Origin of the sequence: Wolbachia endosymbiont (group A) of Tromatobia lineatoria (assembly GCF_964028565.1) — a bacterium.
GTDB classification, from domain to species: Bacteria; Pseudomonadota; Alphaproteobacteria; order Rickettsiales; family Anaplasmataceae; genus Wolbachia; species Wolbachia pipientis.
Genome location: NZ_OZ034791.1, coordinates 230,687 through 288,357, shown reverse-complemented (window position 1 = coordinate 288,357; position 57,671 = coordinate 230,687). Strand labels below are relative to the sequence as shown.

Below are 57,671 nucleotides of genomic sequence, written 5' to 3'. Positions count from 1 at the left end.
GTTTTTTTGCAATCAATCTGATCAAATTTAAGAATAGTAATTTATTATTTACATTAATAAATTTAATTCTATTGAAAATAGCTAAAGCATTGAAATTCTTGAATTTTAGCCGGATTAGTGAGTGGTAGTGAAATTTCTTTTACTCAAATTTAGGTATTCACTGACCGTTCTTGTTATAAATACCAGAATAATAAGCTACTGATATTCTCCATCTTTTTTATCTTTAATCCATCATAGCTAGCGATGCAACAAAGCCATTCCAGTGTCAAGCACTGGAATGACACCCTATGGTCACCGGAATGACGCTTTATGGCTACTTAGATGATGAGAAAAGAACACACTGCCCTTATTCTACTGGCCGTATAGCTACTTTCAAATTTAATCAATTAAGCAGGAGGCCCCTATGCAAACCACACTAAAAAATCATTTAGCTGGAGAATTACTTACCACCGCTACGTGCTGGAAATTAAAGCTCGCAGGTGGAGAAGTAATGGGATTCACTGACTATGATGAAGATTTAAATATTGATAATATACTCTATAAATCTTCAAGTGGATTTACAGCCAGTAGTATAATATTAAACAGCGATTTGAAAACTGATAATCTAGAAATTGAAGGGATATTAAATAGTGCTGATATTAAAGAAGAAGATGTTTTATCAGGAAAGTACGACTTTGCAAATATTGAAATATTTCTTGTGAATTATAAAGACTTGACCCAGGGAACAATGAATCTACATTCAGGAATTTTTGGTAAAGTGACATTAAGTAGTGGAAGATTTATTGTTGAAATTAGAGGGCTTTCAGCAAAGCTTGAGAGAAGCATAGCAGAATTATACTCTCCTGCATGCAGAGCACAATTTTGCGATGATAAATGTAAAGCCGATACTAAAAAATTTAGTAAAATAAGTACAATCACTAAAGTAATAGACGAAAGAAGATTTGAAGACACGAATTTAACTGAGAGTGATGAATATTATAAGCACGGAGTAGTAAAATTCTTTGGCTCAATAGCGTTTGAAGGTGTAGTAAAAGAATATAAAAATAAAGTAGTTACGTTGTTTACTTCGCCTCCATACCAAATTTTTGCTGGAGATAAATATTCAATACTCGCAGGTTGCGATAAAACATTTCCAACTTGCAGAAGCAAGTTTAACAATACTGTGAATTTTCGTGGTGAACCCTATATACCAGGTTTTTATATTGTTTAGCAGTACAATTTTCAATATTATGAATAAGCATGGAAAGGTGGCTGAGTGGTCTAAAGCACACGCTTGGAAAGCGTGCACATATGAAAATATGTCGGGGGTTCGAATCCCCCCTTTTCCGTATGTTACTTCTAGAATAGTATAAAACCCCCGGTCGCGCACACAACTGTACGAACATTGTAATATGGTACAATGTTACAACTATGCGGTGGTAATTTACGATAAATTCATGTAGCCATTTCAAATTTAGCCATACCAATGTCAGTAAATTGATTAAGCAAATAACACTTGAGTAGCAGTTCCTTCCCACGATTAATTTCAGATTTGTTCCGAAAATTAAACCCGAATGTTTGTTTCAGTCGCGAGAAAAAACTTTCTACATAAGATCTTTTTCCGTAGTTTGTTTGCCTTTTCCACCTCTTCATTCCATCTTCGCTGTATGACTTTATTAGTCTAATTGCAGCATTTCTCTCTGCCATACTTTGGATGCTCTGCTGCATTGTTTTTTTGGAGGAATTTTTGTCTTTATGCCGCATTCATCACACAATTTATAGAGTTTATGTCTGTCATATGCTCTGTCTGCATATAGTGCTTTTATGGCATGCTGAAAATTAACTCCTTTAAGTAAATCGCAAGCTCCATAGTGATCAGACCGTTACTGTATTTTGCAGCTATGGCTTTTTTGCTGTTTATATTCAACATTACATGCAATTTTCTTGTCTGTTCATAACCACGATATTTTCTGTCAGCGCTATTTTCCTTGCTGTGTGTTGTTATAAATGCTGATGCTTGTGCTATCTATGGCAATTTCGATATCTTCCATATTATTTTTATCAATTCTGCAATCATTGATCTTAATATTAAGTTTTTTTTGAAGCTTGCGAATAGCTGATAACTGCCAAATCTCTTCCTATTTGTTGCAAATATCCTTTTATAAACCCGACTGTTTGTCTTAAGCCAATTCTAAAAAGATTAACGATTATATGCACTAAAATCACAACTTTATCACTATAAATATAGTTGCCGCCCTGCATTTTTGGACTATTTTCATACCAATTTTCGATAGCTTTATCGATGTAACGAAAAATATTTCCTCTTTTTTCTAGAAATTTGTTATATTCATGGCAGTTACTAACTCTCATTTTTTGTGGCATATTTTTCCTTAAGCGGTTAAATGGCTATTTTATAATGAATTTTGTCAGTAGCCACCAGATTTTTTCAGTTGCGATGCAACAGAGCCATCCCAGTGTCAAGCACTGGGATGACAGGAAAAGAGGCTATTTGGATGACATCTTTCTTCTTGGTATAAATTACTTTTATATCTCAATGTTCGTACAGCTATGCACGTTGCCGCATAGTGGATGAGGTGTACTACCTCTAAGAGTATACATTATCTCACATAATAATATAATATTTCGTTCATAAATCAACGTTTTTAACATGCAGCAAGAACATTTCCGTTGTAATTAAGGTTCTTAAGATGTATATTAATGAATCTTGTTTTCAATAAATAATGAAAGTAATAATTGTCATGATAATGTTATTGTGTAGCAGTTACACAATGGCAAGCGAGCGAATAATTCTAGTGGATAAAAAACTATCTCAAGGATATGTAGCTCCAGTGCTTACAGAAGATAGCGTTATTTTATCAGACAAGCACGGCGCTTTATATTCCTTTGATATTGATAACTCAAAGGCTATGAATTGGAAATTACACCTCTCACATAGGAAAAAAATTAGTAACATGAGCCTATTGCGTCACAGAGGAAACGTTTTCTTTATAGTGGATAACGTTCTACACACAATAGATGCAAAAACCGGCGAGATTCAGTGGGAAAAAGAATTGAGAGCTCCAGTAAGAGGGAAAGCAGCAGTAATAAATAATAAATTGGTAGTATTGACTATTGATAATTATCTGTACGTGTTTGATATAAAAGATGGCAGCTCCGTTTGGACTTATCAAAACGGTATCAATGAGGTTCGAGGTTGGTATTCCATATCGCCAGCAATTTCTAACGATAAAATAATAGCGCCATTTTCAAATGGTGAGTTAATAGCTTTTAATGAAGACGGTAAAAAATTGTGGAGCCAAAAATTGGCTACAAACCTTTTGGATACACAGCTCACAGATGTAACTACTACACCAAGAGTGCTTGGCGATACTTTAATAGCTACAAATAATTCTTATATCTATAGCATTGACGTGAAATCAGGAAATATTTTATGGTCAAAGTCACTGCAAGTAAAAAGTGTATCAGACATTGAATCATATTACAGTCCTCTCATTCCTGTAAAGAAACAAAAAGAAGGCGGAAGAATTTTTATAGTTACTAAAGACGATAAAATAATTGGCCTGGATATAAAAAATGGAGAAACAGTCTGGGCATCTGATTTAATAGAAAATACGCAATTGTTTGCTCCAATTATGCATGCCCATACACTGTGGGTGACAAGCAATAAAGGTTCAATGTTTGCTTTTCCGGGATCTGAAAGTGCAGGAAAGGTAGTCAAAGTACCTGGTAATGTGTTTCACACTCCAGTGTTTACTCGCAATAAGATATATGTAACAACTGAGGGAAAAGGTGTTTATTCTTTAGAAAATAGGTTTGTTTTTTATGACTGATTATGATTTAATTGTTATAGGTGGTGGCCCAGGAGGCTATAAGTGTGCTATCGCTGCTGCAAAACTTGGATTGAAAGTTGCCTGCATAGATAAAAATAGCATTTTTGGTGGTACGTGCCTGCGGGTTGGGTGCATACCCTCCAAAGCATTGCTCCATTCTTCCTATCAGTATGCTCACACGAAAAATGATCTGTCGAAGCTTGGCATAAAAATTAAGGACGCAAGTTTCGATTTAAAAGAAATGCTAGGCTATAAGGACGCCAGAGTTCAGGAACTTGGAAAAGGTATAGAATATCTGTTTAACCTTCACAAAATCACTAAAATCAATGGGCTTGGGAAAATTACTTCTTTTGACCAAGGTAATCTTGAAGTTTCAGTTGAAGGTAAGGTGCTGAAGACAAAAAATATAGTAATTGCAACCGGTTCTGATGTTATTTCTTTGCCAGGAATTAATATCGATGAGAAAAGTATTATTTCATCAACTGGTGCATTATCTTTAACTGAAGTACCAAAAAAACTTGTCGTAATCGGAGCTGGGGCAATAGGGCTTGAAATGTCTTCTGTATGGAGGAGGCTAGGGTCTGAAGTCACTGTAGTAGAATTTTTTGACAGAATCGCTGCAGCAATGGATGGAGAATTAAGTAAGTCTCTACTTTCTAGTCTACAAAAACAAGGAATAAAATTTTTACTTAGCACTAAAGTTGAGGAGATAAAACAAAGTAGTAATTCTTTGAGTATGAAAGTTTGCTCTGTAAAAGATAATCAAACAAACACTATAGAGGCGGATAAGGTATTGGTGGCAGCAGGACGCAAACCATGCACTGAGAATCTTGGTATTGATGAAAAAATAGAAAAAGATAATCGCGGTTTCGTTCAAGTTAACAACAGATATGAAACTAATGTGAAAGAAATATTTGCTATTGGTGATGTGATTGGTGGAGCAATGCTTGCTCATAAAGCAGAGGAAGAAGGAGTGGCAGTTGCAGAGATAATAGCAGGACAGTCACCTCACGTTGATTATGGAATCATACCATCTGTCATTTACACTCACCCTGCGGTTTCTTCGATTGGTAAAACCGAAGAGGAACTCAAAAATGCTGGCCGTAAGTACAAAGTTGGTAAATGTCAATTTGCTGCAAACGGCAGAGCAAAAATCACTGATGATGCTGAAGGATTCGTGAAAGTGCTGACTTGTAGCAGAGCAGATACAATACTAGGTGTGCATATCATAGGAGCATACGCTGATACGCTAATCAACGAAGCAGCAGTTGCAATGGCATATGGCGCAGCAGCAGAGGATATATACAGAATTTGTCACTCTCATCCTGATATAAATGAAGCCTTTCGAGATGCGTGCATCGATGCTTTCTTTAAAAAATAATTGTGGACCTCGGTTCAATCATTGAAAAATGGTATGAGTGGCTGAGGTGCAACAGATCTTATTCACCAAACACTTTAGAGTCATACATGAGGGACTTGAAGGATCTTATAAGTTTCCTAAATACTCACATTGGTGGAGAAGTAAATGTCGGCACTTTGGAAAAATTGAGCGTACCTGAGTTAAGAAGTTGGCTTACCTCTCGTTACGCAAGAGGTGTAAACGCAAGATCCAACACTCGAGCACTCTCAGTAATCAGAAATTTCTTCAAGTACATAAAAAATAACCACAATATAGACAATGAAGCTGTATTTTCCTTATCAAGGCCAATTCAGAGAAGAACTTTGCCCAAAGCATTATCAATACCTGATATAAAAACTTTATTGGAAGAAATGAAACTATCCGATCTGGGCGAATCTTGGGTGGTAAAAAGAGAAATTGCGATTATCGTCCTGCTATATAGTACAGGCTTAAGAATCAGTGAAGCGTTGAACCTTAGGGTTAGTGATATTAACAATGAAAGTTTAATAGTAACAGGTAAGGGAGATAAACAAAGGCAGGTATTCATTCTCCCAGTAGTAAAAAAATGTATACAAGAATATGTAAAAGCCTGTCCTTACCTTGATGAAGCACAACATCTTTTTGTGGGAGTAAGAGGAAAAAAATTGGGAAGAACTTATGTGGCCAATCGTTTGCAAAAAATAAGGAGAATGTTAAATTTACCAGAAATTTTATCTCCACATGCATTTCGCCATAGTTTTGCTACTCATTTGCTTCAGGAAGATATTGACATAAGATCAATACAACAACTGCTTGGTCACTCAAGCCTGGAAACTACTCAAATTTACACTCACCTCAATTATCAAGATGTTTTTAACATGTACAAAAATTTTCAGCAGGGCCTGGAGAAGAAATCAAAACTTTAACTTCGTTCTAAACCACCAAGCTGAGTGCTTTAAACATCACTAAGTATTGTGTTTGCTTTATATAAACTACAACATCCTAATAAAAAAAAAGCCAGTGCAACTGCTGTAAAGAAAGCACTTATTATCCCTGGATAATCTTCTATTACTAAACATGCAACAACAGTATATACTCCGAGCAATATAAAACATGCAGAAGCGTAGTTGCTTAGTTTTCTACCAGAAGAAATTGCTTGCGAGGATTTTTCGTTTTTATTACTACGGAGCAGTCTATTTTCTGATGAAAGCCTATCTCTTTCTTCCCTTACTTGTTCCAAATCTCTTTTTAATCGTGAAATTTCGACAGTGTCGCTTGCTCTTCCACACACAATTCTTTTAAATTCAATCAATTCACTTTGTTGAGCCGATTTTTCCTGCCTTACTTGTACTAAATCTTTTTCTAATTGTGAAATTTTGCCAGTTTTATTCGTTAGCTCTTGCTCTTTCTCTACAAGTTGAGCTTTTGTTCTTTCAAGCCCTTGTAAAAACTTCTCAAAATCTTCTGGTATATTATTCGTATTTGCAGGAAATTTTTCATTTAAATAATCTTTAATAGAGTTAACTGGATTATCAACACCCCCCAATGCAGCAGTAACAACTGCACGATTTATAAAACAATTATCTTCTACTAATTTTTTCACATCATCTAAATCTTTTCTATTAATAGTATCAGTTAATCGGCTCTGAATAGCTTGTTCAATTGTTTGCTTTAATTGTGCATACTGCTCGTAACTAAAATCTAGGTCTTTATGTTTTAAAAGTTTTGTCAATACTTCTTTTTCATCTTCTGTTATCGTTCGTAAACATAATCGAATAATTAAGCTAAGTGGTGTTTTTATTCTTCCATCTTTGGTTCTTCTCCAGCAATTAGGATGAAGCTCTTGATTCAATAGTGTTTTCGCTTGGCAAATATTTCCGCTAGAAAGAGCAGCTAATAATTCTTTTCCTTTCTGTGCTTTTTGTATTTCTATTATCAAATGCCCAGCACGATTTTGTCTAGCACATCCCTCAGGATTTTGATGGTTTTTATTGGTTAGATAAGTGTTTATGTTTGGATGACTTAGTAAGAGTCGTAAAGTTTTCTTTTGTTGAAAGCACATTGCTAGATGCAAAACTGTATTGTTATTATTTTGTTCAGAAATATTAACATCTATGCTCCGGTGCAGTAGGAGCAACCTAATCATATTCTGATATTCTTTTTCTGTTTCAGAGCCTGCAGACAAATTAGTAACTATGGACATCAAAGGTGTCATGCCTTCTTTATCAAACGCATTAACATCCGCACCCTCTGCCAGAGCTTCTTTAAAATCTTCTAGGTTTCCATCATCAATAGCCTTAAATAGCTGTTTTGTTGATTCACTTAGCTGTCTTGAAGTTGTCGGATTTCGAGCTTGCGATGCCGTGTTATCGCCACCTCCATAAGCTCCATAATATGCTACACCGTTTCTATAAGGCATACTAAACCCTCTTTATTAATGATTTACTAATATAATTATGAAAAAGAAAAGGAAAATTGCAAGCAATTTATCTAAAATCCTAGAATTAACTACGACTCCAAAAACTTTTCTGCATCAAGCGCAGCCATGCATCCTGTTCCTGCTGCAACTACTGCTTGACGATATACCTTATCTTGAACATCACCTGCAGCAAACACTCCTGCCCTACTAGTTAAAGTTGTTCCAGGTTTTGTAATGATGTAACCCTGCTCATCCATTTCAACAAAGCCTTTAAAAATACCCGTATTTGGTGCATGCCCGATTGCAATGAACACTCCATCCACTTTTAATTCTTGGGTTTTATCGATCTCTGCTGATTTAATCGCAATACCAGCAACCCTTTTTGGATTTTCTTCTCCAAGAATCTGCTCTACGGTATGGTTCCACATTACTTTTATTTTATCATTTTTAAAGAGCCTACCTTGCATTACTTTTTCCGCTCTTAATTTATCACGCCTGTGTATTAATATCACTTCTTTGGCAAATCGAGTTAAAAATATTGCTTCTTCAACAGCAGTGTTTCCACCACCAATCACAGCTACAACTTTATTCCTAAAAAATGCACCATCGCAAGTCGCACAAGCTGAAACCCCATAACCCTGAAATTTCTTTTCACTTTCTAAACCAAGCCACTTCGCTTGCGCACCAGATGCAATGATAATTGCATCTGAATAGTAGTCATTGATATTACCAGAAGATCTAAATCTATACTCATTAAAGTCCTCAAGTTGTTCAACGCTTTTTATCTCATCATCTATTATTTTTGCTCCAACCTTTTCTGCATGCAACCTCATTTGCTCCATTAGTTCTGGACCCTGTACTGAAACAAAACCAGGATAATTTTCAACATCTGTAGTAATTGTAAGCTGACCACCAGGCTGCATTCCCGTTACTACAATTGGCTCTAAGTTTGCACGTGCTGCATATATAGCAGCAGCATAACCCGCTGCCCCGGATCCAATAATAAGAACTTTTGTACTAAACTTATAATTCTTCACTATATGAGTTTAGATAATCAGCTACTCCTTCATCGCTTGCCTGCATTGCTGGCTTACCTTTTTTCCACCCTGCTGGACACACCTCACCATGCTCTTCATTATGTTTAATTGCATCAACGATTCTAACGAATTCATCGATATTACGCCCTAAAGGCAAATCATTTATCGATTGATGACGTACAATAAATTTATCATCAATAACGAAAGTTGCTCTCAGCGCAATTGAGTCATCATATAAGACACCATAGTCTCTTGATATAGACTTTTTGATATCAGACACTAAAGTGTAGCTAATCTCTCCAATACCACCATCATTAACTGGAGTGTTTCGCCATTTATAATGTGAAAATTTTGAATCTACACTTATTCCTATCACTTCAACACCACGCTTTGCAAACTCATTTATTCTATTATTGAGCGATATCAATTCAGTTGGGCAAACAAAAGTAAAATCAAGTGGATAGAAAAAAAGGACAGCATACTTATTTTTTATGCGCTTACTCAGACAGAAATCATCAACAATTTCTCCGTCAGAGAGAACAGATGAAGCAGTAAAATCGATAGCAGATTTTGTTACAAGATTCATAATTAACCTATTCTTTTAAAATAACTTTAATTTTACATCTTGATAAACTTATATGCAAGTTTTCTTTGGTTTTAGTCCTATAAAAACTTCCTAAAATAGCTCTTCTTTTTTACCGATAAGATACAATCCAGGTTGGAATACTGAGTTGGTGAGTATAAAATTCTACGTCATGCCACCGCGAACCGTCATACCGCCACGAACCGTCATACCGCGATTCATTCGCGGTATCTCTAGATCCCGCTAACAAGTAGTGGGATGACGGTTGTCGTTTAGCTATAAATGTTAAAAAATTTACCAAACAAAAAAAAGGCAAAAGAAGCCCCGTGGTTGGCTAATTACTTACATTATACTTTCAAGTATGGCGTTTTTTTATTCTAAACGTTTAATAACCGCGATTCAGTTGCTTTTAAGCCGCAACTAATCTAAATTATAAACATTAAGAAATTTACTAAACAGAAAAAAAGGCAAAAGAAACCCTAGGGTAGCTAGTTATTCACTATCCATTTTTTAAGTTGGCGTTTTTTTATGTTTTAAATGCTTTATAAGCGCATTTTAGCTTATATTAGGTAAAAACCTAGAAGTTTTATAAAGACATAAGGTGCACATAGTGCAAAAAATTAAACATGAGACGCCAGATACGTGAGTTTTTTTGTCATTTAATCTGTACAGAGAAGATAAATAAATAGCTTCAGTTTCATGATAAGGGAGTTGGCGGAGTTTGTCAAGTAAGTTTTTCGCTTCTGCGGGCTACTTGAATAACGGCTACAATGTTCATACAGCTATGTACATAGCTGGAACCCAAAAAAAGAACCAAGTAGCCAAGCTACTTGGATGACAGAAGGTAATATAAGAAGTCTATTGGCTCTCGTATACCTTAGTGAAACTTAACAAGTTTATCTATAGTTTTAGTGATGATTCTTGGAGTATCCGGAGAAACTGCTGAGCTCAGCCTATTTAGTCGCTCTATAGCAAACTCGCTGTTCTCATTTGTTATGAAATCACATAAAATATTTTCTATATCCTTAGTAACACTTTCATGCTTCCTCAGAGGATGATTATGTGGATACCTATTGATGGTTCTGATGCTAGAATACTCAACAAAAGCTTGATCCTTAAAAGCAAGTTGTCTCAATTTCTCTTTGAATTTTCCTTCTTCCTCTTTTGCTAAAAGGCGAGACTTTATCAGTGATTTTATAATCAAATTTATAGCTTGATGCATTTCAGAATGCACTATAACTTTAATGGTATTTTCTTCTGCTATACAATCATAAATACTTTTTTCGCTCTTTAGTGACTCTATAAGCGTTCTGCTATTTTGTGAATTCAATTCCAAATTCTCTTCACTCATAGGAGTTATTATGAAGGTGTTCTTATTTACTCTGATGTTAAATTGTGGAAATCCTTCAGAAAAGGAAAATGCTACATCCTTAGATTCAAGTGCGTGATTGCATGCAGAAAAAAGGGTATGTGCTATGATGCTGCTGGGCACTTCCATTCCGTGTTTACTCAGGTGATTCAATACATTTTCAATATCATGATATGTAAAGCCTGTATCTTTTAGCAATTCAACAACTTCTTTGCCGTTGTGCTGCTTGTACTCTATTTTCACTTCTTCTGTAAAAAGTGTTTTAGCTGCTATATGTTTATCAAGCACTGTGAAAATCTTGATGAAATTCTCTAAATCTTGTTTGTTAACTAATTCGATACTAATTAAGTTTCTGCTAATAATTGAAATATTTTTTGTCATTTTTTCCCACTAAAAAAACTCACTGAATGAATTGTATTTTTAATTCATTAAGAATTGTTTAAAGTGAGCATACTAGTTTTCATTTACGTATTACACGACAAAACAAGATAAAAAGTTACATAAAATCATCATGTGGTATAACACACTCTCCACATTCATCATTGCTGTTTGTGTAGGTTGTGACATCAGTGTGATTGTCATTATTATTTAGCATATCATCCAACTTTCCTTCTTTTTCAAGATCCATCAATTTGTCACACCCCCCCATGTGCTTATCGTTGATAAAAATCTGTGGAACTGTTCTAACGTTATACTTTGATTTTATGTCGTTAAATAGATCTGAGTTTTTGAGCACATCAATTTCTTCATACTTCACACCTTTTTTATCTAGTAAATCCTTTGCCCTTATGCAGTATGGACAGCCCTTCTTTACATATATCACAACATTTTTCACAATTTATCTCCGTAGCTTACTAAAATATAGTTATTATATATAAGAAACATGTAAAAACATCAAATTGTATGAAAATTATTTATAATTGTGAGCAAGGAATAGAAAATAATATAGCACTAACCTTCGGAAATTTCGATGGCATTCATTTAGGACACGAGTTTGCAATTTCTACTCTAAAGAAGGTAGCACAAGAAAGAGGATTACCCTCTGCAGTTTTAACTTTTGAGCCTCACCCATCAACTGTTTTATTTGGTAGAAACAATTTTAGGTTAATAGACCAAGAACAAAAAAAGGAACTAATCAGCAGCTATGGTATAGATTACTTATATATTATTAATTTTAATAGAGGTTTTTCTGAGGTTAGCTGCGATGACTTTATCAGTGAGATTTTAATAGATAAATATGGCGCTAAATACATAATTGTCGGAGAAAATTGCACTTTTGGTCATAAACGATTGGGTAATATATTAACTCTAGAGAAATATTCTGAAATATATGGATACTCTTTGACTAAATTAGAGCCATTAACAATTGACGGCAAAATTTGCTCTTCTTCTTCAATAAGGGAGTATGTACAAAGGGGCGAAATAGAAATTGCTAATAAATTGCTCGGCAGGCCTTATCAAGTTTCTGGTGTTGTGACAAAAGGTGCATGTAGAGGTAGAGAAATAGGATTTCCAACCATAAATATTCCTATAGAAGATTGCATGATAAAACCTAAGTTTGGCACATATTACGCTAGAGTGACTTTTCCTGATAGTAATCCAAATTGGTTATATGGAGTAGTCAATATTGGTATGAGACCTACTTTTAAGGATCTGAAAAAGCCTATAATAGAAATGCACATATTCGATTTTGATGAAGACGTATATAGTCATAAAGTCAATATACAACTTTTAAAATTCATAAGGTCAGAAAAAAAATTCCATAGTATTGAGGAGTTAACAAAACAGATAAATTATGATATACTTAAAGTTTATAGGTTAAAGGCAAATTTATGAAAAAGTTATGCTTAGTTGTTATATTAATTATAGTATTGATTGACCAAACGAGCAAATTGTACATAAACTCATTGATTGATGAAGGAGAATCAATTGAGATCGCTAGTTTTATAAAACTAGTTGAAGTTTGGAATTCAGGTATTAGTTTTGGAATGTGTAGCGCTTTACCACATGGCGGTTTCTTTTTTTCAGCATTTTCAATACTAATAATTGGTATACTTGCATATTTGATATACAAGTCTGACGATCAGTCAACTTACCTTGGTTTTTCTCTGATGATTGGTGGAGCAATCGGAAACGTAGTTGATAGGATCTATTGGGGAGCTGTATATGATTTCATATATTTTCATATTGATGATTGGTATTGGCCAGCCTTTAATTTAGCAGATTTATCTATAGTTTGTGGAATGTTTACATTGTTATATAAGTGGTATATATACGATATGCTTATTTCTAAACAAAATGAGGAATAAAATAATTGTTTTTATATTAGGTCGAAATAATGCTTCATAAGTTTTTTAGTTTTCTTATACTACCTGTACTTTTTTTTACTTACCCAATTTCTTCGAATGCTTTAAACATAGAGCACAACATAAAATATACTAAACTCAATAACGGACTAGATGTTTATGTTGTTTCTAATCATCGGATTCCAGCCGTTTTACATGCAGTAATATACAAAGTTGGGGGAATGGATGATCCAATCGGCAAAGCAGGATTGGCTCACTACTTTGAACATTTAATGTTTGAAACTACAGGAAAGTTCACAGATATAGAAGCCACTATGAGTAGCATTGGGGCTCAATTTAACGCGTTTACCACTAAAGAATATACCTGTTATTATGAGTTGGTCCCCAAAAAAGATTTACCACTGGCAATGGAAGTTGAAGCAGATAGAATGGGAAACTTTAATGTTACTCAAGACAAAATAGATAGAGAAAAAAACATTGTACTGGAAGAAAGAAAAATGAGATTTGATAACCAACCTCATAACTTGTTATGGGAAGAAATGGATAGTGCATTTTATCGTACTGGCTATGGTAGATCTGTTATTGGCTGGGAGAGCGATATCAAAACTTACAATCAGGATGACATAACGAGGTTTCATGATAACTATTATCACCCCGGCAATGCAATATTACTGATTGTGGGTGATGTGGAACTTGATGAAGTAGTGAAATTAGCAGAAGAAAAGTATGGCGAAATTAAAGCTAAGCCTATAATTAGGCATTACCCTAATCAGGACCCAGTACATAACGCAGGTCTATCGGTGACCTTAGAAAGCACTGAAGTAAAAGAACCAGTTTTATATTTTCGTTATCGTGTACCCTTATTTGAGCATATAAACGAAGCTTCCGCTGCTCATTTAGCGGTTGACATTTTAGGTGGCGGCAAATCCAGCAAACTGTATAAAGATTTGGTTTTAGATAAAGATGTGGCAGTATCAGTGTTTGCTTATTATAATAGCCCAGCTTTTAGTGATGGCTACATTGATATTATGATAATTCCAAAAAGTGGCGCTAATTTAGATATTGTTGAAAGAGAGTTAGATAATACTATTAATGGCTTCGTATCTAAAGGGGTGACGAGCGAGGAATTACAAAGCTCAAAATATAGGTATAAGGCAGCACAGTTTGATAATCTATCTGACTTAACTCATATAGCGATGTTCTATGTGTCACACCTTGCACTTGGTATTCCACTTGATGAAATAGATATTTCATATAGCAAGATTAATGATGTCAATCTAGAGGATGTAAATAATAAAATCCGTGCTATTTTTTCTGCTAATAAGTTAATTGGTCGTTTATTACCAAAAGGAGATAATAATGAGAATAAGTAAAATTATATTTCTATTTTTTTTCTGTCTAGGCTTTAATTTACAAGCAAGTGGTAACCTAAATATAGAGGAGGTCACTACCCGTAAAGGATTTAAGTTTTTATTTGTAGAAAATCATGATTTGCCAAAAGTTTCACTAAATATATCGTTCAAGGATGCAGGTTATGTGTATGAGAATAAGGAAAAACAGGGGCTTGCTTGGTTTACTTCTCTTGTAATCCAAGAAGGGGCAGGAAAAAATGATGCCAAAGATTTTGCGAAAAAGCTTGAAGATAAAGGGATTAGTTTAAATTTTATTGCTGATTTAGAAGCATTTAGGGTTTCATTAAATACTTTGTCTGACAATCTAGAGGAAGCAATTTCATTACTGAGCGATACTATAATGCGTCCTAAAATTGACCCTGAAGGGTTGAATAGAGTTTTCGAGAAAGCCAAAGTTGATTTTAATAATCTTGAAAAAAATCCTTATTTTGTTGCTGAAAAAGAATTAGATACGTTATTGTTTAAAAAACATCCTTACTCAAAAAGTGTGTACGGTACTCTTGATACTATAATGAGCATTACTAGAGACGATGTTTTAACATACATAAAGCGTAATTTTGCTAAAGATAACATAGTTATCAGTGTTGCTGGTTGTACAAAAAAAGAAGAAATTATTACGCTATTAGATAAATATTTATCTAAATTGCCGTCAAAAAGATCAAAAGTTAGAAAAATACCTGTAAAAAATAATTTTGGTTCTGCAGAAAGTAAGAATATTTTTATGGATATACCACAGAGTGTGATACTTTTTGCTCAAAAAGGTATAGCTTATGAAGATCCTAATTATTATAACGCTGGTGTCTTAATTGATGCACTTGGTGGCATGAGGCTGAATTCAATATTAATGACAGAACTGAGGCAAAACTTGGGTATTACTTATGGTGTTTATGCAAGTAATATTTCCAATAAACATGGAAATATTATATCTGGATTTATAAGTACTGATAGTTCTACTGCTGGCAAAGCTATATCAGCAGTAAAAGATACATTTAGCAGAATAAAAAAGCAAGGAATTGACGAACAATTGTTCAAGGATGCAAAAATTGGCTTGGTAAATAATCTTGTCCTTTTCCTGTCCAATAACACAAATACAGCAACGCTGCTAGATAATATGCAGATAAATGATCGTGATGTTAACCGTATAAATAATTATGCGAATATCATTAATGATGTTAAATTAGAGGAAGTAAACGAACTGGCAAGTTCTTTACTGGAACCTGAAAATTTATTTTTTGTTGAAGTTGGAAAAAACGCTCAAGGTCAATAATTATTACAGTCATATATCTTCTGCTATTGACCTTACTGCTTCTACATAACACTTATGCTCCTCAGCTAGAATGCGTTCTGAGAGGCTTTGAATATCATCAGCTGGTAACACTGGTACAACAACTTGAGCAATTATGGCTCCAGCATCAACTTCAGGAGTGACATAATGTACAGTACAACCTGTAATTTTTACACCTGCTTTTAGAGCTTGCTCTTGAGCGTTTAGGCCTTTAAAAGACGGAAGTAAAGAGGGATGAATATTTATCACCTTGTTATGCCATTTACTCAGAAAATCAGCTTTGAGAATTCTCATAAACCCTGCAAGGCAAATTAAATCAACCTTATGTTGAACAAGTATTTCGTGAATTTTACCAGCATCAAGCGGTTTATCTTTAACAATAAACGCTGAGATTCCTGCTTGCTCTGCTATTTTCAGACCAGCAGCTTCGCTATTATTTGTGATAACACATGCAACTTCTGCGGAAAAATTCTGATCTTGACATGCTTCTATTAAGGCCTGCATATTCGACCCCCTACCTGAAATTAGTATTCCGAGTTTTATCTTTTTCATTATAGCACAGTTAGTTTAGAATTTAGTTAATACTAACAAAACAGCTCAAAAGGAAAACTTATTTTATAGCAAAGAAGGCAGACTAAACTCTTTATATAAGTGGACCTCTAATTTTGGACCTCACTGGACAACACAAAATAACGAATAGCCCCATGTACCCAGCTAAAACTAGTTTTAATGCTTAGATATTGTGCTATTTTTGTATAATATACTACTATAAGTATATATTTTTGTAATCGCGTTATTATTTATTTAACAAAGTATTAGTATAATTTATTACACTGGATTAAATGGAGAAAGTTCAATGAGTAAATTACCGAACAATGCAAAAATAGGTAAATCTCAGGTTACTCAGTGGGAGGTAATAAAAAATTGTGAATATGCTGATAATTGCTTGTCAAAAATAGTAACTTTGTACGTTATTAGAATAACTCAGCTATCAGATTTTTATACGAGTGACGAACCTGAAATTAACACTGTTTTAGCAAGAATAAGCGTGACAAGTGAAAATGTATTTTTAAACAAGGCTACTACTATTGAAGTTATGGAAGGTATTTTTCCGTATAAATTCAACAGCAAGAAGAGAAATAACGTATTAAGGTTAGAAGATTTGTATAATTATTTATGTTCTATTGTTAACAATAGCCTTCCAAAAGAAATGCTTGAAAGTCTTGTAAGGGAATATAAGGATGCTGTTAACTTATTTAAAGCAATTACTTAACTGAACGTAGTATTTTTAAGATTTTATTTTCTATTTCAGAAATGCCGCTTTCAAGATCTTTATCTATCAAATACATGGTAGAGAAATATGTTTTCTGCTTACTTTCAACATTGATAGTTAAAGTTCCGGGAGTGATTGTGACTGAATTGGCAAATAACGCAATGCTTTCATCATTATGCCCTTTGCATTTTCTTAGAATAATGATTGGCTCAAGCTTAGATTTGAGTTGTAGCACCTTTTTTGTTACATAAACACTTGATAAAATGATTTGGTACATTAACCATGGTATATAACTTACTAACTTATAAAACGACAGTCTACTCGTACTATTTAAAATCTGGCTAAGAGCTCTTTCAGCGTTTATCAACCTTCTAAAGATAAACGATGTGAATATAGAGGAAAACACTCCACAAAAAATAAAAAACGGCTCAAAATAACCAGACAATACAGTCCATAGAACAAATAAAATTATAAATGACAGAGAAAAAAACTTGATTTCCTTCCTAAAGTTGAGGGTTTTCATAGTCTGTAATATAACTTAAATGACTCTTTAAGGAAAGATAATAACGAATATTTAGGTTCTTGACTTCTATGTTAAAAGATATAACAACTAAGTTATGTATTTTAAGTGAGGAAGTTATGAAATATGACAAATTTATGGAAATATTAAAAAAAATAAATGACCTTTCAGATTTGAGCAAGGACAATATAGTTGAAAAAATAAAAGCTAAGTTACAAGAAGAAGATCCAGATTTATGTCAAGAGTGGGAAAAGAGTAAACCTGACAACGATAGTGGATCTGGCATAAATTACATATTTACTATATCTCGTGGTCAAAATTCTAAGGAAGTCAAATTGTTACATCTTGCTTCTTATTGGAACTGTGCAAATGTAGCAAAAGCTCTGATTGAAAACGGGGCAGATATTAATGCAGAACATGATAATAAAATTACTCCTTTACATATTGCTGCTCACTATGGCCACGAAGATGTAGTAACCATTCTAACTGGAAAAGGAGCAATTGTTGATGCAAAAAATGGTGATGGATGGACTTCTTTACATTTTGCTGTTGAAAAGAACCACGAAAATGTAGTAAACACTCTAATTGGAAAAGGAGCAAATGTTAATGCAGAAAATGATAAAGGATGGGCTCCTTTACATCTTGCTATTACAAATGGCCACAAAGAGATAGTACAAGTTCTATCAAAAGCAGAAGGAATCAACGTTGATGTAAAAAATAGTGATGGGTGGACTCCTTTACATCTTGCAGCCAGAGAGGGCCATAAAGATGTAGTAGACATTCTAATCAAAAAAGGAGCAAAGGTTAATGCAGAAAATGATGATAGATGTACTGCTTTACATCTTGCTGCTGAAAATAACCACATAGAGGTAGTAAAAATTCTAGTTGAGAAAGCAGATGTTAATATAAAGGATGCTGATAGATCGACTCCTTTGCATCTTGCTGCTGAAAATGGCCACGAAGATATAGTAAAAACTCTAATCGCAAAAGGAGCAAAGGTTAAGGCAAAAAATGGTGATAGACGTACTCCTTTACATCTTGCTGCTAAAAATGGCCACGAAGGTATAGTAAAAGTTCTGCTAGAAGCTGGAGCAGACCCTTCATTAAAAGATGTTGATGGAAAAACGCCAAGAGACCTCACTAAAGATCAAGGTATAATTCAGCTTTTAGAGGAAGCGGAAAAAAAGCAAACGTTAAAAAATGAGAATAAAAAAACGCCAAAGGATCTTACTGAAAATAAAGATGTAATGCAGCTTCCAGAGAAAAAGGAAGAAAAACAAATTGGAAAAAATGCAATTATGAAAGAAAAAGAACAGTCTGCAAAAAATGCAATTGTAAAAGGTGTTGTTGTGTGTTTTGTAACTGCAGTGATAGTTGGTGTTGCACTTGCATTTGCTACTGCCCTATCTGTACCAGCAATAATTGGGCTAGCTGCAGGATCTGCGCTCATAGTTGGTGCTGGTCAATATATAATGTCAAAGCCTAAAACTGAAATGAAAGAAGTAAAGGAACTTGTGCCTAGAGAGACAGAAAAAGCACTTACTTGATTTTTGTTATCCTGTTGCTATCAGACTAGCCTGGCACCTTATATTTATTGGGATAACTGTTTTATTATGAATTAAGTCAAAAACTCTGTAATATATTGAAGCTTAAAGATATCTTTAGATATGGAAGTTATTGCAGAAAATAGGAAAGCAAGGTTTGAATATTTCATCTTAGAAGAATTTGAAGCGGGTATGGTCTTATTAAGCAGTGAAGTTAAATCGCTAAGAGAAAGAAAAGTAAATATTTCCGACGCCTACGTTGTTGAAAAGAATAGCGAAGTATGGCTGCACAATATGCATATTGCAGAATATAAAGCTGCGAACCGAAAAAATCATAAACCAAAAAGGGAACGTAAATTACTCTTGCATAAAAAGGAGATAAATAAACTAATTGGTCAAATCAAGACTGCTGGGATAACTGTTGTGCCGCTTTCGGTCTATTTTAACGATAAAGGATTTGCAAAAACTAAAATTGCCATTGTAAAAGGAAAAAAACTCTACGATAAGAGAGCAACCATAAAACAGAGAGAGTGGGATCGTGAAAAAAGTAGATTGTCTAAGAATAATTTATAGCAAAATATGTCTTTAAATCCAGTAATTTTCAGCATCGGTCCTGTTTCTATATATTGGTATTCCTTAGCCTACGTTTTGGGTATAGTGTTTGCATATTGGTATTTACATAAGCTAGATGACCAAAAAATATTTACTAAGAATTTTTACGATTCGTTATTAACAGCCACTATTGTAGGTATTATCCTTGGAGGTAGACTTGGCTACGTATTGATATATGATCCAGTTCTTTATATAAGCAACCCTATTGAGATATTGAAGACCTGGGAAGGAGGGATGTCATTTCATGGTGGTGCTATAGGAGTTTTGCTTGCAGTAATAATTTCGTGTAAAAGACATAATATCCCTACATTTTATGCACTGGACCTAGTTTCTTGCGGAGTTCCCATAGGTTTATTTTTAGGTCGCATAGGCAATTTTATAAACGGAGAGTTATTTGGCAGAGTTACAACTATGCCATGGGGTATGGTATTTCCAGAGAGTGGTGATAATTTGCTGCATCATCCAAGCCAGCTTTATGAGGCACTTTTTGAAGGACTGCTACTTTTTGCAGTTGCAAATTCACTGTTTTTCTTAACTAGAATAAGACTGTATCACGGTGCGTTAACTGGTATTGCAGTTATGTGGTATGGAATAGCACGTTTTTTCGTTGAGTTTTTTCGCGAACCAGACTATCAAATTGGCTATTTGTGGCTTGATTTAACTATGGGGCAGTTGCTTTCTATACCTATGGTTTTGCTAGGAATGCTTGTATATCTAGGCGCATTAAATTTAAAATTTAATACGAAATCTGTCACATAGAGAAAAGGTGAGTTCAATAGAAAAATGTAGCCAGAAGCCCCACATTATGCACAATTGTACGAATTTTCTGCGTTGCAGTAGAATGAATCGGTGGGCTTTGTTGCATCGCTAGCTATGATGGATTAAAGATAAAAAAGGTGGAGAATATCAGTAGCTTATTATTCTGGTATTTATAACAAGAACGGTCAGTGAATACCTAAATTTGAGTAAAAGAAATTTCACTACCACTCACTAATCCGGCTAAAATTCAAGAATTTCAATGCTTTAGCTATTTTCAATAGAATTAAATTTATTAATATAAATAATAAATTACTATTCTTAAATTTGATCAGATTGATTGCAAAAAAACAAGATTTTCAATAGGTTGCTTATAATCCTAATTATAGTTAGCCTTTCATAAGTAGCGATGCAACAAAGCCATCCCAGTGTCAGCTACTTTCATGACACCATTTGCTGTGCAGTTTACCTTCAAAAATGAATGTTCGTACAGCTATGGAATGAATCGCGGTATGACGTAGCTTCGCTATAGGCAATGAAGGAAATATTAACTATACTTCTTTTTACCATTGTTTATATTTCCTATTCACATATATTAATATTTTACTCACTTAAAGTAAGCTAACTACCGTTATTAATATTTTTGTAATAAAAATTGTATATGGTGCATGTAATCAAATTAAGAGGAAGATTGTGGAAATTACGCCATCAATAAAAAAAGAATTGAAGCAAAGTACTCTATATGTTTGCCTAGAAAAATGCAAAAGTGCATTTTGGTTTATCTTTTGGTTTAGTGCGGGAATCAATTTATTAATGTTATTCCTACCACTTTATACCTCTCAAGTGCTTGATCGGGTGATATCGAGCGAAAGTGTATCAACACTAACTATGCTGACAATTATCACTTTATCTGCATTTGCATGTTCTGCAATGCTTGAAACTTGTCGATATTTAGCCATGGCAAAAATAGGTGATTGGATCGATAAAACTGCAACACCAGATCTGATAGTAAGGTCAATCAGGCTAACGTCAGTGCAGAGCTCAACTTCAAGTGGTGAAGCAATACGAGATCTCGGAGTGATAAAAAATTTCATTACAGGAAATGGTATATTCTCACTGTTTGATACTCCATGGTCGTTAATTTACCTTGTTGTGATTTTCATGATACATACCTCCACGGGGTTTATAGCTATTACTGGAATTATTATATTAGTCTCTATGGCAATATGGAATGAACTTGCCACTAAACGAATATTACAAGAAACCAACGAAGAAACTATACGGAATATCAATGCTATAGATGTTGCAACAAGAAATGCAGAAGTGGTTGAAGCTATGGGCATGTCAGAATTCATAGTCTCTGATTGGTGTAAACGAAATGATCAGAACCGAGCAATGCAAATTAAAGCACAAAATCGCTCTAATGTAATTACTGGAATCACTAAATTTTTGCGCTCAACTCTGCAAATATCAGTAATTGGAACAGGTGCATTACTTGCAATCACAGCTCATAAGACTGCCGGTAGCATCATCGCTGCTTCAATTTTAATGGGTAGAGTATTAGCACCATTTGACGCTGCGGTTCATACTTGGAAGTTTTTAAATCAGGCTAGAATGTCATATGGAAGGCTACAAAGACTTATATTAACATCGCCAAAAAGAGAGCAAACGATGGCTCTACCAGAACCTGAAGGAAAATTGGAATTTGATAGAGTATTTTTTACTCCTTATGGAAGCAATAAGCCGACAGTAAAAGGAATATCATTCATTATAGATCCTGGAGATGTAGTTGGTGTTATTGGTGCAAGTGCTTCTGGTAAATCCACTATCGCAAAATTAACTGTTGGTGTATGGAAGCCAATATCTGGTGTAGTCAGACTAGATGGCGCTGATGTATATACTTGGAATCGAGAAAATTTTGGTAATTATGTTGGCTACTTACCTCAGGATATTGAGTTATTTAACACTAGTGTCAAAGCTAATATTGCTCGCATGAGGCCAGATCCAAATCCTGAAGAAATAATCAAAGCAGCAAAAATTGCAGGAATACATGAACTAATACTAAGCTTACCAAATGGATATGATACAACAATAGGAGGTCCTGGAGGAGTAACGCTCTCTGGCGGCCAAAAACAGCTTCTTGGACTTGCCAGAGCTTTTTATGGTCACACAAAACTTTTAGTACTTGATGAACCAAACGCTAACTTAGATAGCAATGGAGAGGCATGCTTAATTAATGCAATTGGCATTGCAAGAAAACAAAATACTACTACTGTTATCATCACTCACAAGCTACCGTTATTGTCCGTAGTTGATAAGGTGATCCTCATGTCAGATGGTGTCATTTACGCTATGGGACCAAAAGATGAGATTTTGAGCAAATTAGTTGCTCCATCATCAAGTACCACAGAAGATGAGCGCTCTTCAGCAAATGGTTAGTTTACTTACAATAAATTCTGTATCTGAAATAACAACTGTTCCAGAAAAATATATATTTCTTTACCATTAGAAATAATATTACAAGAATAGTAAATAGATTAATAACTCTTATTAATTAAAGTCAATCGGCAGATATAGCTAAAGTGGCTTAGGTTTACCTACAATTTGAAAAACAACAAATTCGTCTTAATGAATTTTCTTAATTTGTTATCTAAATAACTTAATATTAGTAGTAATTTTATAAAAAAATTATAATATAAATAATGTTGCTGCGAAAATTTATAACAATATTTCCCTCTAACGTTTAATGAATTTCAATAAATTGCCTTTTTAATTCTAGATAAGTATATGCTTTGTTAATATGTTTAGTTCAAAATCCAAAAGTAAGTTTATGCTTTCTATTGGAGAAGAAGGCATAATGTTACTATATTTTAAAAATAATACTTTAAATAAAAGGTATTTTGTTAAGGGCAAAAACGATAAAGCAGTTTCCGATTTAATTTCATGTCTTTCGTCAGATAAAAAAGCACCTTTATACCTGGTGCTTAATCATGCAGATCAAAATTACTCGCTACAGTTTATTACAAGGGCAAACAAGATTAGTGCCTATCTATCAGCAAAAACAAAGATGGAGCATTTTTCTCGTAATAATGACATAAGTTCAGTTTTTTTGGTTGAGAAGCCAAACAAATTCAATCAAAACTGGTGCTATCTTCTTGTTTCATCAAAAGCAAAGCATTTAGTAGAATATTGGTTGAATGTGTTTATTGAGATAGGCTCCAACTTTAAGGGAATATTAATGTTTCCTATAGAAATAAGTAATATAACAAAAAAGATTCTACATAAAGATCCTAATAATTGGAAAATTATAGTTGCTGCAACTAAAACGGGAGGCTATAGACAAGTGGTTCTTAAAGAGAATAAAATGGTATTTACGCGCTTAACATCATTTACTAATGATAATTTACCAGGAATTATCGCTGGTGGAATATATCAGGAAGTGCAAGATACTATTCGATCCTTAACTAAGTTTGGGTTTGAAAAAAATAACCCTATCGACCTTTGTATCATAGTGTCAGAAGATATCAAAGCTAGTTTATCAGTCATAAATTTTTCAGAGAACAGTGTGAACATATTAACTCCATATGAGTTAGGCAAACTATTAGGAGCAGAACTAGCTATAAGTGAAAAAGATAACTTTTGCGATACCATAATTTTGTTTCATAGCTTTAAGAATAAATTAGCAGCTATTTTTAATACAAAGGAAACTAAAGAATTTTATCTATTCAATTACCTTTATTTAAACTCTCCTCGAATTTTTCTATACTTCGCCCTGGTTTTAGTTATAACAAACACCCTTTGTTTGCTAAATTTGTATTCAAATTTCAATGTCGCTGATAATTTATCAGCAAAGCAGAACACCTTAAATAACCAATTAACAAAACTTAGCCAAAGCTATAATGTAAAAAAAATAGATGAAATTTATGATTTTATTAATATCAATAATATTTTATCAAAAATAGAATACTCTCCTCTTACACAAGTTAAGTATGTAGAAAAGTTAAAAATACCAGGTATAGAGCTTCGATCATTTGAATGGAATTATAATGAGGCAAAAAGTTATATTACCACAACTTTAAAGTTTAATTTTCAATCCGGTAAAAATATTTCTCATCAATACGAGAAACTACGAAAAAATTTAAACGATAATTTTCGTACCTATGACATTAATATTTCTAGCTTACCTGCTGCTAAAGAGCAAAATCTATCTATTGATGTTGAAATAGGAGAGGCAATGTAGATTAATGACTATCTCTCAATTAAAAAGAAAAGCTACAATTCAGTTTATATCGTATTTGTTATTATCTGTTGGATTAATAGGGTTATTAACATATGTTGTTATCTATAACGAAAAGATTTATAATAAAAACCAAATTGCGATTGATAAAATACGTTCTATTAATTTACAGATTACTGGAATTCAAAAAAAGGAAGTTGTTCTAAATAAAAACCTAGATTTATGGAAAAAAATTTCTTCTTCAAATTTACATAGTAGCAGATACATTGCAAATTTAAATTTCGAGCTTAGCAAGTTATATAAAAAGTACTATATATTAGAACCTGAAATATCAATTTCTATACCCGAAGAAGTTGAGCTCCACAACAAAAGTGAACGCACAAAAGTAATAAAAAGTGAAGTGGTCCTAAATTTAAGCTCAATCAGCGATAAGCATATTTTTTTATTTCTACAGTCTATTCCAAATCTGCCCGGTTATGTTATGATCAAATCTCTTATTTTAAATAAGCAGAGAAATATTGATGCTGCAACTATGAATCAGATTTTGAATGGTAATATGATAGAGATAGTGAGAGCTAATATAGTCTTTGATTGGTATACTATATTAAGTAGATAAGGTGATGAACATAAAGCTGTTTTTTATTTTTACGCTACTCATTTCCAATGTTAATGCATATTGCAGTTGTGAAGATATCATAGAAAGCATAGAAATTTGTAAGGAGTATTCTTGCCGACAATATATTGGCAATGAAGATTTTATTGAGCATAAAATATTAGGATTAAATAGTGGAAATTTATGCGTATATATAGAAAAACAAGGTAATGATGAAATGGTTTGTCATCATTCTCAGTATGGAATGATGATAGAAAAAAGATATTTTGAAAGTATTCTTAAAGTTGGCAATCAAGAAATCGACGATTTTATTGATATAGCAAATTTGCGTGCAAAAGAGTGTTTCTTTATCAACAATCAAAAACTAAGCTATACAGATCGGGACGATATAATAAGAGAAGCAGTGGAAAGTGACTTTGACGTTTTGTCAGAATATAGTAACGTAAAAAGCATTTTTTTTGATGAAGAGCCAGTTAATAGAATGGTCAATGAAATGGAAAAGTTCAATTTACAATCTTCAAGAGCTGCAAAAGAGGAGGTATCAGATAATTTCAACGGTAAGGTAGTGAGTTTAGACTCAATTTTATATCTTTCTCCCGATACATGGAAAATATGGGTAAATGGAAAACTGTTTATAAATACTAAGGATTTAAAAGTGCACTCAGTCACTGAAAATTATGTAACTTTTGTATGGACCTTAGATCAAAAAGCAATAAAAAAGCATGCGAATGATTCTCAAAATGTATATTTTGGATATGGGAGTATTATGTTTACGCTTTATCCAAAACAAAAATTTGACTTGGATGGCTTATCTATTAAATAACTTAAATATATATGCGCTTGTAGCTCAGTTGGATAGAGCGTTGCCCTCCGGAGGCAAAGGCCGTGGGTTCGAATCCCTCCAAGCGCACTTTTAATTAAATTTGACAATAGTATTTTCACATAAGATAATAAAAGGATTTATTTAGAGCATAATTATGTCTGGTGGTACCATAAACAAAGTCATACTAGTTGGTAATTTAGGAAAAGATCCTGAAATTAGGACTACACAAAATGGAAAAGAAATGGCAAGTTTTTCAATAGCCACGTCTGAAAGTTGGACTGACAAACTTTCCGGTATGCGCTCTGAAAAGACAGAGTGGCATAATATCGTAATTTTTAGTGAAGGATTAGTAAAAATCGTCAAAGATTTTGCACGTAAAGGCAGTAAAGTTTATGTTGAAGGTTCTTTGAGAACTAGAAAATGGACTGACCAAAACGGTGGTGAAAGATACACAACAGAGGTGGTTCTATATAATTTTAATAGCGCTCTTACTCTCTTGGATTCACGAAATAGTGCGCCAAATTCTGATTACAAGCCAAGTGAATACAAACAAGGTGAAACAGAACAAAAAGATAAACACGAAAGTTTTGACAACGATATAAAAGATGAACTACTCGACGATGAAATACCATTTTAACAATTTAAATTGAAATCTACATTTTTATGGACTGCTTGTGTTACTCCTTTTAATTGCAATGCAGATAGTATAGATTATAGCAGTTTGCAGCGTTTACTGACAATGCAAGTTAAAGCTGAAAATGGCGTAGTGTTGCTGGGTAGCACAGGTGAAGGCCTATCGCTTACTGATTCTGAAAAACGCGAGTTAGTTGAATTTGTATGTGAGCTAAAATTAAATACAAAAATTATAATTGGCGTACCAGGAGTGAATCTATATCAGACTCTTGAATGGCTTGATTTTTGCAAGGGTATGCCTATTCATGGCTATCTAATGACAACTCCCATTTATGCAAAGCCCGGAATTATGGGGCAGACTTTATGGTTTGAAAAGCTGCTTGAGAAAGCACATGTGCCGGTTATGTTTTACAATATTCCATCAAGAGCAGGAATAAATCTTCACGCTGAAACTGTACGCAACTTATCCAGCCACGAAAAATTTTGGGCTATCAAAGATTCAAGTGGCACTGTTGATACTTTAGCTCAGTATAAGAAAGTTGCACCAAATATTGAGGTCTTTTGTGGAGATGATAATATGATATCCGATATGGCCGCTTATGGTGCGGCTGGCCTGGTTTCCGTTGCTGCCAATGTTTGGCCGCGCGTAGCACATGAATACGTTAAGCAGTGTCTGAACGACGAACTTTCTTCACTGTCATTCCAGCGCGTGACGCTGGAATCCAGAAGGAAACCTGTTCAAATGACAGAAAATGACATGAAAAGTTCAACAGATATCTGGCAACAAGCCTGCAAAGCCCTATTTATTGCCAGCAACCCAATACCCACTAAAGCACTTTTGCATGATATTGGGCTCATAGAACATCAAACTGTCCGCCTACCGCTCAGCACAGAAGACTTGCCTTCTGTTGAAAAATTGAGGCAAGTCAATAAAATGATTCTTGGATGGAAAGAATTGGCTACTCTCTAAATAGTCTTGCAACTTTGATTTAATATACAATCCAAGTTTCATTTGAACACTCCCAAACTTATCACTTTATGCCACTGGTCTTCATCTAAAATTTCTACACCTAATTCCACTGCCTTTTTATATTTGGATCCTGGTTTTTCTCCTGCAATTAGGTAGTCAGTTTTAGCAGAAAGATGTGAGCTGACCTTTGCTCCTAGAGTTTTGGCTCTTACTTTTGCCTCTCCTCTACTCATAGCAAGTAGCTTACCAGTAAACACTATAATTTTATTATTTAAAACAGAGTTACTAGAGTTGGAGCTCACAGGAAGAATTTGAAGACAAGCAGTAAGATCATTTAACATTTTGATGTTATGTTCCTTAGAAAAAAATGATTCCAAAGATTCAGCTACTTTTTTTCCTATGCCGTCTATACCTACTAGCTCAGTATTATCTGATGACAGTTCAATCATCGAATTATACCAATTATAATAAGAAACATAATAATCTGCAAGCAATTCTGCTGCAACTTGGCCAATAAATCTAATACCTAAAGAAAATATAAACCTATCTAGAGTTATTACCCTTCTGCTTTGTATAGCATTTAATAAATGAGCTATTGATTTCTTGCCCCAACCAGACTGTTCTTCCAGATTAAATTCATCCAATCTTTCTTCTAAAGTAAAAATATCGGGAATTTGTTTTATCAGACCAAGGTCGTAAAAAAACTCTATCTGCTTATCACCAAGGCCAACAATGTCAAATGCATCTTTCGATACAAAATGCTTTAGTTTTTCTATTATTTGAGCTTTACAGGCAAATTCCTCAGGACATCTTACTGCAGCCTCTCCCTCAACCTGACGTACTTTACTACCACATTCAGGGCATACTTCAGGAAACACAAATTCAGGTGTATTTGGAAGACGAGAATCTCTGCTTACTTCAACGATCTGGGGAATTACATCCCCTGCCCTTTTGATTGTTACAATATCTCCCTCTCTTATGTCTTTACGTTTTATCTCATCTTGGTTATGCAGACTTGCTCTACTAACTAGCACCCCACCAACATTGACTGGCACTAAATCTGCAACTGGAGTTAAAACCCCTGTTCTGCCCACCTGTATAAATATCTTGTTTAACTTTGTTTTTGCATAAACCGCAGAAAACTTGTATGCAAGTGCTGAGCGCGGTGCTTTGTGAGTATTCCCTAGACGATTTTGTAGTACCAAATCATTTACTTTATAGACTATTCCATCAATATCATAATCCAAGTTATAGCGACAGTTATAGACTTCATTATAGAACTTCAGCATTCCATCTAAACTACTCGTTAAGGACTGATGCTCATTTACGCAAAAACCAAGTGCCTCAAGCTTATTTAGTACCTCACTTTGACTTTTCTCTGCTCCACCAATCAAAGAATAAGCAAAATATCTAAGAGGTCTGCTTGCTGTAATGTTTGCATCCAATTGCTTTAGAGAACCAGCGGCTGCATTTCGAGGATTGGCAAATTCATCGTTTTCATTTAACTTTAAAAAGTCGCTGTTACTGATGTATATTTCACCTCTTACTTCTAGTCTTCCTTGCACACCTTGCAAAAACTTAGGAAAGCCTTTTATTGTTGCAACATTGTGAGTGACATCTTCCCCTACAAAACCATCACCTCGAGTTGCAGCTTTAACAAATCTTCCATCCTCATAAATTGCAGAAAACGACAACCCATCAATTTTTGGTTCACATAATATCTCTATTTTGTCCTCAATTAAAAACCTCTTTATTTTAGACAAAAATTTCTCTACACCTTGTTCATCATAAGCATTCTCAAGGGAAAGCATAGGTTCTTGATGTTCCACCTTAGAAAACCTCTCATCAGGTGGAGCACCAACACTATCTTGTGTTGCATAAATTTCTGGCTCTATTTCAGCTAACTTTTTCTTCAGTTCATCATATTCAGCATCACTTATTTCTGGCTTATTTTTTTGGTGATACAAAACATTATGATAATTTATTTGATCTTGCAGTTTTTCTCTCATCTTTTCTAAGTTAGTCATGATACCAATATAATGCTACATTAGCCTTTGTCGTCAAGCTGTGAATTTTCTTGAATTTATCATATGGTCTTAATCCATCAAATATCAAAGGTGCCACAATGCTATAGCCATACTTATTCTTCTCTCGCTCAATTGTATTAGCAGATCTCACTTGCTTTAGCCATATATTTATATAAAATTAAAATAAATTAGAGTAAACAATATTGCTGTTTAAATGCTAACAAGATTCGCTCCAAGCCCAACTGGCTACCTCCACGTAGGAAACGTACGAACTGCCTTGGTTTGTTGGATGTACACACGCAATCAAAATGGAAAATTTTTACTCCGTTTTGATGATACTGACCTTCAGCGTTCAGATGTCAAATATATAGGTGCCACAATGCTATAGCCATACTTATTCTTCTCTCGCTCAATTGTATTAGCAGATCTCACTTGCTTTAGCCATATATTTATATAAAATTAAAATAAATTAGAGTAAACAATATTGCTGTTTAAATGCTAACAAGATTCGCTCCAAGCCCAACTGGCTACCTCCACGTAGGAAACGTACGAACTGCCTTGGTTTGTTGGATGTACACACGCAATCAAAATGGAAAATTTTTACTCCGTTTTGATGATACTGACCTTCAGCGTTCAGATGTCAAATATATAAATGATATCATACAAGATTTGAAATGGATTGGTATCAATTGGGATGCAAGTTTCAAGCAATCAGAGCGCTTTGAGCGTTACAATGAGGTGTTTTTGCAGTTAATAAAAGAAGGGCATATTTATGCATGCTATGAAACAAGAGAAGAGTTAGACATTAAACGAAAATTGCAGTTAAAACAAGGACTTCCCCCTGTATATGACAGAAGCGCGTTACTTCTAACTGAGCAAGAGAAAATTAGTTATGAGCAAGAAGGAAGAAGACCACATTTTAGATTTAAGTTGAATAGAAATGAGGTTGTTAAATGGAATGATGAAGTTAAAGGTGAAATAAATATTGCAACCAGTAGCATAAGTGACCCTGTGGTAAAAAGAGAAGATGGAATTTACACATACATGTTACCTTCTGTTATTGATGATGTTGACTTTAATGTAACCCATGTTGTACGCGGGGAAGATCATGTAACTAATACCGCAGTTCAGCTCCAAATGATTAAAGCATTAAAAGCGAAAATCCCTACATTTGCTCACCTTTCTCTGCTACATTTTGATGATAGCAAGATATCCAAGCGAACCGGCGTGCTGGACATTAAATCTATAAAAGAAGATGAAATTGAACCGATGGCACTAGTTAGTTATTTAGTGAAGCTTGGAACATCCAATCCAATTGAAGCTTGCGCCTGTATGCAATCTTTGATTGATTCATTTGACATTAAAAAATTTAGCTCAGCATGTACGCAATTTAGCTTGAGTGAAGCATACAAGCTAAATAGCAAAGTGCTGCAACAAATGCCATTTGAAATTATACAAGAACGTTTAAATCAAATTGGAGTGGACTCCTCAGAGTTTTGGTATTTTATAAAGAACAATATAGAAAGGTTTTCTGAGGTGGCCAAGTGGTGGAAAATATGCAAATCCGATATAGAGCCTGTGATTCTTGATAAGGAGCTTATAAAAATTGCGTTCAATGCATTGCCCCAAGGTGATTGTAATGAAAACACGTTGTCAGAATGGGTCAAAACTATTCGACAAACAGTGGATATAAAGGCAAAAAACCTATTTACGCAGTTGCGTTCAGCTTTAACAAGAACAGAAACAGGACCAGAGCTCGCTAAACTATTAATTTTTATCGGCAAAGAAAATATCATTGCAAGGTTAAAAGAAAAGTGAAAACTAAAGAATTATAGCTAATGCAATCCCTACGTCATACCGCGATTCATTCGCGGTATCCCTTAGCCGCTAACAAGAGATCCCGCTAACAAGTAGCGGGATGACGGTTGTCGTTTAGCCATAAACATTAAGAAATTTACCAAATAAAAAAAAAGGCAAAAGAAGCCCCGTGGTTATTATCCGCTTTAAAATATTGGCGTTTTTTATGTTTTAAACGCTTGACAAGCGAGATTCAGCCGCTTTTAATTGCAACTAACTTACGCTGCAAATGTTTAAGAAATTTACTAAGCAGAAAAAAAGACAAAGAATCCCCGAGTTAGCTAGTCTTTTACTATCTCTGTCGAGTATTGGCATTTTTTGATGTCTTGTAACGCTTTATAAGCGCGTTCAGCTTATTTAGATAAAAATCTAGATGTAGATGAAGTTTTGTAAAGACATACAGTATCTATACACTGCAAAAAATTGAACATAAGACGCCGATACATTAAGTAATCCTTACCTTTTAATCTGCAGATTGGCGAAAGCAAATACAATAGCTTCACTATCATGATAAGGGAGCTGGCGGAGTTTGTCAAGTAAGTTTTTGTATTTTAATTTTAGAATTTTATAGGCTTTTGTTCTTATGAAAATTATGTTCTCATGAGTAAATTAATGTTATCCTTTTTTGTTGATCTAAAGTTTTTTATGTTCATACACTTGCGTGTTCATAGTGTTTATTCGCTGCTTGAAAGCTCGGTTAAAATTGAGGAGCTGATCGGCCTTTGTTTGCGAAATAAAATGCCAGCGGTTGCAATTACTGATTCAGGTAACTTGTTTGGCTCACTTGAATTTGCAGAATATGCGGCAAGTAGGGGAATACAGCTAATAATAGGATGCAATATTATAGTTAAACATTCAGAACAAAATTTACCTATATTATTGCTTGCAAAAAATGAGCAAGGGTACACTAATTTAGTCACTTTGGTGAGTGAGTCTTTTAGAAAGCGCAAGAATAACAGCGATATTCCTTACGTTGATTTTGATGAGCTATTGAATTTAAGTACGGGTCTGATCGCTTTAACCGGTGGATGTTTGGCTCAACTATTGTTGAGGCAAGATAAAGAAACGGTTGAAAAACTGCTTTCAGCATTCAATGGTCATTTATATGTTGAATTGCAGCGTCATGGGTTGAATAAAGAGCTAGAGCTTGAAGAAGCTTTGATAGACTTTGCTTATCAGCGCAATATACCACTAGTTGCAACGAACGATGTGTTTTTTCCAAATAGGTCTGACTATGAGGCTTATGATATATTAACGTGTATATCGGAGGGGAGTTATGCCCTGGAGAATAACAGAAAGAAGTTAACTACCGAGCATTACTTCAAGTCTGTGGCAGAAATGGAGGAGCTGTTCAGCGACATTCCCGAAGCAATTCATAACACTTTAGTGATAGCTAAGCGGTGCTCTTACATGCCAAGAAGCAGGCAGCCTATTTTGCCTAAATTTCCTTGTCGAGAAAATAAAACTGAGAATGAAGAACTGAGGGAGCAGGCAGTTGCAGGATTAGAATTCCGTATTGCGAATGAGACAGACATAGACCTTAAACAATACTACGATCGGCTGAATTACGAACTGAGTGTGATAACTTCGATGAACTACGCTGGCTACTTTTTGATAGTTTCTGATTTCATTCGTTGGAGCAAAGCAAATGGCATTCCAGTTGGTCCAGGAAGAGGCTCTGGTGCTGGATCAATTGTTGCTTGGGGCTTGCAGATTACAGACCTTGATCCAATAAAGTTTGGCCTAATATTTGAAAGATTTTTGAATCCTGATCGTGTATCGATGCCTGACTTTGATATCGATTTCTGCCAAGAGAAAAGGGACCTGGTTATTGATTATGTTCAGAAAAAGTACGGTTATGTTGCTCAAATAATCACTTTTGGAAAATTGCAAGCAAGGGCAGTATTGCGTGATGTTGGTAGAGTATTGCAAATGCCTTACTCTCAAGTGGATAAAATATCTAAAATGGTTCCATTTAATCCAGTAAATCCTGTAACTTTATCACAAGCGATAGAGTTTGATCAAAACCTGCAGAAAGAACGAGATAGTGATGAGGTAATTGCAAAGCTTCTTGATATATCTCTTAAGCTTGAAGGAATATATCGTCACGTTTCAACCCATGCTGCTGGAATTGTAATATGTGATCAAAAGTTGGAAAATTTTGTTCCTGTGTATTATGATCCAAATTCAGCTTTGCCAATCACTCAATACAGCATGAAATATGTGGAGAAAGCTGGGCTAATAAAATTTGATTTTCTTGGACTTGGCACGCTAACGCTAATAGATCATGTATGTCGTTTAATTAATCGTGATGGAAAAAAGATTGATATTTCTTCAGTTTCTTTGAATGATCAAAAAACCTATGAGATACTCTCAAGCGGTGATTCAATTGGAGTGTTTCAGCTTGAAAGTTCGGGAATGAGAGAAGCTTTAATTAAACTAAAACCGGACTGCATTGAAGATATTATCGCTTTAATTTCCCTTTATCGTCCAGGACCTATGGATAACATTCCAACTTATGTTGCAAGAAAACATGGACTTGAAAAGCCAGATTATATTCATCCGTTACTTGAGGAAGTATTAAAAGAGACATTTGGGGTAATAATTTACCAAGAACAAGTGATGGAAATAGCCCGTATTCTTTCCGGGTATAGCTTAGCGGAAGCAGATTTGCTGAGACGTGCTATGGGTAAGAAAATCAAGGAAGAGATGGATAAACAACGTGAACTTTTCATCCAAGGGGCAACGAAGAATGGCGTTGATTACGACAGGGCAAGTTATATCTTTGACCTTGTTGCAAAATTTGCTGGTTATGGGTTCAATAAATCTCATGCTGCAGCATATGCGGTGATATCTTATCAAACGGCTTACCTTAAAGCTAATTATCCATTAGAATTTTTTACAGCACTAATGAATCTGAATATTGATGATAGAGATAAACTGAATTTATTTTATCATGCAGCAAAGTTTAGTGGCGTTACCGTTCTTTCACCTGATATAAACAAGTCTCAAGCTGAATTCTCAATAGAGGATGAACGCATACGTTATGGTATTGCTGCCTTGAGGAATGTTGGTTTTTCTATAGCGGAAGGAATAGTGAACGTACGTTCAAGCTCTTGTAAGGACATATGGGAATTCATTCAAAATTCAGGTCATATAATAAATAAGAGAGTGCTAGAAAGCCTGATTAAATCCGGAGCATTCGATAGCGTGCATAAGAACAGAAAGCAGCTATATGAGTCAATGGACACGCTGATTTACTTTGCAAATAAAAACAAACAGGATAGAGAATCAAGTCAAGCTGCTTTGTTTGGTAGTCTTGATGTCCTCAAACCGAAACTTGAGAATGTGGAAGATTTTGATGAAGAGGAAAAATTAGAACATGAGTTATTTTCACTAGGATTTTATTTAACTAATCATCCGCTTGAAAAATTTAGAACTCTTCTGGAAAAGTTAAATATTGGGTTTATCGGAGAAAATAGAACAGCAAAAACTGCTGGGGTAATATTAAATGCACGTATGAGAACTTCAGAGCGTGGAAGGTTTGTTATCCTCACACTTTCTGATCCCCATAGCGTTTCTGAAATAGCATTCTATAATAATGAAATAATAGAAGAAAAAAGAGATTTATTTTCACCAGGAACATTTGTGATAATTGATCTTGAAGCTTCGGAAAATACAACAAGATTAGCAGGCAAGGATATATCTGAGTTTACAAAAAGAGTCACTTCTACAATAAAAGAATTAGTTCTCACCACTGAGTGCACGGATTCGCAAAAAGCCGCTATGGAATTAAACACAATATTGAAAGATGAAGGCAGAACCAAAATAATGCTAAAACTTCTTCTCGAAAAACATAAAGTGAGCATCTTATTACCAGGTGCATACTCAATTGCTCCTCAAGTAATTTATGAAATATCTAATTTAAGCTGGATTAAAGGCGTAGAAATTAATACAAATAACTTGCTTATATAAAAAAGCTTTATATAATGAAATATTTAATCGGTATTAAAGGAAGATATAGTGAATCTTTATGAATTTACTTTTATAGCACAACAAGGATTGTTACAGCAAGAAGTAGAGGAGATGGTCCAAGAGCTAGCTGTTTCATTGAAAAATATTAAAGCAGATATTATGTTCCAGCAAATCAGGGATATTCTGAAAAAAGGAAATGACAAGCTTACAAAACAAGAGTTAGAAGTGCGTGCTGAGGACATTAAAGAAAGTCTAGTTGCTTACTCTGATTTCTTGGAAGATCTTACAAAAATTTTATGGGTTGAATTAGAAGAAGATCTTTCAAATTTGAAAGAAGTGAAGTCAAAAATCGATAAAGAGTTGAAAGATGACCTAAAAGATTTAGGAATAACGCAAGATTTTACAAAATTTCTAGGAGGCAGTACTAAAAGTGCGTTTATCCATAACGCAGTAAATGCTTTGAAGAGAAATATTTCAGAACATCTAATAAAGATTTTTCAAGATATTTTGAAAGATTTTAGAATAAACGGTCCAACTCAATCGAGCAAAGCGTTGGAAATGCTTTTGAAAAACATTGAAGCATCAGGATTAATCAAGTATGAACATTGGGGTCTTTTGGATTTTGCATATCACAAAAATAAAATGAAGAGCGGTCATTATTGTATAATGTGCATAAGTTCTACTGCAAGCATTCTGGATGAATTTATGCGTAGAATGAAACTTAATGAGAACGTTATTCGCCACTTTCCTGTGCAGGTTGATAAAATTTTTGAAGGTAAATCTCATATGATGAATAAACAAATTGAGGAGCAAAGCGCATAATGATGAAAAGACGAAATAGTTTTAATAATTCTTACGTATCTGTAAATAATAGGACTGGCTTTAGGCGTTCTAAAGTTTGCCCTCTTGCTGCGTCTAAAGATGAAGACATAGATTATAAGAATATAGATTTATTATCCAAGTTTACCTCTGACTATGGTAGGATATTACCTAGAAGATTAACAGGCGTATGTGCAAAAAAACAAAGGAAGTTACGCTTAGCGATCATAAGGGCACGTTTTTTAGCTCTTATTCCTTACTGTACTAAAAAAGTTTAGGTAATTTATGTTGATAATTTTAAAGGAAAATATAAGGACTTTAGGTAAGCTTGGTGAAGTTGTCAAAGTTAAACCAGGTTATGCACGTAATTTTCTTTTTCCACAAAGAAAAGCGGTGAAAGCTACCAAGGAAAATTTAACAAAGCTAGAGGAGCAACGTTTATTACTGGAAGAAGAGAATATAAAAAGATTAAATGTAGCAAAAGAGCTTGCGTTGTCACTACATGATAAGTTTGTGGTATTAATAAAGCAAGCTTCAGAGGATGGTAAAATTTTTGGTTCTGTAACAACACGTGAAATTGCGAAAATTTTACTACAAGAAGGACATGTGATAGATCACCGTAGTTTATCTTTTGGTGGAGTAAGCATCAAAAACTTGGGTGAATACCAAGTAAACGTAGAATTACATAGTGAAGTAGTAGTACCAATTACTATATACGTCGTGAAATCCGAAACAGATGCAAATGAGCTAAGGCAAGTAAAATTGCAAAATCAGAAGTCTGAGCAACAAGAGGCAGAGCAAGATGCGAATAAAGAAGCTACTGATGGTGATGATAGCTGATCAAAGATGATCCCTTGTTATAGTCGTAAAGAAATGTCTGCCATGGCTAAGCTGGTGTCATCCCAGTGCTTCCCTCATGTCATCCCAGTGCGTGACACTGGGATCCAGTTTATTTCATCATGGACATTATTTTATGCTTCTAGAATCCGTTGTCCATTGAATAATTTGCAAATACTTTTATATCTGGATTCCAGTGTCACGCACTGGAATGACACCATTATTGGAATAAATCAAAAATGATTCCCCGCTATAGCAGAAAAGAAATGTCTTCCATTTGGGAGGAAAATAATAAATTTAATATATGGCTTAAAATAGAAAAATTAGCGTGTGAAGCTCAAGCAAAGTTAGGAGTGATTCCGAATAATATTGCTGAGAACCTCTCTGGTGCTATTGAATTTGATGTTGAATGTATCAACGAAATTGAATCCATTGTAAAACATGATGTTATAGCTTTTCTGACATATATTGCTAAAAAAGCGGGAGTTGATGTTCGTTATCTTCATTATGGAATGACAAGTTCTGATGTTTTGGATACATGCCTTGCGGTGCAACTGAAAGAGTCCTGTGATATTTTGCTCGAGAATCTAAAAAATTTACTTGCAGCATTGAAAAAAAAAGCTGAGGACTATAAAGATATTGTTTGTGTTGGACGCAGTCACGGAATGCATGCAGAACCAACAACTCTTGGAATAAAATTTGCCAGATTTTATGCTGAATTTAAACGCAATTATCAGAGATTAATTAGCGCGCAAAAAGAGATCTCAATTTGTAAAATATCAGGTGCAGTAGGCAATTTTGCAAATGTTGATCCGTTTGTTGAAGAATATGTAGCGAAAGAAATGGGACTCATACCTGAAACCATATCATCTCAAATCATTCCTCGTGATAGACATGCCATGTTCTTTTCAGTTTTGGGAGTAATTGCAAGTTCAATAGAAAATGTTGCTGTTGAAATTCGTCATTTGCAAAGAACTGAAATCGGCGAAATTTCTGAGCATTTTTCCACTGGGCAGAAGGGAAGCTCTGCTATGCCACACAAATGTAATCCTATTTTAAGTGAAAATCTGACTGGACTCTCACGTTTAATACGCAGTTATGTTTTTCCTGCGTTAGAAAATGTTGCATTGTGGCACGAACGTGATATATCACACTCGTCTGTGGAAAGATGCATTGCTCCTGATGCTTGTATAACAATGGATTTTGCTTTAGTGCGATTAACAGATTTGATAGATAAATTGGTGATCAATAAGGAAAACATTGAAAAGAACTTAAATTCTTCAAAAGGTTTAGTTTTCTCACAGCGTGTATTGCTTGAGTTAGTAAATAGTGGTTTGGCGAGGGAAGAGGCGTATAAAATTGTTCAGAGCAATGCAATGAAAGTGAAACAAAACAACAGTGATTTTCTGGCCGAATTGAAACAAGATAAACCCTTACTTAAGGTTATTAACTCGGAAAAACTTGAATCTTTGTTTGATTTGAAGTATTATACGAAACATATAGATCGTGTGTATAATAAGGTTTTTAATTAGGCTGAGTAGCTCAGTTGGTAGAGCAGGAGGATCATAATCTCTTGGTCGGGGGTTCAAGTCCCTCCTCAGCCACTCGAACTAAACTATGTTTAGCAAAGCAGTGCTATTGGTGAAACCCAGTGTCAGTTACTTGGAATGAGTTGTATATCCACTCAGGTGAGGAGACAATGGATAAGAGATTGTGAAAAGGGTTTAGCTTTTGGCCTATGATCTCTTTAAATGACAGAATTTCACTACAAAACTTAACTTTCTTCTATGCAGTTAGCTAAGTCAAGAAAGGTGAATCTATCTCTTGTTGTAAACGCAAGATCGACCACTTTACAATATTGTTCTTTATTCCAACTGAGGTGCTCTGGTAAGTGTGGAATTGATAGATCTTCAAATATTTTTTGCAGGTGTTTTGCAGGTAGTAAATTTTGCTTAATTAAACTGGAAATATTATGCCATTCTTTACAAATAATCTCTTGGATTTTTTGCTGCATAATTTGCTTCTGTTCAAAAGTTCTTACAAATTCGATATTATCAAAGTACTGAGTTATATGTTTTACATCTAAAGTGGTCGGTTTGATAATCGGGTTTTGTATTGATAATATCTTTTCCTGTAAATTAGCCATAGTAATCGTTGTGACAGCAATTTTTTCACCATGTAGTGAGGAATAATCTTTTGTTACCATTTCCATTGCGTGAGCTATCATATGCTCTCCTTGGCTTGCAGAATAGCTGCCTTTTGACATCACCATTCCAAGTCCTGAAATTAGTAGAACTTCCATAAGTAATAGGACCTCTTTTCCACTTCTTTTAGTAAGCGCCGTATATTCTCTTAGCAAAATTTGCTCCAAATCGTGAACAAGTGTAAAAGGTAATTCATTGTATTCTGTGCTAAGCAACAAATGAGATAGTAGCCAGTCAGCCTGAACTGTTGAACGACAAATGAAATCTGCAAATCCGCTTAATGTGAGGCGCAGTGGCGCATTGGCAAGTATGTCTATATCTATATATATTGCTCTTGGAAGATGTGCTTTGAACGATTTTTTATATCCATTTACTAATATTGAAGCATTTGCGGATGTATATCCATTCATAGAAGCGGCTGTTGGAAAGGATATATAATCTTTTTTCTCGAGGTAGCTTGCATATTTGCAGATATCGTTAACGGTGCCGCTACCAAATGCAACTATTAAGTCACTGTCTTTTACTTTGTTTCTCACTAGATTTACGGTTTCAAGAGAGGCAGCTCTGCTTGGTGTCATTTCTCTACTTGATGTCATCCCAGCGCGTGACACTGGAATGGCAGGTGGGGTTGGAATAATTAAATGAGAAATTTTATTAAATACGTTTTTGTTTAAAAGTTTTGCTGTATTTTCATCTGCAACTAGAAAGATGTCATTTCCGTGTTGTGTGCATATTTCATAGATATCATCAGCAAGGTGGTAATCTGTTATTACTTCCCTTAGAAAAGTTTGTTCGGTTTGATGTAATATTTGTTTTAAATAGTGCATAGAGTGTTTACAATATAGCAGTATAAGTATTTTAAGATTGACATGAAAATTGACCCTGTAGAGCTAACTAGGAAATTGATCTCTTTTGAGAGTATAACACCAGAAGACAGCGGGGCAATAGAGTATATAGCAACAATCTTCAAGAAGAGCGGCTTTGATTGTGAGATTTTAGAATTTGGTGATAAAGTTAAAAATCTTTATGCGAAATATATAAATGGAGTACCAAATTTGTGCTTTGCTGGGCACGTTGATGTTGTACCACCGGGTCAGTTAAAAGATTGGGCATTTGGTCCATTTAAACCAGAAGTGAGGGATGGAATGCTATATGGAAGAGGGGCCGCTGATATGAAAAGCGGAGTAGCTGCATTTATTGCTGCTATGGTAAATTTGATTGCAGAGAAGTTTCAGTTCAATGGTTCAATAAGTGCATTGATTACCAGTGCTGAAGAAAGCATGGAAGAATATGGAACAAAGGCAGTTTTGGAATGGATGAAAAATAAGCAGAAAAAGATAGATTTTTGTGTGGTTGGCGAACCAACCAGTAGTGAGAAATTAGGTGATACCATAAAAATAGGCAGAAGAGGTTCTGTAACATTTGAATTAATTTGCCATGGAAAACAAGGGCACGTTGCCTACCCAGACCTAGCAGACAATCCAATATATAAGGTAATATCGATATTGAGTAAGGTAAAAAATACTACTTTTGATCATGGTAATAAATATTTTCAGCCTTCACATTGCGAAGTTACTACTATCGATGTTGGAAATAATACTAGCAATCTAATACCTGGCTCAGCAACTACACGTTTTAACATTCGATATAACAATGAACAAACACCGGGTGGCTTATATAAGCTGATTGATGAAATATGCTCCAGTGTAACTAACGATTATAAACTTTCTATGCATAGCAGCAGGGACGTTTTCCTCTCTACTCCCGATAGAAATACTGATATTATGCTTGATGCAATAAGTAAGGTTACCAACATTGATGCTATACTTAGCACAAGTGGTGGCACATCTGACGCTGCGTTTATCAAAGATGTTTGTCCAGTGATTGAATTTGGTATAATCAACAAAACTGCACATCAGATAAACGAATGCGTATCAGTAAACGATATACACAAGTTAACAGCTATATATAAGGAATTTATAGAAAATTATTTCAATCCCACTAATAAAATATTGAATCAGGTCAACGTAGTTAGTAATATATCTAGTGGTCCATTGTTAGCTTAGATGTAATCAGATCTCTTGCATAACTGTTGTTTGAATAATAACTTGTATCATTCCAGCAAAATGTGTCAAGTAAGTTTTTTCGTTTCTATAGCTACTTGGATGACAAAAAAAGAAATACTAGACTTTATACCTTTTGCACTCAAATTCACATAAATCATGAATTATGCACGTTTCACACGAAGGTTTCTGTGCTTTGCAAACATATCTACCATGCAAAACTAGCCAATGATGAGCATAAAGCAGGTATTTTTTGGGAACCACATTTAAAAGAGATTGTTCTGTTTTAAACACATCTTTTTCTTTCACAAGCCCGATTCTATTGCTCACTCTAAAAACGTGAGTATCAACTGCCAATGTTGGAATGCCAAGCCCCGAATTTAAGAACACATTAGCGCTCTTTCTTCCCACTCCCGGCAAAGACACCAAATCATCGAAATCAGTAGGCACTTTGCTATTGTACCTCTCAATCAATATTTTGCTGAGCCCGATTATGTTTTTTGCTTTGGAATTATATAAACCAATACTGCTTATGCATTTTCTTAGCTCACTCTGCCCAAAACTCAGCATTTTTTCTGGCGTATCAGTGATACTAAATAGCTCCTTTGTAATTTTATTAACGCTTATATCAGTTGTTCGCGCTGATAGAACTATCGCAACTAATAACGTAAAATCATTGGTATAATTCAGCTCTATTTTTGGTGCAGGATTTGATTGCTTGAATTTTTCAAATATCAGTTCTACTTTTTTTGAGTCCATGCATAGAGCTAAAAGCTTATACTACACTGGTTGCTGTGCAAATTCAATTCCTTTAGGCTTAGATAGTCCTTCAGCATTAACATCAGACATATCAGTTTTTACCTCATCAAAATTCCTCTCAGCAAATTCGCTTGCCACTTCCGCAAAACACTTTTTAATAAGAGGCATAACAATTGGCATTAACAGTTTTCGTGGATCATACCATCCTAACAGGTCAGTTTCCTTTTGTACCCTATCTCTTGGATCCTCTTCTAGTAAATCTTTTGTGTGCTTTTCAGCATATATTTCACAGCCTTTTGAGAAAACAGGAGCTAACATTTCAATTAATACTGCCAATAACAATAGTGAACCAAGTATGGTTCCACCAACAGTTAATCTATTAGCAATGAAATTTGTTGTAAGTAGATAAACAGAAAAAGCAGCTAAAGGATAGTTGATAAGAAGCTTACTGCCTAGCGCGATATAGTTCATTTTACTTATGAATTCATCAGTGGAAATTTCTGAATTTTTATACTTTTCCATATAATAATTCACTAATAAACCAAAGGCTCTACTAATAGCGATGTTAAATGCTATGATCCACCATGAAAAATAGCAACCTATAGTAACTGTAGTTAACAGGCCTAAGGGTAGAACACTAAGAGTCCGAATAAATAGTAAGGCATTTTTACGTTCTATAAATCTTAACGCTAATTCTTTTTTATCCTCATCTACTAGGTTCTTTTTTTCCTTTAGAGGAGAAATATAAAGAAATAGCCGTATACTAGGTTTTGATAAGCGTTTATTAAGCTCGCCAGGGTCTGACGGCCTAAAAAAACTGCCATAAATATCTCCTGAAAAACAGTATTCCACATCCTCTTCAAACGCACTATCATTCTTTTTTAATATAGAAGTCAATTCATCAAAATCTTTACCTATAGCTTCTTCACCAATCCCTAGTGTATCGAACAGCTTCTTTCTATAATGAAATTCACGTGCTGTTAAACGTCCATTACTTTCAGCACCAACACTGACTTTAACACAAGGATTTCCTGACTCTAAAGGTTCAATGTACTTTTTTAGCTCTTGATAAGCTTTATAAATCTGATCAAATCTATTTTTGTCTCCACCTTTGTCAGGATGGTTTACAAGTATCAATTTATTATATTGTTTTTTCAGAAACTTGCTAAGAGCTTGATAATCCTTACCTACAATTTGTTCAGCTTTTATCTCTAGTACGTTAAACAGATCATTATTATCATAAAACTCCTGACCAGTTAACTTAAAATGTTGACTCATTACTACACCTCACATAAATACACGATACTATTAGTATAATATATTTAATGTTTCACACAAGCATAAAAATATCAAGCAACCACTAAAAGAAGAAACCCTCTTTCCCATCATACAAATACAACTTATCCATTCTCACCACATCAAAATTATGTTCCTCAAATTTGATTAGCAAGTTATTCACATCACTATTTGTAATTTCATTATTTGCAATGAACCTGCAGGTTATTTGGTCACTTGAAGACTTTGAACTTCCTGGCCAAATCGCAAGGCCTTTTGAATATATTGCTATAATCTGCGGATTACTTGTTTCAAACAACTTCACTATTTGGTCAAAGTCAGCCGGCTTACTCCAGGCAAGCGTTATATCGCTACCCACTAGTTTTTTAATCTTATAATCCTGTTCATAATTATCCTGTATTTTATCCACTTTACTATTTGGATCACTGCCAATTATAAGCTCAGATAATGTTTTCGGTTTTTTTCCTAGATTGTCTATAACAGCTTCTGCAAATTCTTTTGTACCAACTTTCTGTTTACTTCTTTTCTCCTTATATAAATCGGCAGTGTGTATTCCATCCTCCAAAGTCTTGAGCCATGCATCGTAGATTAGTTTTGCAGTACCCACTTGACCTATGTAAATTAGCATATGCACTGCAGCATTTAAAAGACCAGAAGGATTGGCTATGTTTTTTCCTGCAATATCAGGGGCAGAACCGTGCACTGCTTCAAACATTGCGTATTCATTCCCGATGTTGCTACTTCCGGCAAGCCCCACAGATCCAGAGGTTTGTGCGACTATATCTGATAATATGTCGCCATATAAGTTCTCGGTTACTATAACATCAAAATTCTCCGGTTCTGTTGCAACACGCGCCATTCCAATATCAACTATATAATGTTCTGCCTTTATATCTGGGTATTCCTTTGCAATGCGATCAAACGCGGCATGGAAAGTTCCGTCAGTCATTTTCATGATGTTATCTTTAGTCAGGCAAGTTACTTTTTTTCTGTTGTGTTTTTTTGCATATTCAAAAGCGTACCTGCATATCTTCTCTGAGCCAGATCTAGTAATAATTTTAGTGCATTGGTAAGAGTCACCAGTGAGCCTATGCTCTATTCCGGTGTAAACGTCCTCTTCATTTTCACGTATCACTACGATATCAAACTTATCGAATTTATTTTCTATAACAGGATGATATGAAATGCATGGTCTGATATTTGCATACAACCCTAGATTTTTTCTGAGTGCAACGTTTAAGCTTTTGTGCCCTTTACCTTGAGGAGTTGTTGTTGGAGATTTTAATAATATTTTTGTCCTTTCAATTGATTCCCAACCACTTGGAGAAATTCCGTGAGACCATTCTTTACTGTAAACACGCTCCCCTATTTCAATAATATCTATTGAGATTTCCGCTTCTGCTTCGCGCAATATCGACAGCACCGCTTCCATGATTTCTGGTCCGATACCGTCGCCATATGCAACTGTGATTAGTGTTGACATAACTTCCCTAGTTATAAATGATTTAATATTAATTTAAATAATAGAGTGGCACAAGTAGCTAATATTACCCAAGTTAGTATATTTACGGTTATTTAATAACGTATTTTTATATCATATGATGATATTATGAAATATAGGTGGGGTTATGAATACTGAAATAAATGTTAAAGTAAATTATGTAGGATTTACAAGGCGTATTGTAGCAGAAATACTTGACCTCATCATATTTTCCCCTCATTTTATCTTCGGTTTTATCTATGGTGTATTCATCGTATCATTACAAGATCAAGATAAAGATAAAGACTCTTTTCAGGAACTTGCACAACTAGCAACAGAAATACCATTTATAGTTTCTACAGTGGTCGCAACATTAGTACTAACAATATCCAAAATATTAATGGTAACAAAACTTGGTGGTACCCCAGGAAAACTATTGTGTGGTATGCATATTAAAGATGCTAATGCATTTACAAATGTTACCCTTATGCAAGCAACAATAAGATGTATTTCTAAGGGAAGCATCTGGATTATTTTTCGCTTTTTCCTTCATCTGCATTATCATGGTTATACTTTTCTATATCTTTTAATTGTGCTAATTTTATTTTTGTTTGCAGTATTTGATCAACGCAAACAGACTTTTTACGATAAAATTGCAAAAACAGTAGTGATAGACTATAAATCTAGTTGATATTTTTCTTTATAGGTAGTACATGGATAAAAAAGTAAACTACTCAACGATGACAAGACGTACTCTAGCATTTATAGTTGATTGTATTTTATTTATCGCAATACCATTTGGTTTAATGGCGGTGGATTTCTCACTTACACACGCAATACAAGGGATCATGGGTGCAATAATTGTAATCACCACGATTGTATTTTCTTTATTTTTAATGATACCATGTATATTTCATATATTCATGCTAGTAAAATTTGGCGGCACTCCAGGACACTTGTTATTTAGCATGCGGTGTAAAAGATAAAGATACATTTGAGTCAATCACTACAATGCAAGCAATGAAAAGGACTATAGCTCTTTTTATAATTTATTGCATATCACTTTGTAATCCCATTTTATTCTTAGCTATACTAATCTTAGTTTTAGTATGTGCAGTAGGTGATGAACATAAACAAGCTTTTCACGACAAAATTGCAAACACGGTAGTGATAGATTATAAACCTAGTTGATATTTTCCTTTAGCTGTCTGCCACCAAGGGTGTCATTCCAGTGTCACGCGCTAACTCAAGGTAAATTGCCAACTTAACTATAAATATATTTTGGTAAATCCAAATTATTTTAGCTATAAGAGCGTTTTACTTTTTGCTCAGCATATCCATCATAACTGGCTTACTTTTAGTGATTCATGGAGTTAAAAAAGTCAGCATTGCTCTTTGTTAAAAGTAGTTTGTCACGTAAAAATTCCATTGCTTCAACGGGTCCCATAGGATTGAGTATCCTACGCACCACCCATATTTTATTTAGTATAGCCTTATCAACTAATAGCTCTTCCTTCCTTGTTCCGGATTTTGTAATATCAATAGCTGGAAATATACGTTTATCAGAAAGTTTTCTATCAAGTATGATCTCAGCATTTCCTGTACCTTTAAACTCTTCAAAAATAACTTCATCCATTTTTGAACCAGTCTCTATAAGAGCTGTGGCGATTATAGTTAAAGAACCCCCATTCTCAATATTACGAGCTGCTCCAAAAAAGCGTTTTGGTCTCTGCAGTGCGTTTGAATCTACACCACCAGTTAGAACTTTCCCAGACGAAGGAATAACCGCATTATAAGCACGTGCAAGTCTAGTAATATTGTCAAGTAGAATTACCACATCTTTTTTATGCTCAACCATTCTTTTAGCTTTTTCTATTACTATTTCAGCAAGCTGTACGTGACGGTAAGCAGGCTCATCGAATGTAGAACTTACTACCTCACCTTTTACAGAACGTATCATATCTGTTACTTCTTCAGGTCTTTCATCTATAAGTAACACTATTAATTCTACTTCAGGGTGATTTATAGCTATAGAGTTAGCCATTTGCTGAAGCAATACAGTTTTTCCTGTGCGAGGTGGAGCAACTACTAACGCTCTTTGCCCTTTTCCAAGAGGAGCTACTATATCTATAGCACGCATGCTTAAGCCTTTTTTATCATCACCATTATTACACTCAAGTACTATGCTTTCCTCAGGATAAAGAGGAAGCAAATTATCAAAATGGACGTACTTTCTTAATTCACTTACTTCAGTAGAGTTTATACTTTGAACCTTAGTTAAAGTAAAATATCTCTCTTTATCACCAGGTGGCCTTATTTCTCCATATGCCATATCTCCTGTACGTAAATTAAACTTCTTTATTTGCCCGTTAGAAATATAAACATCATCGGTACTTGGGGCATAATTTGCACTTGCTGAACGTAAGAAACCAAAACCATCAGGCAATATTTCCACTATTCCACTCCCTGTGGTTATGCCTCCTTCTTCACTCATTTTTTTCATTAAGCTGAATATTATTTCCTGCTTTAGCATTCTACCATTGCTTTTACCGTTAGTTGAAATTTTTCTTTCTTCAGCTAACTCTAACAATTCTTCTGCTGTTTTCTCTTTTAATTCGCTCAGATCTAATGTTTTTCTGTTTTTCTCAGTACCTTCATTGACCATCTGTTTTACTGTATCGTTATTGTAAATTTGCTCACTTTTTTCAGGTTGAGCTGTAACCTTTCCTTTTGCCAAAACATCTTCATTGATTGTTGTCATAATCCTCCAAAAATTTTAATTGATGCTTACTAACCTAAAATGTGACTATAAGATAATAAATTAGGCTGAATTAGTTTCAGTGCGTATTAAGCTTAATTATCATTAAACCCCGTACTTTACTTACATTATACTAATAAACACTAGCAAGTCAAGTTAATTTAATGTTAACAAAACACAAAAATTTGAGGATTTTCAATAGCTATTCTTTATATTTTTTTAACCTTTCTTGCTTCTCCTCTTCTACTTTTGCTTTTTCCACTTCTGCTTCTAAATTTTCTTGACTACATAAGCCGAGTAGTACAGGATCTTGGGGTTTTATATTTTGCATGTTATGATGAGATCCATCTCTTACCTGCTCAACTGTGTAATTTGTTGTACTAATTAATTTAGCTATAACGTTATTGTCCAAGATAGGAAATTTTTTTACTAAATAATAAATCGCATCAGGTTTATCTCTACGTCTTGCCGTAGAGGCAAAGCCAAGAATGCTACCAATCGCTTTACTCCTTTTTTTTATATTTTTTATAATCAAATTTGGTACACGATTTGGATTTTTTTTGCAATCATCGATTTCTTTTTCAGTAATTATTCCAGAAATAATAGGGTTATATTTTTCTACTTCTATTTCCTCATCAGCTATGTCTTGTACTTCTTCAAGGGCCAATCTGCAACATTGTGCTATTTGATTAAAAGTTAAACCAGTGTTGTCTACTAACCAAGCAGCTATTTGCACTAGAAACTGTTTATTTCTATCGTTATTGCCCTTAGAAGATTCCATTGACATCAAAAAAGCATCTCCCATTTAAAGTATCCCTTACTGTTATACAGAGCTAAAATATAAACTATTAAAACTAAAAAAGCATTAATTTTGTCATTCAATAACTTTTTGTTTGTCACTTCCCACCTCTTAAGTTAATTAAATGCGCTTACCTTTAAGCATATTTCAAACAAAATATTTCCCCTTCCTAAGGTATAGTATAACTCAGTTAAACATATGTTCCTATTTAAGATTAGAGAGTTAAATTTTAAGTTAATATATTGTAATATTATATATATTAGCTAATAAAGCAACAGGTTTACAAGCATTAAATTATCACTATTCTATAATTAATCATTAATTAACTGGGTTTAAAATGAATATTAAAAATTTTTTCACTAAAGTAACCGTTGTCCTTTTAGCTTGCTTGTTAATCTTCATGGGAATTGGCAACCTTTTATCAGGTGATGATGAAAAAGAAGAGGTAGCTAGGGTTGGAAAAGAAGTTATAACGTCAGATGAGTATAAGTCGCTATATCAAAATTATGGAAAACAAATTTCTGGATCTGATGCGAGTAGAGAACAAGTAAAAAAGCTGAAATATGATTTGCTTAACGCACTTATAGAGCAAAAACTATTGTTTAACCTAACTAGTGAGCTGGGGTTGACAGTTGGAGAAGAATCTATAAAAAACCATATTAAAAACACCAAATACTTTCAAAATGATAAAGGTGAATTTGACAAAAATAAATTCTATGAAACGCTAAATGACCTGCATATGACAGAGAAAGAGTATATAGCAAAGCTAGAGAAAGTCCTGCCTGCAATGATGTTCATGACTTCATTATTTAAAGATAATTATCCAGTAACTTTTGGCGAGAAAATTGATGAGCAGATATACAAAAGTCGCTACCAAACTAGAGTAGTTGATATTGTTAAAATAACTGAAGATGCAGTTACAAACATTCCTGAACCAGATGATCAAGCCTTACTTGATTTGTACGAAAGAAATAAATCCCATTTTTATTATCCTGAGTATCGAACTGCGCAATATATTTCCCTAGGCCAAAAGTATTTTGAAGATCAAATCAAGATCTCAGATGAAGAAGTTGATGGTATAATAGAACAACAAGAACTTAAAAATCAAAGAGATATATTCAATGCAATATTTTCTACCAAAGAAGAAGCTGAGACAGCAAGAAGAGCATTTGAGGAGGGTAAAACAAGCTTTGAACAGATAGTAGAAGAGTTTGGCAAAGCAAAACTTGAGGAAACTAGAGTAAATAATATAACTAAGGATTTTTTACCAGAAGACGTGAGAGAGAAGGTATTTGCTCTTAAAGTAGGTGAAGTAAGTGAAGTTTTAGCAAGCAGTTTTGGTTGGCACATAGTAAAAGTGGAAAGTGCGCATCAAATCTCTGATGAAGACTTAGTTGATTTAAAAAAAGACATAAAGTCAGTTCTAACTAACCAAAAGTCTTTTGAAAGAGTCAATGATTTCATAAACCAAGTGAACTATAAGATATACAATGGTTCAGAAATTGAAGAAATATTGAGTGAATATAATTTACCTATACAAACTATTGGTCCAGTAGATGCGAGTGGAAAAGATCAAAGCGGTAATAACGTAGGAGATTCTGGTGATTTGATTTCTTTCATTTTTTCGCGAGAAAAGGATCAGAAAGGTTATTTTAAGGGCGTTGGGGACGCCGTTGTTAGTGTAAAAATCGTCGATATCTTTCCACCCAAATTGCAAAGTTTTGAAGAAGGCAAGGCATTAGCGGTAGAGCTTTGGCGTAGTGAGCTTATAAAAGAAAGAATGTTTAAATTCGGGCAAGAGGTTGCAGTTCAACTAAGAGAAAAAACAGATTTGGAAGAAATTCAAGGTGTGGAATTAGTTAAAGGTCAGCAGATGCACCGCAATAAAGTGGATCAACAAAACTACCCCTTTTCTTTTGTAGAAGAGATTTTCAATATGAAAACAACTGGTTCAGTGACAGATCCTATTCAATACAATAATGAAATTATAATAGGTGTTCTAAAAGAAATGCATTCATCAAATGGCAAATTAAACACGCTTGACACCGGAAAACGTGTGATGATATCGCTAAAAGAGCAATTAATTAGCTATCTGGAATCAAAGTATAAAGTCGAAGTTAATCACGCTATACTTGATGATATATAATCAAAAATCTTATAAGCTGCTTCAAACGCATCCAGTGCCCAGACACACAACTGTACGAACATTGCGATTTGAGAGCAATCTTCACTAGAAAGGATGTCATCCCAGTGCCCAGACACTGGGATCCAGGAATTTTATTAAGTTGGTAAGCATAAAAGTAGCCGTTTTATGTTAAAATACAACATTTTAATGATTAAAAAAAGGCTGGATTCCAGTGTCAAGCACTGGAATGACACCATTTGCTGTGCAATTTACCTTCAAAAATGAATGTTCGTATAGCTGTGCGCCCGGCACTGCCCTACATTATTGGTAATTATATTATAAGGTGCAAAAGCTGTATAATTCATTTGACTTAAAACGGCTCATTGTATAAAATTGTGGCTAATATATGAATAAAGGTTAACATGGCAGTTAAAATAAGGTTGGCGAGGTTTGGCGCAAAGAAACGCCCTTTTTATAGGATAGTTGTAGCGGATTCACGAGCACCAAGAGATGGGCGTTTTATTGAGAAAATAGGACAATATGATCCAATGTTACCAAAAGACAATAAAAATCGTGTTGTGGTGAAAGCTGATAGATTAAAACATTGGCTAAGTGTAGGCGCGCAGGCAACTGAAAGAGTACTGTGGTTTATCAAAAAAGGCATAGTAACTTTAGAAACAGAACCAAAGAAAACAGAAAAGAAGAAAGTAGAGAACGAGAAAGCACAAGGGCAAGAGGCATAAGTCTCTTAAAATGCTAAATACTGATTTAACAAACAGCGATAAATTAGACGATATTGTATCTTCTGATTTGTCAGCTATGAATGACTTTGTCTTCAAAAATGTCAATGATGAAGATGCTAAGCTTGCTACTGATATTATATCTCATCTTGTTAGGTCAGGTGGAAAAAAAATAAGGCCTAAACTAGTTTTTATTATATGTAAAATGCTAAACTATTCTGGGGAGAATAGGATCAACGTTGCTGCATCGGTAGAGTTTATACACAATGCTACTTTACTTCATGATGATGTGCTCGATGAAAGTGAGGCACGCCATGGAGTTAAAACAGCGAATAAGATTTGGGGAAATAAATCAAGCATTTTAGTTGGTGATCTATTGTTGACTCTAGCATTTAGATGGCTTATAGAGTGTGGAAATTTAAATATTCTCTCTATTTTATCTAAAGCATCGCATTTACTTGTGAAGGGTGAAATAAAGCAGATGACAGCACGCTTTGACCCCCACACAGGCAGGGAAAATTATTTTGATATCATTGGAGAAAAGACAGCATCTTTATTTTCTGCATGCTGTGAAGCTGCATCAACAGTATCTGGTGCAACAAATGACGAAACAGAGAGGCTAAAGAATTTTGGTTTTAATTTTGGTATGGCATTTCAAATAGTTGATGATATGCTCGATTATACTGCTAATCAAGGCACTTCTGGAAAGCAAGTCGGAAAAGACTTTTTCGAAGGTAAAGTCACCTTACCTGCTATTATAGCATACGAAAAGGGCAGTCCAGCAGAGCAAAAATTCTGGGAAAAATGCTTTTCTTCAGCTAGACACAATTTTGACCAAGCATTACACTATATTAATCACCATAATGCCATTCAGCTTTCTATGGAAAAAGCTAGACACTACATTAATATGGCACAAAATGATATTAGTACTTTTTCTGATTCTTTTTATAAAACTACTTTAATTAACTTTTTAAATGCGAGCATAGAAAGACGAATGTAGCTGGCGCTTGATATTTTCAGATTAATTGTTATATATTTATTAGATTCTTAAGGGTAATGATATGTCAGATAGCAGTAAGGAGAAAAAGAAGAAGTTTGCTGATATGGTAAGTAGGCAGAAAGGTGACGACCAACAAAGTGATAACCATAAGCAAACTGATGATTTAAATGAAGATCTCAATACATTAAAAGAACGTGCAGTTCAGCTTGAAGATCATTTACGCCGTGCTGTTGCAGATAATGAAAACGTCAAACGTATAATGCAAAAGCAAATTAGCGATGCAAGTGACTACGCAGTCACAAAACTTGCACGTGATATGATCGACTCGTGCGACAATTTAAAAAGAGTAATGGAAATTTTGAAAGACGGTGATCCTGTTCATGAGGGGATTAAAGTAGCTTATCAAAAAATTATAAATGATCTAAAAAAACATGGAATAGAGGAAGTAGATCCACTTGGTGAGCTTTTTGATAGTAATTTACACCAAGCTGTTGTGGAAAGAGAAGACAATGAAAAAAAGCCTGGCACCATTGTAGAAGTACTACAAACTGGTTATACTATCAAAAATAGGTTGCTCCGTCCTGCAATGGTTATTCTTTCTAAGAAATCTGCTGATTGTGGAAGCGATTAGCATGAGGTAAATGTATAATGACAAGTATTGTCTTTTCAGGTATCCAGCCAAGTGGCGTACTACATTTAGGTAATTATCTTGGTGCAATCAAACAGTGGGTAGACTTACAGGATAAATACAAATCTCTTTTTTGTATTGTCGACCTACACGCAATCACAGCAAATAAGCTTCCCGCAAGTGAATTAAAAAGTAATATTTTCAAAACAGCAGCAGCTTATATTGCATGCGGAATAGATACAGAAAAGTCCATTATTTTTAGTCAGTCCACAGTTAGTGGTCATGCAGAACTGGGCTGGCTGCTTGGATGCTATACACCAATTGGTTGGCTTAATCGCATGACTCAATTTAAAGATAAAGCTGGCAGCGATAAACAAAAAGCCTCTCTTGGATTATATAGTTATCCAGTACTTATGGCTGCAGATATATTGTTGTATCAAACTAAATACGTTCCTGTTGGTGATGATCAAAAACAGCATTTGGAGCTTGCACGTGATATTGCATCAGCTTTTAACAATCATTATAAGCTGGATTATTTCATCGTACCTGAAATCTTAACTTTGGATTGCACATCAAGGATAATGAGCTTAAGGGATGGCACAAGCAAGATGAGTAAATCTGATCCTTCAGAACATTCGTGCATTAACCTTGATGATACGGATGACTTAATTGTCAAAAAAATAGAAAAAGCAAAAACAGATTCAATTCTAGGCTTTGCTACTTTAAAGTGCCGACCAGAAATAAGCAATTTGATAAACATTTATTCAGTGCTTAGTAATGTAAATGCAGAAAAAGTATGTGAAGAAGTGAACAAACATGACATGAAGCACTTCAAAAAAGAGTTAGCTGATTTAATTATCAGTGTTATATCACCCATACGTGAGAAAATGAATGATCTTTTAAAAGACCAATTCCATTTACATGAAATATTAAAAAAAGGCACAAAGAAAGCAGCAGAAATTGCAACCCATAATATAAAAGAAATCAAGGATATTATTGGATTTGCTCAATATCTGTAAGGTTCCAAAGTGTGATGGTGCGAATCGTCATACCGCCGCGGTATCTCAGCCGCTAACACGTAGCGGGATGACGGTTTTTCAAATTGTCGGTAAATCTAAGTCAGTTTAGCTATAGGCAGCAATTTTCTGTATTTATTTTAAGTTGAAGAAAGCTCAAATGAAAAATCGTGTTTTGCTAAAAATCACAGAATGCAGTCTGGTTACAAAATTCTCTAATGGTCTTAAATAAAACTTCCAGTGAATGATTGTCAGACATATTGTGCTCTGCTGATTTTATTAAGTGTACTTCAACATCGGTTGACTTAATTTTTTCAGCTAAATTCAATGAAGTTTGATAAGGAACATCTTTATCATTAATGCTATGCAGCAAGCGCACAGGACAGTTTATATCTATTGTCTTTTTGTTTAAAAGAAGGTTCTTTCTGCCATCTTCGATCAAATTTTTAGTTATTTTGTATGTACAATGCTCTGAAGTAAAATCTATTACACCTTTAGAATCTAGTTCTTCTTTTTGCTTGCCTGACAATTGCTTGAATATCAAATCTTCAGTAAAATCGGGAGCAGACGATATACCAATTAGTGCTGCAATTTTTTCTGGAAATTGAAGGGCAGTGAGCAACATCAGCCATCCTCCCATACTTGAACCTATAATTATTTGTTTATCGCTAGTTAATTCACTCATTACTTTAGCACAATTTTTTTGCCAATCACTTATCGTGTAATCAATAAAATTACCACTTGAATGACCGTGACCAAAATAATCAAATAGCACAAGTGCTACGTCATTTTCTTGGCAAAATTTGTAAATAGCAGTTGCTTTAGTTCCATCCATATTGGATGCAAATCCACCGAAAAAAACTACAGAAGCTTTCTTTCCTTGTAGCTTTCGATATGCTATGTGACCATTATTTCCATCAAACAATTTACAATAATCCATACTACTTTGGCAAAGCAACCGGGCTATCACTCAATTGATGCAAATAACTAACTAGATCTGCAATTTCTTGTGGATTGGAAATACCTGCAAATGCCATACGTGTACCTTTTATATAGGCTTTTGGGTTCTTTAAAAAGGCAAATAGCTCCTCATACCCCCATTTTCCACCTCTTTCAAGCACTGCTTTTGAGTAATTGAATGAGTTACCAAGATGGGCCTTTTTATTTCCAACTATGTTCCATAAGTTTGGTCCTACTTTATTCATTCCACCTTTCTCAAAACTATGGCAGGCTATACATTTTTTTGCTGCTGATTTACCTTTCTCAAAGCTAGCATTCTGCATGAGCGCTCCAATATCAAGCGCCACTTGCTCGATTTTTTGCTGGAACTCATTGCTGCCAGCAGCTACTATCGTTTGGTGTTCAATCTTATATTCTTCTGGACTGTAAAGCATATCAACTACATTACTAACTATCATAATGATTAGCCCAGAAAGTAAAATCGATGCTGCAATCTTATTAAGCTCCATAGTTAATTTTTATTAAGTAATGTTACTTAAATTATGCGAATATTTTCGCAAATAGCAACCAATTACCTTGAAGCTCGCTAAAGATGAGAGTCTCTATAGCTGACCCAAGAAAGGTTTTCCTACGTCCATACCGCCGCGAACCGTCATACCGCGATTCATTCGCGGTATCTCAGCCGCTAACAAGAGATCCCGCTAACAAGTAGCGGGATGACGAGGTTCACTGCCATTAAGTTAAGGAAAGAATGGTTAAAAACTGAACTAAAAAGTCAGAAATAATTAAGGATTTATGACAAATACTGAAACAGAATAGAGTAAACTTTAAAGCAGATAAACTCTGAAGTGTAAATTACTTAAGAAATAGTTTGTTTAGAAGTCATTTTACAGGAGCTATGGCAATAAGCTACCCAGTTATTATCAGAAGATATGAATACTACCTCTAGTCAAAATATGTGTTTTCTAACCCTTTTTTGGTAATTGAACGAACGAAGATAAGGTACCTTATGACGATCAACTTTCCTTCCCTTTCTTACCGCCAAAGTGTTCATCAAAAATAGCTTTGATAATTGATCCATAATGCAGTCAGTATCTGATTCCGTAGCAAAAATGTCGAAAGCCAAGTTTTTGATCGCGTTAAATGAGACAGATTTGTTAATGCTCCTCTTAAGCTTATCATCGGTTAAGTCCATATTCAACGCTTCTTCTACATCTTCTGTCATAACACTTTCTAGGTTGCTAATAAAGATAGCTGACCAAAAATCCTGTTTAACAGACTCAACACTTTTTCCTGTAAAATTTTCTAGACTTAGTCTTCCTTTGAGTTTTGCAAAAAATGTCTCAACTCCCCAGCGTAAAAAATATAACTCCTTAAATCCTCCAGTTTGAAACTTTTGTTCATCCATTAATGATGTAGCTAACACTTCAATTTCACCAGATGGCAGTACCACTTTGAAGCGTTATTCCACTATTTTCTTGTTTTATCTTACGCTGAGCACATATGGTAACCTCAACACTAGATGGGCTTTTTTCTTCAAACATAGCATTCACTTCATTAAAAGCCCAGAACAGATAAAATCTGTAAAACCAAAAAGAAACTCCCTCTTTACTTTATGTTCTTTGGGTATAGTGTTATGAAGAAGCGCTTCTGCAGCTATAACCGAAACAATCAATGGTGCTATAAATGCCCGTTTGAAAGCATGGTTTTGGGGGAAATGGTAAAACCATTGATGGAGTTCTTTTTGGGCTACCTCGTTTAGAAGATTGTATAACCTAACCGTCCCAAGCTGAAGTGCTTCTTATCATAATAATATAGGAGGGATTTTATATGGCAGAAGCAAAAAGTAAATTAAAAACAATAAACCTTGATGCAGCAGGGATTGATATTGGCTCGACTGTACATTATGTATGTGTACCTGAAGGAAGAGATGAACAACGTATCCAAAAATTTGGGTGCTTTACAGTAGATCTACACAACTTAGCAAAGTGGTTAAAAAAGTGTCAGGTTAGAACTGTAGCCATGGAGTCAACTGGAGTATATTGGATTCCCTTATTTCAAATATTAGAATCACATAAATTTGAAGTAAAATTAGTAAATGCGCGACATGTCAAAAATGTGCCTGGTAGAAAGTCTGATGTTCAAGATTATCAATGGCTGCAACAATTGCACAGCTATGGACTGCTTCAAGGATCATTTAGACCGGATAATCAAATGTGTGTACTGCGTAGTTACGTTAGACAACGTGCTAATCTAATTGAAAATGCAGCTAAACATACTCAACGTATGCAAAAAGCGCTAATTCAAATGAATATTCAATTACACAAGGTTATTAGTCATATTACTGGGATAACTGGTATGAAAATCATTGAAGCTATAATTGAAGGCGAAAGAGATCCTGAGAAATTGGCTAAATTCAGGGATGCACGAATAAAAAATGATCAGTCTACTATAGCAAAAGCGTTAGCTGGTGATTATAGAGAGGAACACTTGTTTGTGCTAAAACAAGAATATGCAGCATATACTTTTTTTCAAGAGCAAATAACGGGATGTGATAAAAGTATAGAAAATTACTATAAAACATTTGAAACAAAGTCGAATGAGAACAGGGCATTGAATAAGACACGAAAGAGAAAACAGAAGAATAGTCCAGATTTTGCCGTAGATGAAGATTTATATCGAATAACGGGGATGGATTTTACTAGAGTTCCAGGACTTGATGTATTAA

56 protein-coding genes, 3 tRNA genes and 2 pseudogenes (1 of these 61 cut by a window edge) are annotated in these 57,671 nt (G+C 34.5%); 40 read left to right on the top strand and 21 right to left on the bottom strand.

Annotated elements, in window-relative coordinates:
• The first annotated feature begins 403 nt into the window (after positions 1 to 403).
• Entirely contained in the window at positions 404 to 1,210 is an 807-nt protein-coding gene (locus ABWU48_RS01520) for a DUF2163 domain-containing protein (RefSeq protein ID WP_010962809.1), read from the top strand.
• A gap of 31 nt (positions 1,211 to 1,241) precedes the next feature.
• Positions 1,242 to 1,328 (top strand) — tRNA-Ser (locus tag ABWU48_RS01515).
• A 106-nt stretch (positions 1,329 to 1,434) separates the two neighbouring features.
• Here the strand turns inward: ABWU48_RS01515 and ABWU48_RS01510 are convergent.
• From ABWU48_RS01510 to ABWU48_RS01500, 3 genes are all read right to left on the bottom strand, one after another.
• Complete coding sequence (locus ABWU48_RS01510; RefSeq protein WP_022626339.1) at positions 1,435 to 1,686, bottom strand: hypothetical protein; 252 nt, start codon at positions 1,684 to 1,686, stop codon at positions 1,435 to 1,437.
• Positions 1,656 to 1,805, bottom strand: coding sequence for a hypothetical protein (locus ABWU48_RS01505; protein ID WP_285520262.1), 150 nt, complete (start codon positions 1,803 to 1,805; stop codon positions 1,656 to 1,658). The genes ABWU48_RS01510 and ABWU48_RS01505 overlap by 31 nt, the downstream gene beginning before the upstream one ends.
• Positions 1,806 to 2,067: 262 nt before the next feature.
• Complete coding sequence (locus ABWU48_RS01500) at positions 2,068 to 2,361, bottom strand: transposase (RefSeq protein WP_080717625.1); 294 nt, start codon at positions 2,359 to 2,361, stop codon at positions 2,068 to 2,070.
• Between the two features lie 34 nt (positions 2,362 to 2,395).
• Between ABWU48_RS01500 and ABWU48_RS01495 the strand changes: the two genes are divergently transcribed.
• The 4 genes from ABWU48_RS01495 (at position 2,396) to ABWU48_RS01480 (ending at position 6,134) form a co-directional block, all read left to right on the top strand.
• A complete protein-coding gene (locus ABWU48_RS01495; RefSeq protein ID WP_265014317.1) occupies positions 2,396 to 2,572 on the top strand; it encodes a hypothetical protein in 177 nt (58 codons plus the stop codon).
• Between the two features lie 148 nt (positions 2,573 to 2,720).
• Positions 2,721 to 3,830, top strand: coding sequence for a PQQ-binding-like beta-propeller repeat protein (locus tag ABWU48_RS01490; protein ID WP_264705999.1), 1,110 nt, complete (start codon positions 2,721 to 2,723; stop codon positions 3,828 to 3,830).
• Positions 3,823 to 5,211, top strand: coding sequence for a dihydrolipoyl dehydrogenase (gene lpdA / locus ABWU48_RS01485; RefSeq protein WP_353288434.1), 1,389 nt, complete (start codon positions 3,823 to 3,825; stop codon positions 5,209 to 5,211). The genes ABWU48_RS01490 and lpdA overlap by 8 nt, the downstream gene beginning before the upstream one ends.
• Positions 5,212 to 5,213: 2 nt before the next feature.
• Entirely contained in the window at positions 5,214 to 6,134 is a 921-nt protein-coding gene (locus ABWU48_RS01480; protein ID WP_341820363.1) for a tyrosine recombinase XerC, read from the top strand.
• Between the two features lie 29 nt (positions 6,135 to 6,163).
• Here ABWU48_RS01480 and ABWU48_RS01475 read toward each other — a convergent pair whose 3' ends face one another.
• The 5 genes from ABWU48_RS01475 to grxC all read right to left on the bottom strand — a co-directional run bounded on the left by ABWU48_RS01475 (position 6,164) and on the right by grxC (position 11,451).
• Positions 6,164 to 7,627: an ankyrin repeat domain-containing protein gene (locus ABWU48_RS01475; RefSeq protein WP_353288433.1), complete on the bottom strand. Its 1,464-nt coding sequence runs from the start codon at positions 7,625 to 7,627 to the stop codon at positions 6,164 to 6,166.
• Between the two features lie 89 nt (positions 7,628 to 7,716).
• Positions 7,717 to 8,664 carry a thioredoxin-disulfide reductase gene (gene trxB / locus ABWU48_RS01470; protein WP_209472656.1) on the bottom strand — a complete coding sequence of 316 codons (948 nt, stop codon included), beginning with the start codon at positions 8,662 to 8,664 and terminating at the stop codon, positions 7,717 to 7,719.
• A complete protein-coding gene (locus ABWU48_RS01465) occupies positions 8,651 to 9,250 on the bottom strand; it encodes a peroxiredoxin (protein WP_012673206.1) in 600 nt (199 codons plus the stop codon). The genes trxB and ABWU48_RS01465 overlap by 14 nt, the downstream gene beginning before the upstream one ends.
• 874 nt (positions 9,251 to 10,124) lie before the next feature.
• Positions 10,125 to 10,997 (bottom strand): hypothetical protein, encoded by an 873-nt coding sequence (locus ABWU48_RS01460; protein ID WP_209472654.1) that lies wholly within the window; start codon positions 10,995 to 10,997, stop codon positions 10,125 to 10,127.
• A 115-nt stretch (positions 10,998 to 11,112) separates the two neighbouring features.
• Positions 11,113 to 11,451 carry a glutaredoxin 3 gene (gene grxC / locus ABWU48_RS01455; protein WP_065094576.1) on the bottom strand — a complete coding sequence of 113 codons (339 nt, stop codon included), beginning with the start codon at positions 11,449 to 11,451 and terminating at the stop codon, positions 11,113 to 11,115.
• A 68-nt stretch (positions 11,452 to 11,519) separates the two neighbouring features.
• Between grxC and ribF the strand changes: the two genes are divergently transcribed.
• Genes ribF through ABWU48_RS01435 form a run of 4 tightly spaced genes read left to right on the top strand, consistent with a single transcriptional unit; the run spans position 11,520 to position 15,601 of the window.
• Positions 11,520 to 12,452 carry a riboflavin biosynthesis protein RibF gene (gene ribF, locus ABWU48_RS01450; RefSeq protein WP_353288432.1) on the top strand — a complete coding sequence of 311 codons (933 nt, stop codon included), beginning with the start codon at positions 11,520 to 11,522 and terminating at the stop codon, positions 12,450 to 12,452.
• A complete protein-coding gene (gene lspA / locus ABWU48_RS01445; RefSeq protein WP_006279329.1) occupies positions 12,449 to 12,925 on the top strand; it encodes a signal peptidase II in 477 nt (158 codons plus the stop codon). The genes ribF and lspA overlap by 4 nt, the downstream gene beginning before the upstream one ends.
• Positions 12,926 to 12,954: 29 nt before the next feature.
• Positions 12,955 to 14,295 (top strand): M16 family metallopeptidase, encoded by a 1,341-nt coding sequence (locus ABWU48_RS01440; protein ID WP_353288431.1) that lies wholly within the window; start codon positions 12,955 to 12,957, stop codon positions 14,293 to 14,295.
• On the top strand, positions 14,282 to 15,601 hold the full coding sequence (locus ABWU48_RS01435; RefSeq protein ID WP_353288430.1) for a M16 family metallopeptidase: 1,320 nt from the start codon (positions 14,282 to 14,284) through the stop codon (positions 15,599 to 15,601). Before ABWU48_RS01440 ends, ABWU48_RS01435 begins: the two co-directional genes overlap by 14 nt.
• 9 nt (positions 15,602 to 15,610) lie before the next feature.
• Here ABWU48_RS01435 and purN read toward each other — a convergent pair whose 3' ends face one another.
• On the bottom strand, positions 15,611 to 16,171 hold the full coding sequence (gene purN / locus ABWU48_RS01430) for a phosphoribosylglycinamide formyltransferase (RefSeq protein WP_010082490.1): 561 nt from the start codon (positions 16,169 to 16,171) through the stop codon (positions 15,611 to 15,613).
• A gap of 304 nt (positions 16,172 to 16,475) precedes the next feature.
• Between purN and ABWU48_RS01425 the strand changes: the two genes are divergently transcribed.
• On the top strand, positions 16,476 to 16,892 hold the full coding sequence (locus tag ABWU48_RS01425; RefSeq protein WP_010082489.1) for a hypothetical protein: 417 nt from the start codon (positions 16,476 to 16,478) through the stop codon (positions 16,890 to 16,892).
• Here ABWU48_RS01425 and ABWU48_RS01420 read toward each other — a convergent pair.
• Positions 16,885 to 17,415: a Na+/H+ antiporter subunit E gene (locus ABWU48_RS01420; protein ID WP_353288429.1), complete on the bottom strand. Its 531-nt coding sequence runs from the start codon at positions 17,413 to 17,415 to the stop codon at positions 16,885 to 16,887. The genes ABWU48_RS01425 and ABWU48_RS01420 overlap by 8 nt on opposite strands.
• Positions 17,416 to 17,483: 68 nt before the next feature.
• Here ABWU48_RS01420 and ABWU48_RS01415 point away from each other — a divergent pair, with 68 nt between their 5' ends.
• The 10 genes from ABWU48_RS01415 to dapA all read left to right on the top strand — a co-directional run bounded on the left by ABWU48_RS01415 (position 17,484) and on the right by dapA (position 27,600).
• Positions 17,484 to 18,959, top strand: coding sequence for an ankyrin repeat domain-containing protein (locus ABWU48_RS01415; RefSeq protein WP_353288428.1), 1,476 nt, complete (start codon positions 17,484 to 17,486; stop codon positions 18,957 to 18,959).
• A 120-nt stretch (positions 18,960 to 19,079) separates the two neighbouring features.
• Positions 19,080 to 19,529: an SsrA-binding protein SmpB gene (smpB, locus tag ABWU48_RS01410; protein WP_007548863.1), complete on the top strand. Its 450-nt coding sequence runs from the start codon at positions 19,080 to 19,082 to the stop codon at positions 19,527 to 19,529.
• Between the two features lie 6 nt (positions 19,530 to 19,535).
• Entirely contained in the window at positions 19,536 to 20,327 is a 792-nt protein-coding gene (gene lgt / locus ABWU48_RS01405) for a prolipoprotein diacylglyceryl transferase (protein WP_010962823.1), read from the top strand.
• Positions 20,328 to 21,017: 690 nt separating this feature from the next.
• On the top strand, positions 21,018 to 22,763 hold the full coding sequence (locus ABWU48_RS01400) for a type I secretion system permease/ATPase (RefSeq protein WP_015589192.1): 1,746 nt from the start codon (positions 21,018 to 21,020) through the stop codon (positions 22,761 to 22,763).
• A 361-nt stretch (positions 22,764 to 23,124) separates the two neighbouring features.
• Positions 23,125 to 24,564 carry a hypothetical protein gene (locus tag ABWU48_RS01395; protein WP_015589193.1) on the top strand — a complete coding sequence of 480 codons (1,440 nt, stop codon included), beginning with the start codon at positions 23,125 to 23,127 and terminating at the stop codon, positions 24,562 to 24,564.
• Between the two features lie 4 nt (positions 24,565 to 24,568).
• Positions 24,569 to 25,177: a hypothetical protein gene (locus ABWU48_RS01390; protein WP_065094800.1), complete on the top strand. Its 609-nt coding sequence runs from the start codon at positions 24,569 to 24,571 to the stop codon at positions 25,175 to 25,177.
• Positions 25,178 to 25,181: 4 nt separating this feature from the next.
• The gene (locus ABWU48_RS01385) at positions 25,182 to 25,997 is read left to right on the top strand and encodes a hypothetical protein (RefSeq protein WP_353288508.1); all 816 of its coding nucleotides are present in this window, start codon (positions 25,182 to 25,184) and stop codon (positions 25,995 to 25,997) included.
• A gap of 13 nt (positions 25,998 to 26,010) precedes the next feature.
• Positions 26,011 to 26,084 (top strand) — tRNA-Arg (locus tag ABWU48_RS01380).
• A 67-nt stretch (positions 26,085 to 26,151) separates the two neighbouring features.
• The gene (ssb, locus tag ABWU48_RS01375) at positions 26,152 to 26,634 is read left to right on the top strand and encodes a single-stranded DNA-binding protein (protein ID WP_010082448.1); all 483 of its coding nucleotides are present in this window, start codon (positions 26,152 to 26,154) and stop codon (positions 26,632 to 26,634) included.
• Positions 26,635 to 26,643: 9 nt separating this feature from the next.
• Positions 26,644 to 27,600: a 4-hydroxy-tetrahydrodipicolinate synthase gene (gene dapA / locus ABWU48_RS01370; protein WP_353288427.1), complete on the top strand. Its 957-nt coding sequence runs from the start codon at positions 26,644 to 26,646 to the stop codon at positions 27,598 to 27,600.
• A 38-nt stretch (positions 27,601 to 27,638) separates the two neighbouring features.
• On the opposite strand, the gene ligA is transcribed toward dapA, so the two are convergent.
• On the bottom strand, positions 27,639 to 29,627 hold the full coding sequence (gene ligA, locus ABWU48_RS01365; RefSeq protein WP_209472640.1) for an NAD-dependent DNA ligase LigA: 1,989 nt from the start codon (positions 29,625 to 29,627) through the stop codon (positions 27,639 to 27,641).
• Entirely contained in the window at positions 29,620 to 29,778 is a 159-nt protein-coding gene (locus ABWU48_RS01360) for a hypothetical protein (protein WP_187470058.1), read from the bottom strand. The genes ligA and ABWU48_RS01360 overlap by 8 nt, the downstream gene beginning before the upstream one ends.
• Positions 29,779 to 29,841: 63 nt before the next feature.
• On the opposite strand from ABWU48_RS01360, the pseudogene ABWU48_RS01355 reads away from it, so the two are divergent.
• The 9 genes and pseudogenes from ABWU48_RS01355 to ABWU48_RS01315 form a co-directional block, all read left to right on the top strand.
• A pseudogene (locus tag ABWU48_RS01355) lies at positions 29,842 to 29,994 on the top strand (glutamate--tRNA ligase family protein); the annotation flags it as partial.
• Between the two features lie 128 nt (positions 29,995 to 30,122).
• Positions 30,123 to 31,445: a glutamate--tRNA ligase gene (gene gltX, locus ABWU48_RS01350; protein ID WP_353288426.1), complete on the top strand. Its 1,323-nt coding sequence runs from the start codon at positions 30,123 to 30,125 to the stop codon at positions 31,443 to 31,445.
• Between the two features lie 684 nt (positions 31,446 to 32,129).
• Entirely contained in the window at positions 32,130 to 35,459 is a 3,330-nt protein-coding gene (gene dnaE, locus ABWU48_RS01345; RefSeq protein ID WP_353288507.1) for a DNA polymerase III subunit alpha, read from the top strand.
• A gap of 48 nt (positions 35,460 to 35,507) precedes the next feature.
• Positions 35,508 to 36,281: a 30S ribosomal protein S6 gene (locus ABWU48_RS01340; protein ID WP_010082465.1), complete on the top strand. Its 774-nt coding sequence runs from the start codon at positions 35,508 to 35,510 to the stop codon at positions 36,279 to 36,281.
• Positions 36,281 to 36,556: a 30S ribosomal protein S18 gene (gene rpsR, locus ABWU48_RS01335; protein ID WP_007548890.1), complete on the top strand. Its 276-nt coding sequence runs from the start codon at positions 36,281 to 36,283 to the stop codon at positions 36,554 to 36,556. Before ABWU48_RS01340 ends, rpsR begins: the two co-directional genes overlap by 1 nt.
• A gap of 7 nt (positions 36,557 to 36,563) precedes the next feature.
• A complete protein-coding gene (rplI, locus tag ABWU48_RS01330) occupies positions 36,564 to 37,118 on the top strand; it encodes a 50S ribosomal protein L9 (RefSeq protein WP_006279792.1) in 555 nt (184 codons plus the stop codon).
• Positions 37,119 to 37,124: 6 nt separating this feature from the next.
• Positions 37,125 to 37,358, top strand: coding sequence for a hypothetical protein (locus ABWU48_RS01325; protein WP_077188215.1), 234 nt, complete (start codon positions 37,125 to 37,127; stop codon positions 37,356 to 37,358).
• Complete coding sequence (gene purB / locus ABWU48_RS01320; RefSeq protein WP_010962833.1) at positions 37,355 to 38,647, top strand: adenylosuccinate lyase; 1,293 nt, start codon at positions 37,355 to 37,357, stop codon at positions 38,645 to 38,647. Before ABWU48_RS01325 ends, purB begins: the two co-directional genes overlap by 4 nt.
• Positions 38,647 to 38,719, top strand: a tRNA-Met gene (locus ABWU48_RS01315). The genes purB and ABWU48_RS01315 overlap by 1 nt, the downstream gene beginning before the upstream one ends.
• Positions 38,720 to 38,889: 170 nt before the next feature.
• On the opposite strand, the gene ABWU48_RS01310 is transcribed toward ABWU48_RS01315, so the two are convergent.
• Entirely contained in the window at positions 38,890 to 40,146 is a 1,257-nt protein-coding gene (locus ABWU48_RS01310) for an iron-containing alcohol dehydrogenase (protein ID WP_010082501.1), read from the bottom strand.
• A gap of 42 nt (positions 40,147 to 40,188) precedes the next feature.
• On the opposite strand from ABWU48_RS01310, the gene dapE reads away from it, so the two are divergent.
• Positions 40,189 to 41,385, top strand: coding sequence for a succinyl-diaminopimelate desuccinylase (dapE, locus tag ABWU48_RS01305; protein WP_010082500.1), 1,197 nt, complete (start codon positions 40,189 to 40,191; stop codon positions 41,383 to 41,385).
• A 117-nt stretch (positions 41,386 to 41,502) separates the two neighbouring features.
• Here dapE and nth read toward each other — a convergent pair whose 3' ends face one another.
• The 3 genes from nth to icd form a co-directional block, all read right to left on the bottom strand.
• Positions 41,503 to 42,141 carry an endonuclease III gene (gene nth / locus ABWU48_RS01300; RefSeq protein WP_209472633.1) on the bottom strand — a complete coding sequence of 213 codons (639 nt, stop codon included), beginning with the start codon at positions 42,139 to 42,141 and terminating at the stop codon, positions 41,503 to 41,505.
• 21 nt (positions 42,142 to 42,162) lie between these two features.
• Positions 42,163 to 43,419 carry a molecular chaperone DnaJ gene (locus tag ABWU48_RS01295; RefSeq protein ID WP_265017749.1) on the bottom strand — a complete coding sequence of 419 codons (1,257 nt, stop codon included), beginning with the start codon at positions 43,417 to 43,419 and terminating at the stop codon, positions 42,163 to 42,165.
• Positions 43,420 to 43,501: 82 nt separating this feature from the next.
• The gene (gene icd, locus ABWU48_RS01290) at positions 43,502 to 44,920 is read right to left on the bottom strand and encodes an isocitrate dehydrogenase (protein WP_353288425.1); all 1,419 of its coding nucleotides are present in this window, start codon (positions 44,918 to 44,920) and stop codon (positions 43,502 to 43,504) included.
• 145 nt (positions 44,921 to 45,065) lie between these two features.
• On the opposite strand from icd, the gene ABWU48_RS01285 reads away from it, so the two are divergent.
• From ABWU48_RS01285 to ABWU48_RS01275, 3 genes are read left to right on the top strand one after another with little or no spacing between them, the layout of a single operon-like run.
• Positions 45,066 to 45,608 (top strand): RDD family protein, encoded by a 543-nt coding sequence (locus tag ABWU48_RS01285; RefSeq protein ID WP_353288424.1) that lies wholly within the window; start codon positions 45,066 to 45,068, stop codon positions 45,606 to 45,608.
• Positions 45,609 to 45,630: 22 nt separating this feature from the next.
• Complete coding sequence (locus ABWU48_RS01280) at positions 45,631 to 45,903, top strand: RDD family protein (RefSeq protein WP_353288423.1); 273 nt, start codon at positions 45,631 to 45,633, stop codon at positions 45,901 to 45,903.
• A gap of 25 nt (positions 45,904 to 45,928) precedes the next feature.
• Positions 45,929 to 46,108 carry a hypothetical protein gene (locus ABWU48_RS01275; protein ID WP_338063132.1) on the top strand — a complete coding sequence of 60 codons (180 nt, stop codon included), beginning with the start codon at positions 45,929 to 45,931 and terminating at the stop codon, positions 46,106 to 46,108.
• Positions 46,109 to 46,274: 166 nt separating this feature from the next.
• On the opposite strand, the gene rho is transcribed toward ABWU48_RS01275, so the two are convergent.
• Positions 46,275 to 47,678, bottom strand: coding sequence for a transcription termination factor Rho (rho, locus tag ABWU48_RS01270; protein ID WP_007549497.1), 1,404 nt, complete (start codon positions 47,676 to 47,678; stop codon positions 46,275 to 46,277).
• Positions 47,679 to 47,877: 199 nt separating this feature from the next.
• On the bottom strand, positions 47,878 to 48,480 hold the full coding sequence (locus tag ABWU48_RS01265) for a cell cycle transcriptional regulator TrcR (RefSeq protein WP_010082495.1): 603 nt from the start codon (positions 48,478 to 48,480) through the stop codon (positions 47,878 to 47,880).
• A 331-nt stretch (positions 48,481 to 48,811) separates the two neighbouring features.
• Here ABWU48_RS01265 and ABWU48_RS01260 point away from each other — a divergent pair, with 331 nt between their 5' ends.
• The 5 genes from ABWU48_RS01260 (at position 48,812) to trpS (ending at position 53,986) form a co-directional block, all read left to right on the top strand.
• Complete coding sequence (locus tag ABWU48_RS01260) at positions 48,812 to 50,620, top strand: peptidylprolyl isomerase (RefSeq protein WP_353288422.1); 1,809 nt, start codon at positions 48,812 to 48,814, stop codon at positions 50,618 to 50,620.
• A gap of 401 nt (positions 50,621 to 51,021) precedes the next feature.
• Positions 51,022 to 51,342 carry a 30S ribosomal protein S16 gene (gene rpsP / locus ABWU48_RS01255; protein WP_006279266.1) on the top strand — a complete coding sequence of 107 codons (321 nt, stop codon included), beginning with the start codon at positions 51,022 to 51,024 and terminating at the stop codon, positions 51,340 to 51,342.
• 10 nt (positions 51,343 to 51,352) lie between these two features.
• Positions 51,353 to 52,339 carry a polyprenyl synthetase family protein gene (locus tag ABWU48_RS01250; RefSeq protein WP_353288421.1) on the top strand — a complete coding sequence of 329 codons (987 nt, stop codon included), beginning with the start codon at positions 51,353 to 51,355 and terminating at the stop codon, positions 52,337 to 52,339.
• A gap of 61 nt (positions 52,340 to 52,400) precedes the next feature.
• Entirely contained in the window at positions 52,401 to 52,970 is a 570-nt protein-coding gene (locus ABWU48_RS01245) for a nucleotide exchange factor GrpE (RefSeq protein ID WP_012673267.1), read from the top strand.
• Positions 52,971 to 52,987: 17 nt separating this feature from the next.
• Positions 52,988 to 53,986: a tryptophan--tRNA ligase gene (gene trpS, locus ABWU48_RS01240; protein WP_353288420.1), complete on the top strand. Its 999-nt coding sequence runs from the start codon at positions 52,988 to 52,990 to the stop codon at positions 53,984 to 53,986.
• A gap of 175 nt (positions 53,987 to 54,161) precedes the next feature.
• Here the strand turns inward: trpS and ABWU48_RS01235 are convergent, their stop codons facing one another.
• The 3 genes and pseudogenes from ABWU48_RS01235 to ABWU48_RS01225 form a co-directional block, all read right to left on the bottom strand.
• The gene (locus ABWU48_RS01235; RefSeq protein ID WP_012673268.1) at positions 54,162 to 54,923 is read right to left on the bottom strand and encodes an alpha/beta hydrolase; all 762 of its coding nucleotides are present in this window, start codon (positions 54,921 to 54,923) and stop codon (positions 54,162 to 54,164) included.
• Position 54,924: 1 nt separating this feature from the next.
• Positions 54,925 to 55,452 carry a c-type cytochrome gene (locus tag ABWU48_RS01230; protein ID WP_010082469.1) on the bottom strand — a complete coding sequence of 176 codons (528 nt, stop codon included), beginning with the start codon at positions 55,450 to 55,452 and terminating at the stop codon, positions 54,925 to 54,927.
• A gap of 440 nt (positions 55,453 to 55,892) precedes the next feature.
• A pseudogene (locus ABWU48_RS01225) lies at positions 55,893 to 56,399 on the bottom strand (transposase); the annotation flags it as partial.
• A 374-nt stretch (positions 56,400 to 56,773) separates the two neighbouring features.
• Between ABWU48_RS01225 and ABWU48_RS01220 the strand changes: the two are divergent.
• A protein-coding gene (locus ABWU48_RS01220; protein WP_353288272.1) for an IS110 family transposase crosses the window boundary here: on the top strand, positions 56,774 to 57,671 show its 5' portion. It continues 449 nt past the right edge of the window; only the first 898 of its 1,347 coding nucleotides appear in the window; the start codon lies at positions 56,774 to 56,776; its stop codon lies off the right edge, out of view.

Excerpts from the sequence above, each read along its gene's own strand:
- ABWU48_RS01420 (WP_353288429.1), bottom strand. The coding sequence starts at position 17,415 with ATGAAAACCCTCAACTTTAGGAAGGAAATCAAGTTTTTTTCTCTGTCA.
- dnaE (WP_353288507.1), top strand. The coding sequence starts at position 32,130 with ATGTTCATACACTTGCGTGTTCATAGTGTTTATTCGCTGCTTGAAAGC.
- ABWU48_RS01490 (WP_264705999.1), top strand. The coding sequence starts at position 2,721 with ATGAAAGTAATAATTGTCATGATAATGTTATTGTGTAGCAGTTACACA.
- ABWU48_RS01260 (WP_353288422.1), top strand. The coding sequence starts at position 48,812 with ATGAATATTAAAAATTTTTTCACTAAAGTAACCGTTGTCCTTTTAGCT.
- ABWU48_RS01520 (WP_010962809.1), top strand. The coding sequence starts at position 404 with ATGCAAACCACACTAAAAAATCATTTAGCTGGAGAATTACTTACCACC.
- ABWU48_RS01460 (WP_209472654.1), bottom strand. The coding sequence starts at position 10,997 with ATGACAAAAAATATTTCAATTATTAGCAGAAACTTAATTAGTATCGAA.
- rpsR (WP_007548890.1), top strand. The coding sequence starts at position 36,281 with ATGATGAAAAGACGAAATAGTTTTAATAATTCTTACGTATCTGTAAAT.
- ABWU48_RS01465 (WP_012673206.1), bottom strand. The coding sequence starts at position 9,250 with ATGAATCTTGTAACAAAATCTGCTATCGATTTTACTGCTTCATCTGTT.
- icd (WP_353288425.1), bottom strand. The coding sequence starts at position 44,920 with ATGTCAACACTAATCACAGTTGCATATGGCGACGGTATCGGACCAGAA.
- ABWU48_RS01500 (WP_080717625.1), bottom strand. The coding sequence starts at position 2,361 with ATGCCACAAAAAATGAGAGTTAGTAACTGCCATGAATATAACAAATTT.
- ABWU48_RS01325 (WP_077188215.1), top strand. The coding sequence starts at position 37,125 with ATGATCCCTTGTTATAGTCGTAAAGAAATGTCTGCCATGGCTAAGCTG.
- ABWU48_RS01385 (WP_353288508.1), top strand. The coding sequence starts at position 25,182 with ATGAACATAAAGCTGTTTTTTATTTTTACGCTACTCATTTCCAATGTT.
- lgt (WP_010962823.1), top strand. The coding sequence starts at position 19,536 with ATGTCTTTAAATCCAGTAATTTTCAGCATCGGTCCTGTTTCTATATAT.
- nth (WP_209472633.1), bottom strand. The coding sequence starts at position 42,141 with ATGGACTCAAAAAAAGTAGAACTGATATTTGAAAAATTCAAGCAATCA.
- ligA (WP_209472640.1), bottom strand. The coding sequence starts at position 29,627 with ATGACTAACTTAGAAAAGATGAGAGAAAAACTGCAAGATCAAATAAAT.
- ABWU48_RS01415 (WP_353288428.1), top strand. The coding sequence starts at position 17,484 with ATGTTAAAAGATATAACAACTAAGTTATGTATTTTAAGTGAGGAAGTT.
- ABWU48_RS01275 (WP_338063132.1), top strand. The coding sequence starts at position 45,929 with ATGCAAGCAATGAAAAGGACTATAGCTCTTTTTATAATTTATTGCATA.
- ABWU48_RS01435 (WP_353288430.1), top strand. The coding sequence starts at position 14,282 with ATGAGAATAAGTAAAATTATATTTCTATTTTTTTTCTGTCTAGGCTTT.
- rho (WP_007549497.1), bottom strand. The coding sequence starts at position 47,678 with ATGACAACAATCAATGAAGATGTTTTGGCAAAAGGAAAGGTTACAGCT.
- rplI (WP_006279792.1), top strand. The coding sequence starts at position 36,564 with ATGTTGATAATTTTAAAGGAAAATATAAGGACTTTAGGTAAGCTTGGT.
- ABWU48_RS01265 (WP_010082495.1), bottom strand. The coding sequence starts at position 48,480 with ATGGGAGATGCTTTTTTGATGTCAATGGAATCTTCTAAGGGCAATAAC.
- gltX (WP_353288426.1), top strand. The coding sequence starts at position 30,123 with ATGCTAACAAGATTCGCTCCAAGCCCAACTGGCTACCTCCACGTAGGA.
- ABWU48_RS01245 (WP_012673267.1), top strand. The coding sequence starts at position 52,401 with ATGTCAGATAGCAGTAAGGAGAAAAAGAAGAAGTTTGCTGATATGGTA.
- ABWU48_RS01475 (WP_353288433.1), bottom strand. The coding sequence starts at position 7,627 with ATGCCTTATAGAAACGGTGTAGCATATTATGGAGCTTATGGAGGTGGC.
- ABWU48_RS01425 (WP_010082489.1), top strand. The coding sequence starts at position 16,476 with ATGAGTAAATTACCGAACAATGCAAAAATAGGTAAATCTCAGGTTACT.
- ABWU48_RS01285 (WP_353288424.1), top strand. The coding sequence starts at position 45,066 with ATGAATACTGAAATAAATGTTAAAGTAAATTATGTAGGATTTACAAGG.
- dapE (WP_010082500.1), top strand. The coding sequence starts at position 40,189 with ATGAAAATTGACCCTGTAGAGCTAACTAGGAAATTGATCTCTTTTGAG.
- ABWU48_RS01250 (WP_353288421.1), top strand. The coding sequence starts at position 51,353 with ATGCTAAATACTGATTTAACAAACAGCGATAAATTAGACGATATTGTA.
- ABWU48_RS01280 (WP_353288423.1), top strand. The coding sequence starts at position 45,631 with ATGGATAAAAAAGTAAACTACTCAACGATGACAAGACGTACTCTAGCA.
- lspA (WP_006279329.1), top strand. The coding sequence starts at position 12,449 with ATGAAAAAGTTATGCTTAGTTGTTATATTAATTATAGTATTGATTGAC.
- ABWU48_RS01440 (WP_353288431.1), top strand. The coding sequence starts at position 12,955 with ATGCTTCATAAGTTTTTTAGTTTTCTTATACTACCTGTACTTTTTTTT.
- rpsP (WP_006279266.1), top strand. The coding sequence starts at position 51,022 with ATGGCAGTTAAAATAAGGTTGGCGAGGTTTGGCGCAAAGAAACGCCCT.
- ABWU48_RS01510 (WP_022626339.1), bottom strand. The coding sequence starts at position 1,686 with ATGGCAGAGAGAAATGCTGCAATTAGACTAATAAAGTCATACAGCGAA.
- purN (WP_010082490.1), bottom strand. The coding sequence starts at position 16,171 with ATGAAAAAGATAAAACTCGGAATACTAATTTCAGGTAGGGGGTCGAAT.
- ABWU48_RS01235 (WP_012673268.1), bottom strand. The coding sequence starts at position 54,923 with ATGGATTATTGTAAATTGTTTGATGGAAATAATGGTCACATAGCATAT.
- ABWU48_RS01295 (WP_265017749.1), bottom strand. The coding sequence starts at position 43,419 with ATGAGTCAACATTTTAAGTTAACTGGTCAGGAGTTTTATGATAATAAT.
- ABWU48_RS01230 (WP_010082469.1), bottom strand. The coding sequence starts at position 55,452 with ATGGAGCTTAATAAGATTGCAGCATCGATTTTACTTTCTGGGCTAATC.
- ribF (WP_353288432.1), top strand. The coding sequence starts at position 11,520 with ATGAAAATTATTTATAATTGTGAGCAAGGAATAGAAAATAATATAGCA.
- ssb (WP_010082448.1), top strand. The coding sequence starts at position 26,152 with ATGTCTGGTGGTACCATAAACAAAGTCATACTAGTTGGTAATTTAGGA.
- smpB (WP_007548863.1), top strand. The coding sequence starts at position 19,080 with ATGGAAGTTATTGCAGAAAATAGGAAAGCAAGGTTTGAATATTTCATC.
- ABWU48_RS01495 (WP_265014317.1), top strand. The coding sequence starts at position 2,396 with ATGAATTTTGTCAGTAGCCACCAGATTTTTTCAGTTGCGATGCAACAG.
- ABWU48_RS01395 (WP_015589193.1), top strand. The coding sequence starts at position 23,125 with ATGTTTAGTTCAAAATCCAAAAGTAAGTTTATGCTTTCTATTGGAGAA.
- ABWU48_RS01310 (WP_010082501.1), bottom strand. The coding sequence starts at position 40,146 with ATGCACTATTTAAAACAAATATTACATCAAACCGAACAAACTTTTCTA.
- purB (WP_010962833.1), top strand. The coding sequence starts at position 37,355 with ATGATTCCCCGCTATAGCAGAAAAGAAATGTCTTCCATTTGGGAGGAA.
- lpdA (WP_353288434.1), top strand. The coding sequence starts at position 3,823 with ATGACTGATTATGATTTAATTGTTATAGGTGGTGGCCCAGGAGGCTAT.
- trpS (WP_353288420.1), top strand. The coding sequence starts at position 52,988 with ATGACAAGTATTGTCTTTTCAGGTATCCAGCCAAGTGGCGTACTACAT.
- ABWU48_RS01390 (WP_065094800.1), top strand. The coding sequence starts at position 24,569 with ATGACTATCTCTCAATTAAAAAGAAAAGCTACAATTCAGTTTATATCG.